This is a genomic window from Mesorhizobium sp. M0174, from assembly GCF_040322275.1.
Taxonomy (GTDB): Bacteria; Pseudomonadota; Alphaproteobacteria; order Rhizobiales; family Rhizobiaceae; genus Mesorhizobium.
Genome location: NZ_JAMYTB010000006.1, coordinates 57,554 through 113,875, shown reverse-complemented (window position 1 = coordinate 113,875; position 56,322 = coordinate 57,554). Strand labels below are relative to the sequence as shown.

At 62.4% G+C, this 56,322-nt stretch carries 53 protein-coding genes (1 of these 53 running past the window's edge); 25 read left to right on the top strand and 28 right to left on the bottom strand.

What is annotated here, in order from left to right; genetic code table 11:
• A protein-coding gene (locus tag NKJ13_RS14670; protein WP_352736594.1) for a helix-turn-helix transcriptional regulator crosses the window boundary here: on the bottom strand, positions 1-565 show its 5' portion. It extends 263 nt beyond the left edge of the window; 565 of the gene's 828 nt are visible here — the first part of the coding sequence; its start codon is at positions 563-565; its stop codon lies off the left edge, out of view.
• Between the two features lie 86 nt (positions 566-651).
• On the opposite strand from NKJ13_RS14670, the gene NKJ13_RS14665 reads away from it, so the two are divergent.
• Complete coding sequence (locus NKJ13_RS14665) at positions 652-1,182, top strand: hypothetical protein (protein ID WP_352478971.1); 531 nt, start codon at positions 652-654, stop codon at positions 1,180-1,182.
• A gap of 74 nt (positions 1,183-1,256) precedes the next feature.
• Positions 1,257-1,886: a MarC family protein gene (locus NKJ13_RS14660; protein WP_254817370.1), complete on the top strand. Its 630-nt coding sequence runs from the start codon at positions 1,257-1,259 to the stop codon at positions 1,884-1,886.
• 8 nt (positions 1,887-1,894) lie between these two features.
• On the opposite strand, the gene NKJ13_RS14655 is transcribed toward NKJ13_RS14660, so the two are convergent.
• Positions 1,895-2,320, bottom strand: a complete 426-nt coding sequence (locus NKJ13_RS14655) for an OsmC family protein (RefSeq protein WP_352455706.1) — start codon at positions 2,318-2,320, stop codon at positions 1,895-1,897.
• Positions 2,321-2,443: 123 nt separating this feature from the next.
• The gene (locus tag NKJ13_RS14650; protein WP_023674867.1) at positions 2,444-2,956 is read right to left on the bottom strand and encodes a single-stranded DNA-binding protein; all 513 of its coding nucleotides are present in this window, start codon (positions 2,954-2,956) and stop codon (positions 2,444-2,446) included.
• 248 nt (positions 2,957-3,204) lie between these two features.
• On the opposite strand from NKJ13_RS14650, the gene NKJ13_RS14645 reads away from it, so the two are divergent.
• From NKJ13_RS14645 to NKJ13_RS14605, 9 genes are all read left to right on the top strand, one after another.
• On the top strand, positions 3,205-3,555 hold the full coding sequence (locus NKJ13_RS14645) for a cupin domain-containing protein (RefSeq protein ID WP_352777855.1): 351 nt from the start codon (positions 3,205-3,207) through the stop codon (positions 3,553-3,555).
• A gap of 82 nt (positions 3,556-3,637) precedes the next feature.
• The gene (locus NKJ13_RS14640; protein ID WP_352478973.1) at positions 3,638-3,952 is read left to right on the top strand and encodes an ArsR/SmtB family transcription factor; all 315 of its coding nucleotides are present in this window, start codon (positions 3,638-3,640) and stop codon (positions 3,950-3,952) included.
• Entirely contained in the window at positions 3,949-4,473 is a 525-nt protein-coding gene (locus tag NKJ13_RS14635) for an SRPBCC family protein (protein ID WP_352736598.1), read from the top strand. Before NKJ13_RS14640 ends, NKJ13_RS14635 begins: the two co-directional genes overlap by 4 nt.
• A 25-nt stretch (positions 4,474-4,498) precedes the next feature.
• On the top strand, positions 4,499-5,104 hold the full coding sequence (locus NKJ13_RS14630) for an ATP-dependent Clp protease proteolytic subunit (protein ID WP_254817374.1): 606 nt from the start codon (positions 4,499-4,501) through the stop codon (positions 5,102-5,104).
• Positions 5,105-5,202: 98 nt separating this feature from the next.
• Positions 5,203-5,499 (top strand): hypothetical protein, encoded by a 297-nt coding sequence (locus NKJ13_RS14625; RefSeq protein WP_352479042.1) that lies wholly within the window; start codon positions 5,203-5,205, stop codon positions 5,497-5,499.
• Between the two features lie 704 nt (positions 5,500-6,203).
• Positions 6,204-9,125 carry an excinuclease ABC subunit UvrA gene (gene uvrA, locus NKJ13_RS14620; protein ID WP_352645584.1) on the top strand — a complete coding sequence of 974 codons (2,922 nt, stop codon included), beginning with the start codon at positions 6,204-6,206 and terminating at the stop codon, positions 9,123-9,125.
• A complete protein-coding gene (locus tag NKJ13_RS14615) occupies positions 9,125-9,535 on the top strand; it encodes a DUF302 domain-containing protein (protein WP_352736599.1) in 411 nt (136 codons plus the stop codon). The genes uvrA and NKJ13_RS14615 overlap by 1 nt, the downstream gene beginning before the upstream one ends.
• Positions 9,532-10,002 (top strand): GNAT family N-acetyltransferase, encoded by a 471-nt coding sequence (locus NKJ13_RS14610; RefSeq protein WP_352777853.1) that lies wholly within the window; start codon positions 9,532-9,534, stop codon positions 10,000-10,002. The genes NKJ13_RS14615 and NKJ13_RS14610 overlap by 4 nt, the downstream gene beginning before the upstream one ends.
• A gap of 28 nt (positions 10,003-10,030) precedes the next feature.
• Complete coding sequence (locus NKJ13_RS14605) at positions 10,031-10,837, top strand: DUF72 domain-containing protein (protein WP_352705512.1); 807 nt, start codon at positions 10,031-10,033, stop codon at positions 10,835-10,837.
• Positions 10,838-10,881: 44 nt separating this feature from the next.
• Here NKJ13_RS14605 and NKJ13_RS14600 read toward each other — a convergent pair whose 3' ends face one another.
• The 6 genes from NKJ13_RS14600 to urtA all read right to left on the bottom strand — a co-directional run bounded on the left by NKJ13_RS14600 (position 10,882) and on the right by urtA (position 17,076).
• A complete protein-coding gene (locus tag NKJ13_RS14600; protein ID WP_352507871.1) occupies positions 10,882-11,082 on the bottom strand; it encodes a hypothetical protein in 201 nt (66 codons plus the stop codon).
• A 216-nt stretch (positions 11,083-11,298) separates the two neighbouring features.
• Positions 11,299-11,994 carry an urea ABC transporter ATP-binding subunit UrtE gene (gene urtE / locus NKJ13_RS14595; protein ID WP_352688276.1) on the bottom strand — a complete coding sequence of 232 codons (696 nt, stop codon included), beginning with the start codon at positions 11,992-11,994 and terminating at the stop codon, positions 11,299-11,301.
• Positions 11,995-12,064: 70 nt separating this feature from the next.
• Entirely contained in the window at positions 12,065-12,811 is a 747-nt protein-coding gene (gene urtD / locus NKJ13_RS14590) for an urea ABC transporter ATP-binding protein UrtD (RefSeq protein ID WP_352736600.1), read from the bottom strand.
• 7 nt (positions 12,812-12,818) lie between these two features.
• On the bottom strand, positions 12,819-14,051 hold the full coding sequence (gene urtC / locus NKJ13_RS14585; RefSeq protein WP_352736601.1) for an urea ABC transporter permease subunit UrtC: 1,233 nt from the start codon (positions 14,049-14,051) through the stop codon (positions 12,819-12,821).
• Positions 14,048-15,664 carry an urea ABC transporter permease subunit UrtB gene (gene urtB, locus NKJ13_RS14580; protein WP_352736602.1) on the bottom strand — a complete coding sequence of 539 codons (1,617 nt, stop codon included), beginning with the start codon at positions 15,662-15,664 and terminating at the stop codon, positions 14,048-14,050. The genes urtC and urtB overlap by 4 nt, the downstream gene beginning before the upstream one ends.
• Positions 15,665-15,765: 101 nt before the next feature.
• Positions 15,766-17,076, bottom strand: coding sequence for an urea ABC transporter substrate-binding protein (gene urtA / locus NKJ13_RS14575; RefSeq protein ID WP_502894309.1), 1,311 nt, complete (start codon positions 17,074-17,076; stop codon positions 15,766-15,768).
• 301 nt (positions 17,077-17,377) lie between these two features.
• Between urtA and NKJ13_RS14570 the strand changes: the two genes are divergently transcribed.
• Positions 17,378-17,773 (top strand): hypothetical protein, encoded by a 396-nt coding sequence (locus NKJ13_RS14570; protein ID WP_023674851.1) that lies wholly within the window; start codon positions 17,378-17,380, stop codon positions 17,771-17,773.
• Between the two features lie 48 nt (positions 17,774-17,821).
• Here NKJ13_RS14570 and NKJ13_RS14565 read toward each other — a convergent pair whose 3' ends face one another.
• A complete protein-coding gene (locus NKJ13_RS14565; RefSeq protein ID WP_352705517.1) occupies positions 17,822-18,532 on the bottom strand; it encodes a purine-nucleoside phosphorylase in 711 nt (236 codons plus the stop codon).
• A gap of 81 nt (positions 18,533-18,613) precedes the next feature.
• Entirely contained in the window at positions 18,614-21,187 is a 2,574-nt protein-coding gene (cckA, locus tag NKJ13_RS14560) for a cell cycle histidine kinase CckA (RefSeq protein ID WP_352705519.1), read from the bottom strand.
• Between the two features lie 201 nt (positions 21,188-21,388).
• Between cckA and NKJ13_RS14555 the strand changes: the two genes are divergently transcribed.
• Entirely contained in the window at positions 21,389-22,147 is a 759-nt protein-coding gene (locus NKJ13_RS14555; RefSeq protein WP_352478983.1) for a hypothetical protein, read from the top strand.
• A gap of 82 nt (positions 22,148-22,229) precedes the next feature.
• Here the strand turns inward: NKJ13_RS14555 and dksA are convergent, their stop codons facing one another.
• Positions 22,230-22,646 (bottom strand): RNA polymerase-binding protein DksA, encoded by a 417-nt coding sequence (gene dksA, locus NKJ13_RS14550; protein ID WP_023674847.1) that lies wholly within the window; start codon positions 22,644-22,646, stop codon positions 22,230-22,232.
• A gap of 263 nt (positions 22,647-22,909) precedes the next feature.
• Between dksA and NKJ13_RS14545 the strand changes: the two genes are divergently transcribed.
• From NKJ13_RS14545 to NKJ13_RS14530, 4 genes are all read left to right on the top strand, one after another.
• Complete coding sequence (locus tag NKJ13_RS14545) at positions 22,910-23,413, top strand: SixA phosphatase family protein (protein ID WP_352478984.1); 504 nt, start codon at positions 22,910-22,912, stop codon at positions 23,411-23,413.
• Between the two features lie 62 nt (positions 23,414-23,475).
• Positions 23,476-24,954 carry a YcjX family GTP-binding protein gene (locus tag NKJ13_RS14540; protein ID WP_352736603.1) on the top strand — a complete coding sequence of 493 codons (1,479 nt, stop codon included), beginning with the start codon at positions 23,476-23,478 and terminating at the stop codon, positions 24,952-24,954.
• A complete protein-coding gene (locus NKJ13_RS14535) occupies positions 24,951-26,045 on the top strand; it encodes a YcjF family protein (protein ID WP_352777851.1) in 1,095 nt (364 codons plus the stop codon). Before NKJ13_RS14540 ends, NKJ13_RS14535 begins: the two co-directional genes overlap by 4 nt.
• Positions 26,046-26,132: 87 nt before the next feature.
• Positions 26,133-26,687 (top strand): hypothetical protein, encoded by a 555-nt coding sequence (locus NKJ13_RS14530; protein ID WP_352705529.1) that lies wholly within the window; start codon positions 26,133-26,135, stop codon positions 26,685-26,687.
• A 62-nt stretch (positions 26,688-26,749) separates the two neighbouring features.
• Here the strand turns inward: NKJ13_RS14530 and NKJ13_RS14525 are convergent, their stop codons facing one another.
• On the bottom strand, positions 26,750-27,016 hold the full coding sequence (locus tag NKJ13_RS14525; RefSeq protein ID WP_352507861.1) for a hypothetical protein: 267 nt from the start codon (positions 27,014-27,016) through the stop codon (positions 26,750-26,752).
• Positions 27,017-27,244: 228 nt separating this feature from the next.
• Between NKJ13_RS14525 and NKJ13_RS14520 the strand changes: the two genes are divergently transcribed.
• Positions 27,245-29,080 carry a monovalent cation:proton antiporter-2 (CPA2) family protein gene (locus NKJ13_RS14520; RefSeq protein WP_352705532.1) on the top strand — a complete coding sequence of 612 codons (1,836 nt, stop codon included), beginning with the start codon at positions 27,245-27,247 and terminating at the stop codon, positions 29,078-29,080.
• A gap of 17 nt (positions 29,081-29,097) precedes the next feature.
• Positions 29,098-29,649: a DUF924 family protein gene (locus tag NKJ13_RS14515; RefSeq protein WP_502896223.1), complete on the top strand. Its 552-nt coding sequence runs from the start codon at positions 29,098-29,100 to the stop codon at positions 29,647-29,649.
• A gap of 24 nt (positions 29,650-29,673) precedes the next feature.
• Here NKJ13_RS14515 and folK read toward each other — a convergent pair whose 3' ends face one another.
• Genes folK through folP form a run of 3 tightly spaced genes read right to left on the bottom strand, consistent with a single transcriptional unit; the run spans position 29,674 to position 31,378 of the window.
• Entirely contained in the window at positions 29,674-30,186 is a 513-nt protein-coding gene (folK, locus tag NKJ13_RS14510; RefSeq protein WP_352507859.1) for a 2-amino-4-hydroxy-6-hydroxymethyldihydropteridine diphosphokinase, read from the bottom strand.
• Positions 30,170-30,529 (bottom strand): dihydroneopterin aldolase, encoded by a 360-nt coding sequence (gene folB / locus NKJ13_RS14505; protein WP_023674838.1) that lies wholly within the window; start codon positions 30,527-30,529, stop codon positions 30,170-30,172. Before folB ends, folK begins: the two co-directional genes overlap by 17 nt.
• Positions 30,530-30,532: 3 nt before the next feature.
• Positions 30,533-31,378, bottom strand: coding sequence for a dihydropteroate synthase (gene folP / locus NKJ13_RS14500; RefSeq protein ID WP_352752755.1), 846 nt, complete (start codon positions 31,376-31,378; stop codon positions 30,533-30,535).
• Positions 31,379-31,474: 96 nt separating this feature from the next.
• Here folP and NKJ13_RS14495 point away from each other — a divergent pair, with 96 nt between their 5' ends.
• On the top strand, positions 31,475-32,092 hold the full coding sequence (locus NKJ13_RS14495; RefSeq protein WP_352507857.1) for a DUF922 domain-containing Zn-dependent protease: 618 nt from the start codon (positions 31,475-31,477) through the stop codon (positions 32,090-32,092).
• Positions 32,093-32,302: 210 nt separating this feature from the next.
• Positions 32,303-33,784, top strand: coding sequence for an MDR family MFS transporter (locus NKJ13_RS14490; protein WP_352705536.1), 1,482 nt, complete (start codon positions 32,303-32,305; stop codon positions 33,782-33,784).
• 27 nt (positions 33,785-33,811) lie between these two features.
• Here the strand turns inward: NKJ13_RS14490 and NKJ13_RS14485 are convergent, their stop codons facing one another.
• The 3 genes from NKJ13_RS14485 to NKJ13_RS14475 all read right to left on the bottom strand — a co-directional run bounded on the left by NKJ13_RS14485 (position 33,812) and on the right by NKJ13_RS14475 (position 35,709).
• Positions 33,812-34,840, bottom strand: a complete 1,029-nt coding sequence (locus tag NKJ13_RS14485) for an NAD(P)/FAD-dependent oxidoreductase (protein WP_254817396.1) — start codon at positions 34,838-34,840, stop codon at positions 33,812-33,814.
• An 82-nt stretch (positions 34,841-34,922) separates the two neighbouring features.
• Entirely contained in the window at positions 34,923-35,243 is a 321-nt protein-coding gene (locus tag NKJ13_RS14480; RefSeq protein WP_254817397.1) for a 2Fe-2S iron-sulfur cluster-binding protein, read from the bottom strand.
• A 97-nt stretch (positions 35,244-35,340) separates the two neighbouring features.
• A complete protein-coding gene (locus NKJ13_RS14475) occupies positions 35,341-35,709 on the bottom strand; it encodes an Hpt domain-containing protein (protein ID WP_254817406.1) in 369 nt (122 codons plus the stop codon).
• A 285-nt stretch (positions 35,710-35,994) separates the two neighbouring features.
• On the opposite strand from NKJ13_RS14475, the gene NKJ13_RS14470 reads away from it, so the two are divergent.
• On the top strand, positions 35,995-42,381 hold the full coding sequence (locus NKJ13_RS14470; protein WP_352777850.1) for an apolipoprotein A-IV repeat region-like domain-containing protein: 6,387 nt from the start codon (positions 35,995-35,997) through the stop codon (positions 42,379-42,381).
• 105 nt (positions 42,382-42,486) lie between these two features.
• Here NKJ13_RS14470 and NKJ13_RS14465 read toward each other — a convergent pair whose 3' ends face one another.
• From NKJ13_RS14465 to NKJ13_RS14450, 4 genes are all read right to left on the bottom strand, one after another.
• On the bottom strand, positions 42,487-43,053 hold the full coding sequence (locus NKJ13_RS14465) for an ABC-type transport auxiliary lipoprotein family protein (protein ID WP_352479047.1): 567 nt from the start codon (positions 43,051-43,053) through the stop codon (positions 42,487-42,489).
• Positions 43,054-43,180: 127 nt separating this feature from the next.
• Positions 43,181-44,554, bottom strand: coding sequence for an MlaD family protein (locus NKJ13_RS14460; RefSeq protein WP_254820180.1), 1,374 nt, complete (start codon positions 44,552-44,554; stop codon positions 43,181-43,183).
• A gap of 13 nt (positions 44,555-44,567) precedes the next feature.
• The gene (locus tag NKJ13_RS14455) at positions 44,568-45,386 is read right to left on the bottom strand and encodes an ABC transporter ATP-binding protein (protein ID WP_352507853.1); all 819 of its coding nucleotides are present in this window, start codon (positions 45,384-45,386) and stop codon (positions 44,568-44,570) included.
• Position 45,387: 1 nt separating this feature from the next.
• Positions 45,388-46,572 carry an ABC transporter permease gene (locus NKJ13_RS14450; protein WP_352645537.1) on the bottom strand — a complete coding sequence of 395 codons (1,185 nt, stop codon included), beginning with the start codon at positions 46,570-46,572 and terminating at the stop codon, positions 45,388-45,390.
• Positions 46,573-46,649: 77 nt separating this feature from the next.
• Between NKJ13_RS14450 and dgcA the strand changes: the two genes are divergently transcribed.
• The gene (gene dgcA / locus NKJ13_RS14445) at positions 46,650-47,633 is read left to right on the top strand and encodes an N-acetyl-D-Glu racemase DgcA (protein ID WP_352736612.1); all 984 of its coding nucleotides are present in this window, start codon (positions 46,650-46,652) and stop codon (positions 47,631-47,633) included.
• Here the strand turns inward: dgcA and NKJ13_RS14440 are convergent.
• Complete coding sequence (locus NKJ13_RS14440) at positions 47,604-48,821, bottom strand: MFS transporter (RefSeq protein ID WP_352736614.1); 1,218 nt, start codon at positions 48,819-48,821, stop codon at positions 47,604-47,606. The two genes, dgcA and NKJ13_RS14440, sit on opposite strands and share 30 nt — an antisense overlap.
• A gap of 127 nt (positions 48,822-48,948) precedes the next feature.
• Entirely contained in the window at positions 48,949-49,770 is an 822-nt protein-coding gene (locus NKJ13_RS14435; RefSeq protein WP_352507849.1) for a UDP-2,3-diacylglucosamine diphosphatase, read from the bottom strand.
• A gap of 120 nt (positions 49,771-49,890) precedes the next feature.
• Between NKJ13_RS14435 and NKJ13_RS14430 the strand changes: the two genes are divergently transcribed.
• Complete coding sequence (locus NKJ13_RS14430; RefSeq protein WP_352736616.1) at positions 49,891-50,670, top strand: SDR family oxidoreductase; 780 nt, start codon at positions 49,891-49,893, stop codon at positions 50,668-50,670.
• A 140-nt stretch (positions 50,671-50,810) separates the two neighbouring features.
• Here NKJ13_RS14430 and NKJ13_RS14425 read toward each other — a convergent pair whose 3' ends face one another.
• Positions 50,811-51,476 carry a hypothetical protein gene (locus NKJ13_RS14425; protein ID WP_254820173.1) on the bottom strand — a complete coding sequence of 222 codons (666 nt, stop codon included), beginning with the start codon at positions 51,474-51,476 and terminating at the stop codon, positions 50,811-50,813.
• 24 nt (positions 51,477-51,500) lie between these two features.
• Positions 51,501-52,901: a selenium-binding protein SBP56-related protein gene (locus NKJ13_RS14420; RefSeq protein WP_352688254.1), complete on the bottom strand. Its 1,401-nt coding sequence runs from the start codon at positions 52,899-52,901 to the stop codon at positions 51,501-51,503.
• Between the two features lie 399 nt (positions 52,902-53,300).
• On the opposite strand from NKJ13_RS14420, the gene NKJ13_RS14415 reads away from it, so the two are divergent.
• Complete coding sequence (locus NKJ13_RS14415) at positions 53,301-55,625, top strand: NADP-dependent malic enzyme (RefSeq protein WP_254820171.1); 2,325 nt, start codon at positions 53,301-53,303, stop codon at positions 55,623-55,625.
• A gap of 12 nt (positions 55,626-55,637) precedes the next feature.
• On the opposite strand, the gene NKJ13_RS14410 is transcribed toward NKJ13_RS14415, so the two are convergent.
• Positions 55,638-56,258, bottom strand: coding sequence for a DUF1287 domain-containing protein (locus tag NKJ13_RS14410; protein ID WP_352736618.1), 621 nt, complete (start codon positions 56,256-56,258; stop codon positions 55,638-55,640).
• Between the last annotated feature and the right edge of the window lie 64 nt (positions 56,259-56,322).

Here is a 56,322-nt window from a genome sequence, read left to right as displayed (position 1 = left end):
GCGAGATCGGCCGGTCGGCCTCGACTTCAATGCGCCGCACCGCTTCGGCAACACGCTTCTGGTCACGGCGGCTCGGCGTCCGTCCCCGATCCGTTGCGCTGCAAGCCGCTGTTACCGCGGCACCGGCAATGCGCAGGGCGAGTTCCTCGAACGCGCCGGTGTCGGCCATCTCGCGCGCCGCCTCCGCTTCGGCGAGCAGCGGCACCAGCGCCGGCAAGGGCGGCAGGCGCGGCGTGCTGAAATCGAACGTCTTGGCGCCCGGCACGTCGGCGACGATCCGCTCCATACAGGCCGGTCCGAAATGGAAGGAGAGGCAGCGGTCGCCGGCGCCATGCTCGTGCCCGCACTCGTAGCAGGTGCCGGGATTGCCGAGCAGGAGCGCGCCCGGCGCCAGCATCGCCGTGCCCTGGCGGGCACGATAGCGGAAGGTGCCGCTGGTTACGGCAGCAACGCAGAAATCCCGATGCTCCTCCTCGAATGGCCTGTCGGCGGCGCTGGCGGTGCAGATGACATCCGACACCTGCCAGCCTCGGCCCGACGCCAGCCTATGCGCGCTCTTCGTCATCGCGCAAACATAGCAATTTTTCCCAAGCGCAGAACCCCTGTCCGCCTCTATGCTTGCCGGTCTCCTGACAAGATGAGAGCGAAGCCATGTCCAATTCCTTTGCCAAGGCCCTGCACAGCGATGGGCCTACACCGGCCCTTGCCGAGAAACTGAACCTTTACGGCCGCTTCGTCGGCGCCTGGACGTTCGATGCCACGCGCCATCTCGAAGACGGTCAGGTGCTGACCGGGCGCGGCGAGGTGCATTTCGGCTGGGTCCTTGAAGGCCGCGCGATCCAGGACGTATGGATCCTGCCAGCTCGTGACGCTGGTTCCTCCCCTTCGCTCGGCAAATGGACCTTCTATGGCACGACGTTGCGCGTCTATGACCCAGGTGTCGACGCCTGGCACATCTTCTGGAGCGACCCGCGCAACCAGTATTACAGCCGCCAGCTGGGCCGCGTCGAAGGCGACACGATCGTCCAATTAGGCGCAGACGGCACCGGCCCTTCGGTACGCTGGAGCTTTTCCCGGATCACCGGAGATTCCTTCCGCTGGCTGGGCGAGCGTTCGTATGACGACGGCGCCACCTGGCGTCTCGAAGTCGAGTTTCTGGCGCGCCGCACCGCCAGCCCCTGATCCGCACGGTTTCCACTGGCTTCGCTTTGCTCTACCAATCCCGCTAACCGGCGTTGCCGGCGGGGAGGGTCAGCATGCCGAGCTTCGACAGCCTGTTCAACGCCTTCGTCACCATACTGGTGACGATCGATCCGCCCGGCCTCGCGCCGCTCTTCCTTGCCGTGACCCGCGGCATGAACCGCGAGGAGCGCAACCAAGTCTCCGTGCGCGCCTCGATCATCGCTTTCCTGGTGATGGCATTGTTCGCAATCGCCGGCGCGTCGATCCTGTCGGTCTTCGGCATCACTCTGCCGGCCTTCCGCGTCGCCGGCGGCTTTCTGCTGTTCTTCATCGCCTTCGAAATGGTGTTCGAGCGCCGGCAGGACCGTAAGGAGAAGATCGGCGACGTCGCTATCACCAGGGACATGATTCACAACATCGCCGCCTTTCCGCTGGCGATCCCGCTGATTGCCGGTCCCGGCGCGATTTCGGCGACCGTCCTGCTCTCAAGCTCGTTTCAGGGTTTTGGCGCGCAGACAGCCCTTGTCGGCATCATCGCCATCTGCCTCGTCATCACCTACCTGGTGTTCGTGCTGTCAGAGCGCATCGACCGTATCCTCGGCCAAACCGGCCGTTCGATCCTGACACGGCTGCTCGGCGTCATCCTGGCGGCGCTCGCCATACAGTTCGTCGCCGACGGCATCAAGGCGCTGATGGCGACTTAGGAACCGCCCTACTTCGCTGTCGTTTCAATGACTTCGAAGTCGTGGGTAATCTCGGCAGTCTTGGCCATCATTGCCGAGGCCGAGCAGTATTTCTCGATCGAAAGCCCGATCGCCCTCTTCACCTTGTCGTGTGACAGCGCGCGGCCCTTGACGACAAAATGCATGTGAATGCGGGTGAACACCCTGGGATCGGCTTCTGCACGGTCGGCATCGAGTTCGACCACGCAATCTTCGACCGCCTCGCGCCCCTTTTCGAGGATATGGACCACGTCATAGGCCGAGCAGCCTCCGGTGCCGATCAGCACCAGTTCCATTGGGCTCGGCCCCGGCGTCTTGCCCTCCGGCCCGAACGCAGTGCCTAGCACCAGCTTGTGCCCACTGGCGGACTCGCCAACGAAAGTGCGCTCCTCGACCCATTTGACCCTTGCTTTCACTTGATACGTCCTTTCACCGCTCAAACGCACAACGTCCCGAAAATCCAAGACAGATGTTCGGGACGCCATTTCGTGGCCAAGGTGCTGGCGCTTTTCGCCGCAAGGGCAGTCCGCCCCGAGAAATCAGAACGGGATTTCGTCGTCCAGCTCGCGCGATGAACCACCGCCGCCGCCCTTGTTGGCGCCACCCCGATTGAAACTTTCGCCCGGGCCGGACTGGCCGAAATCGGAACCGCGGCTCGCACCACCACCAGCATAGTTGCCGACCTGGCCGCCGCCCTCGCCCCGTGCGTCGAGCATCTGCAGCTCGCCGCGGAATTTCTGCAACACGACCTCAGTCGTATAGCGGTCATTGCCGGTCTGGTCCTGCCATTTGCGCGTCTGCAGCTGGCCCTCGACATAGACCTTCATGCCTTTCTTCAGATACTGCTCGGCCACCTTGGCAATCTGGTCGTTGAAAATCACGACATTGTGCCACTCGGTCTTTTCCTTGCGCTCTCCAGATGTCTTGTCGCGCCAGCTTTCCGACGTCGCGATGCGGATATTGACGACCGGGTCACCCGAATTCAGGCGGCGGATTTCAGGGTCCGCCCCGAGGTTGCCCACCAGAATGACCTTGTTGACGCTACCCGCCATGACACTTCTCCGCGCTCATCCGAAACCAAATTCCTGTCGCTGCACCTTACAGGCTATGGACAATCCCTGCCTGCCGTGGCTGCCTTTTCCCACAAGGTTTTTGTTCTCTTTTCGTTCTAGGTTAAACGTCCTGCACTGTCAATAGATGTCAGTAACAGGTAGTGTCTTGGCGCCGAATTTTCCACGAACCCTGAGATCGAGGCGAACTCAATGAAGATGGTCGAGCATGACGATCAGCCGCAAGAAGAATGGCGGACGGAGTAAAGACCCGCATGCATGTCTCGGCCTGCAACGGCGCAACTCAACTTTGCATATTTGAACAATGGGTCGAACCCGCGGTTGGCGCCCCGACACATTGGCACCCGGTCGAGGAAGTGCTTACCGTCATCGCTGGCAGGGCCGAGATGTGGATCGATGACGAGCATCTCGTCTTGACTGCCGGACAGTCGCTTGTTGTTGCCGCGCACAGGCACCATGGCTTCCGAAACGTCGGCTCCGAACTGCTTCATATCCATGCCGTGCTCGCGTCACCAGTTTTTGAGGCAACGTTTAACGGATCTCCAGACATGGTGAGACGCAGGCTTCCGACGCGTTTGTAAAATCTCGCCCGTCGTAAAAAAACACTGCCTGTCTTAAAAACGCGACTTGCCAAACCGATAAGTATCGACTTATGCTTCTGGAATGATCGAAGCAGAGATTTTTCGGGCACTGGCCGATCCAACGCGTCGCGCCGTCTATGAGCGGCTCGCCGACGGCGAGATGACGGTATCGGAACTCCGCAATGGCATGCCGGTTTCGCAGCCGGCGGTATCGCAGCATCTCGCGGTGCTGCGCGGTGCCGGCCTCGTGGTCGAACGCCGGGCCGGCCGCAATGCCTATTATCGCGCCGATCCGAACGGGCTTGCGCCGCTGCTCGGCTGGATCGAACGCTACCGCGCGTTCTGGCCAGAGCGCATCGAAAGGCTCAAGACGGTTTTGAAGGACATGGACCAATGACCAGCCGAGGCAAAGAACGCGCGGAAATGGCGGCAGACAAGATCGAGTTCGAGTGCGAACTGCCCGAGCCGCCGGAAAAAGTGTGGCGGGCGCTGACAGTGCCGGACCTGCTCGCGGCCTGGATGATGCCAAACGACATTGAACCAAAGGTCGGCAACCGCTTTGCCTTTAAAGCGCCGGATGCGCCGATCGAGTGCGAAATCCTCGACGCGGATCCCGGACGGCTGCTGCGCTATTCCTGGCGGGAGCGGCCGGTGCCCGGCGATACGCGGGTGCCGCCCGGTAGCCCGGTGGAAAGCCCAATGAACGATAGCCCAGTGGACAGCATCGTCACCTTTACGCTCGACCGCACCGTTTCCGGCGGCACGCATCTGCGCATCGTCCATGATGGTTTTGCTCGGGCAGCAGTGCCGGAGATCGCGATGGCAGGCGCCGGTTGCCGACTTTCGTTTGAAGCGCGTACTCCCAAGTACAAGCAGATCGCCGCAAACACCCCGCGCCTCTTTATGCGCGCGGCCTGAACGACGACCGTCAAAGGAGATAACGATGAGCGGCCTTGCCAATTTGGTGCCGATGGTGATCGAGCAATCGAGTCGCGGCGAACGTGCCTTCGATATATTTTCGCGGCTGCTGCGCGAGCGCATCGTCTTCATCAACGGGCCGATCGACGACGGCACCTCGGCGCTGGTCTGCGCCCAGCTTCTGTCGCTGGAATCCGACAATCCCGACAAGGAGGTCTCGCTCTACATCAACTCGCCGGGTGGCGTGGTGACCAGCGGTTTCGCCATCTACGATACGATGCAGTATATCAGCTGCCCGGTCTCCACCGTTTGTATGGGCTTCGCCGCCTCGATGGCCTCGTTTCTCCTGATGGCGGGCACGCCAGGGCGGCGTATCGCGCTACCCAACACCAGCATCGTGCTGCATCAGCCTCTCGGCGGTTTCCAGGGCCAAGCCTCCGATATCCAGCGCCATGCCGAGGGCATCCTTCGCACCAAGCGGCGCATGACCGATCTTTACGCCCACCATTGCGGCCGCACCTACGAAGAAGTGGAACGCACGCTCGACCGCGACTTTTTCATGACTGCCCAGGAGGCCAAGGATTGGGGACTCGTCGACCATGTTTTCGACACTCGCAAGCAGGCCGCATGAACGAGCCGGGCCGGCGGACGGAACCGAGGCGATTGATCGCCCGCAATTTCAGCGCCATCGATCTGGTCTTGCCGCCATCACGGCACTATAGTCCGGCGATGACCGCCAGCCGTTCATCCAGCCTGTTATGCCTTGCTATCGCTACTGTGGCCGGCACGAACATGCTGGTGGACATGGCATTTGCCCAAGATAATTCGACGTCTTCGCAAAAGGGCGCCCTGCCCGGCGTGACCAGCGACTATCGCATCGCCGAGCCAGGGCCGCAGCCTGAGCCCGACGACGCGGTTCCAAGCAGCGGCAACGGCACGTTCAAGATCGGCGATACCGACGTTCGGATTTCCGGCAGCATAACCATCGATGTCGCTACCGGCGGAATCAGGCCCCCCAGCCGGTAAGTTCGCCTGGTATGCCCGACAAATGTGCGCTTCAAACGAACAGCCCCGTCATTGCTTGTGCAATTGACGGGGCTTCTTGGATCTAAAATCCAAATCGCCGGGAGTGTACTGCCGGCTTTTTATTTCGGATGCTTCGCGGCGTTCAGCCGACGATCCGACTAGCAGTCTCTGATTGTTGTGGGGATCGGCAGGTCAACGTTGGCAGGTAGCGCAAACGCCTGGCCTAGCCACTTATACCTGCCGCGGCTCCAGCGACACGTGGAGCCTCAAGGAACTGTCCGGTGGAGTCATGCCTCTGCTCTCCTTCTGTTCGTTGCGACTGTCGTCGAAGCGCTCATCGCATAACCCGCGGCGTCTCGCAGGCTAGCCCCAGGCCGCGAGGCCATCGAAAGACGGCCGGCTTCGTTGACGTTTGGAGTCTGCCCCCGTGACAGATGGACGTCAACCTTGAATGGCCGATTACCGAAAAATGTGATCGCGAGACGCTTTGTGAACCCCGGGTGAACTCAGCCGCACGGGCAGCTTTTGTCAGGAGCGTGTTCGGCCTTTGTTCTTTCCGCTTGCCCGTTCGCGCGAAAGGCGGTTAAACGCTTTGGTCGAGAGTTGTGGCGTCTCTCGAAAAGGCGGCGAAATTACCTACATAGGGGATGGTCGGGAAAACCCGCCCATCCCATGAATTCCAGATTCTGAGGCGGCGACCGGCGATGGCCGACCATAAATATCTCTCCATTCGCGGGGCACGCGAACACAATCTGAAGAATGTCGATCTCGACCTGCCGCGTGACAGCCTGATCGTCATGACCGGGCTGTCGGGGTCAGGCAAGTCGTCGCTTGCCTTCGACACGATCTATGCCGAGGGCCAGCGCCGCTATGTCGAGAGCCTTTCGGCCTATGCACGGCAATTCCTCGAAATGATGCAGAAGCCGGACGTCGACCAGATCGACGGCCTGTCGCCAGCCATCTCCATCGAGCAGAAGACCACCTCGAAGAACCCACGTTCGACTGTCGGCACCGTCACCGAGATCTACGATTATATGCGGCTTTTGTTCGCCCGCGTCGGTGTACCCTATTCGCCGGCCACCGGCCTGCCGATCGAGAGCCAGACGGTCTCGCAGATGGTCGACCGGGTGCTTGCAGTCGAGGAAGGCACCCGGCTGTTCATCCTGGCACCGATGGTGCGCGGCCGCAAAGGCGAGTACCGCAAGGAACTGCTGGAGCTGCAGAAGAAGGGTTTTCAGCGCGTTAAGGTCGATGGCGTCTTCTACGAGATCGCCGACGTGCCCGCGCTGGACAAGAAGTACAAGCATGACATCGACGTTGTCGTCGACCGCATCGTCGTGCGAGGCGATCTGGCGACGCGGCTCGCCGATTCCATCGAGACCGCGCTGAAGCTTGCAGACGGACTGGCGGTAGCGGAATTTGCCGACAGGCCGCTCGATGCCAGCCAGACCGGCGAGGATTCGGTCAACAAATCGAAGAACGAGACGCATGAACGGATGCTGTTCTCGGAAAAGTTCGCCTGCCCGGTATCCGGTTTCACCATTCCCGAGATCGAGCCCAGGCTGTTCTCCTTCAATAATCCGTTCGGCGCCTGCCCGACCTGCGATGGGCTCGGCAGCCAACGCGCCATCGATGCCAGCCTGGTCGTGCCCGACGAGAATGTCTCGCTGCGCGCCGGCGCCGTCAGCCCTTGGGCGAAATCGACGTCGCCCTATTATGCGCAAACGCTGGAAGCGCTGGGCGTTGCCTACGGCTTCAAGCTCGGCGACAAGTTCAAGGATCTGAGCGAAGAGGCAAAGCAGGCCATCCTGCACGGCACCGGCGAGCGCGAAATCACCTTCCACTACGATGACGGCCTGCGCTCCTACAAGACGACCAAGACCTTCGAGGGCGTCATTCCCAATCTCGAGCGCCGCTGGAAGGAAACCGAATCCGCCTGGATGCGCGAGGAGATCGAGCGCTTCATGTCGGCCACGCCCTGCCCGGCCTGCCGCGGCTATCGGCTGAAGCCCGAGGCGCTCGCGGTCAAGATCGCCGGCAAGCACATTGGCGAGGTCACCGAGCTGTCGATCCGCAAGGCCGACCAGTGGTTCACCGATCTGCCCGCTTCGCTCAACGACAAGCAGAACGAGATTGCGGTGCGCGTGCTCAAGGAAATCCGCGAGCGGCTGCGCTTCCTCAACGATGTCGGGCTCGATTATCTGACGCTGTCGCGCAACTCCGGCACGCTGTCAGGCGGCGAGAGCCAGCGCATCCGTCTTGCCTCGCAGATCGGCTCCGGCCTGACCGGCGTACTTTACGTGCTGGACGAGCCGTCGATCGGTCTACACCAGCGCGACAATGCCCGCCTGCTCGATACGCTGAAGCATCTGCGCGACATCGGCAACACAGTGATCGTCGTCGAGCACGACGAGGACGCCATCCTGCACGCCGACTATGTCGTAGATATCGGCCCGGCCGCCGGCATTCATGGCGGCCACATCATCGCCCAGGGCACGCCGCAGCAGATCATGGCGACGCCCGCTTCGATCACCGGCAAATATCTGTCGGGCGAGCTCGAAGTGGCGACGCCGGCAGTGCGGCGCGAGGCCAAGAAGAACCGCCGGCTGAAGGTCGTCGGCGCGCGCGGCAACAATCTGAAGAACGTCACCGCCGAAATCCCGCTCGGCACGTTTACCGCCGTCACCGGCGTGTCCGGCGGCGGCAAGTCGACCTTCCTGATCGAGACCCTGTTCAAGGCGGCGTCGCGCCGCATCATGGGCTCGCGCGAACATCCGGCCGAGCACGACCGCATCGAGGGGCTGGAATTCCTCGACAAGGTCATCGACATCGACCAGTCGCCGATCGGGCGCACTCCGCGCTCCAACCCCGCCACCTATACCGGCGCCTTCACGCCGATCCGCGACTGGTTCGCCGGCTTGCCGGAGGCCAAGGCGCGCGGCTACCAGCCGGGCCGCTTCTCGTTCAACGTCAAGGGCGGCCGCTGCGAGGCCTGCCAGGGCGACGGCGTCATCAAAATCGAGATGCACTTCCTGCCCGACGTCTACGTCACCTGCGACGTCTGCCACGGCAAGCGTTACAACCGCGAAACACTGGACGTCCTGTTCAAGGGCAAGTCGATCGCCGACGTTCTCGACATGACGGTCGAGGAAGGCGTCGATTTCTTCGCCGCCGTGCCCGGCGTGCGCGACAAGCTGGAGACGCTGAAACGGGTCGGCCTCGGCTACATCCATGTTGGCCAGCAGGCAACGACCTTGTCGGGCGGCGAGGCGCAGCGCATCAAGCTTGCCAAGGAACTGTCGCGCAAGGCGACTGGCAAGACGCTCTACATTCTCGATGAGCCAACCACCGGCCTGCATTTCCACGACGTCGCCAAGTTGCTTGAAGTGCTGCACGAGCTGGTCGACCAGGGCAACACGGTCGTCGTCATCGAGCACAATCTAGAGGTGATCAAGACCGCTGACTGGGTTCTCGATCTTGGCCCCGAAGGTGGTGACGGCGGCGGCGAGCTGGTGGCGTCCGGCACGCCGGAGGACATCGTCCGTGAAAAACGCAGCTATACCGGGCAGTTCCTGAGGGAATTGCTGGAGCGGCGCCCCGGAGGCAAGCGCGAAGCGGCGGAGTGATGGCAAAGAACGGTCTCATCACGGTCCAAAGCCGCTTCGGCGTGACCGAAACCATCGATCGCCTGGTCGAAACTGTGGAACGTGCAGGATTGCTGGTCTTCGCCCGCATTGATCACGCCGCTGGTGCGCGCAGCGTCGAAACATCACTGCGTCCAACCCAGCTCCTGATTTTCGGCAATCCGAAAGGCGGTACGCCACTGATGCAGGACCGGCAGCTTGCCGGCATCGATCTGCCGGTCAAGGCACTGGCTTGGGAGGACGAGCAAGGCGAGGTCTGGCTTTCCTACAATGACGCACGCTGGCTCGCTGAGCGCCACGGCTTGGGCGACGCCAGTCGCAATGCCGTCGCTGCGATCGCCGACGGCATGGACAAGGTGATTGCGGCCGCTGCCGGCGCGGGCCAGTTTTGATGATGAGAGCCGCTCGGGCCGATGATCTCCCCACGGTGATTTCGCTCACCACCGACGCCTACGCGCCCTACACTGCCCTGTTCGGAGCGCCGCCGATCCCCGTTACAGAGGACTATGCGCCGCGCATCCAACGCGGCGAGGTCTGGCTTTCGGAGCAGAACGGACTGCCGGCCGGCCTGATCGTTCTCGAACGAAATGCGGACCATACAATGATCTTCAGCGTTGCCGTTGCGCCAGCCTTTCAGGGCAAGGGTTTCGGCATCGGGCTGCTCGACTGGGCCGAGCAACAGACGCGCTTGTGGAGCTTGCCTGAAATCCGACTTTACACCAATGCCAGAATGGAACGGAACGTTTCGTTGTATAAGGCCTACGGCTTTCGCGAAACGGGTCGCCGGCCCAATCCATATCGGCCAGGATGGACGGTGGTCGACGTGGCGAAAGCCGTCGAGACGACCGCCATCGCGTGATCCTTTTCTGCAAACCGGGAGGACGACCATGACTCAATCAGGAACAATCCGCGCCGGCATGGGCGGCTGGACCTTCGAGCCGTGGGACACGTCCTTCTACCCGGACAAATTGTCGAAGGCCAAGCAACTGCATTATGCCAGCCGGCAGGTGCCCACCATCGAGGTCAACGGCACCTATTATTCGAGCTTCAAGGAACCGACCTTCGTCAAATGGGCCAACGAGGCGCCGGATGGTTTCGTCTATTCGCTGAAGGGCAACCGCTTCGTCACCAACCGCCGCGTGCTCGGCGAGGCCGGGGATTCGATCATGCGCTTCCTCGGGTCGGGCGTCGCGGCACTTGGCAACAAGCTCGGGCCGATCCTGTGGCAGTTCGCGCCGACCAAGAAATTCGACCCGGACGATTTCGAGGCCTTCCTCAAGCTGTTGCCGGAAAAGCAGGACGGCGTTGCGCTGCGTCACGCGGTCGAGGTGCGCAACGACAGCTTCGTCGTGCCGGAGTTCGCCGCCTTGGCGCGAAAGCACAAGGCCGCCATCGTCTATGCCGACCACGCCAAATATCCGGGGATTGCCGACGTTACCGGCGATTTCATCTATGCGCGGCTGCAGACCGGGAACGACGACAATCCCGATTGCTACACGCCAAAGGCGCTCGACGAATGGGCGGCGCGCGCAAAAACCTGGGCGGAAGGCAAGGTGCCGGCCGACCTCTCGCGTGCCGATCCTTCAACCGACGCGCCGGTCAAGCCACGCGATGTGTTCGTCTACTTCATCACAGAGGGCAAGGTCCGCGCTCCATTCGGCGCCATCGCCCTGATGAAGCGGGTCGCAGGCTGACGCCCGCTGTCGGTGGTCCGCGTGGCTTGGTCCTAAACTACCGGCTATGCGGCGCGTTCGTCCGGACGCCGATCAACCCTGACGATCTCGTTAAAGGCATCGAGATCGACATAGAAGACCTTGGTGATCTCCGCGATGAGTTCGTCGTGGTCATACCCCTGCGATTTCAGAATGTTGATGGCTGTCAGGATGTCGACGCGCTCCGTGAGCCGTCGTTTCTGGTAGTCCTCGACATAGCACTCCATTGACTGGCCCTGGCTCCCAAGCACCCGAAATGTTGGACGACAACAGATCGCTCGAAGGGAAGGGCTTGCGCGCAAGCGTGCCGACGCATCCGCGCCTTCCCCTGATCTGCCAAGTTGAAACTGGTACGGAAAGCGGCCGACTCACCAAGGCCAAGCAAAATCTAGCACGCAATCTGCAGCGCGCCAGAGTTGCAAAGTAATAGAATCAATAAGAATTCAGACGGTCAGGAATTTGCGGACGTCCGCCCGGTCGAGATCCTCGGCCGAGCCGGTATGAACGATCTGGCCACGGTCCATGATGTTGACCTCGTCGGCCAATTCCCGGCAGAAGTCGAGATACTGTTCGACCAGGAGCACGGGGATGCCGGCCTGGTCGCGCAGATAGCGGATGGCGCGGCCGATATCCTTGATGATCGACGGCTGGATGCCTTCGGTCGGCTCGTCGAGCACCAGCAGTTTAGGCCGCATCACCAGTGCCCTACCGATGGCAAGCTGCTGCTGCTGGCCGCCGGAAAGATCACCGCCTCGGCGCGCGAGCATCTGCTTCAGCACCGGAAACAATTCGAAGACGTGACCGGGAATGTTGCGGTCGGCGCGCTTCAGCGGCGCGAAGCCAGATTCGAGGTTTTCCCGCACCGTAAGCAGCGGAAATATCTCCCTGCCCTGCGGCACGAATGCGATGCCCGACCGGGCGCGATCATACGCCGCGCTCCGGTCGAGCGCCTTCCCCTCGAAGGCAACGCTTCCGCTCGTCAGCCGATGATGGCCGACGATCGATCTCATCAAACTGGTCTTGCCGACGCCGTTGCGACCGAGCACGCAGGTGATCTTGCCGGCGCGGGCTGTCAGCGAGACACCGCGCAGCGCCTGAGCGGCGCCGTAATGCAGCGTGGCATTGGAGACTTCGAGCATGGTCAGCGCTTTCTCCAACGCGTGAAGAACGAAAGGTCGAAATGATGGAACGGAACGCGCCAGACCATGATCATCTCCCCAGGTAGACTTCGACGACGTGCTCGTCGGCCGAAACGAAGTCGAGGCTGCCCTCGGAAAGCACCGAGCCTTCGTGCAGGCAGGTAACCTTGACGCCGAGCTCGCGCACGAAATGCATGTCGTGCTCGACGACGATGACCGAGTGGTCGCGCGCGATATCCCTGAGCAGCCGCGCGGTTTCCTCGGTCTCGGCGTCGGTCATGCCGGCAACCGGCTCATCGACCAGCAGCAGCAGCGGATCCTGCGCCAGAAGCATGCCGATCTCGAGCCATTGCTTTTGGCCGTGGCTCAGATTGGCGGCGAGTTCGTCGCGCTTGTCGCCAAGCCGGATGATGCCGAGGATGTCGTCGATCTGCCGCACTTCCGCGGCCGAGCGACGATGGAACAGTGCCGGGAAGATCGAGCGCGGGCCTTTCAGCGCCAGCATCAGATTGTCCTCGATCGTGTGGCTTTCAAAGACGGTCGGCTTCTGGAATTTACGGCCGATGCCCATCATGGCGATTTCGGCCTCGTCGTGTTTGGTCAGATCGACCTCACCGTTGAAGAAAACCTCGCCCGCATCGGGCCGCGTCTTGCCGGTGACGATGTCCATCATCGTCGTCTTTCCGGCGCCGTTGGGGCCGATGATCGCCCGCATCTCGCCTTTGTCGAGCACCAGCGAAAGGTTGTTGATGGCGCGAAAACCGTCAAAGGAAACCGAAACGCCGTCGAGATAGAGGATGGTGTTGCTCTTCGACATCAGACCATCACTCTGCCGGCTGCGGTTCGGCGCTGGAGGCCGACCAGTCGCCCGGCCTTCTCGCCGCCGAACGGTCGGTTTTCGGCGGCACCGGCGCATCGGGATCGATCCCGGCTTCCTCGGCAACCGAGGCCGCCCGCAACGCCTTGGCGTTGCCGCGCCAGGAATCCCACATGCCGATGATGCCCTTGGGCAGGAACAGCGTGACGGCGACAAACAGTCCGCCCAGCGCAAACAACCAGAATTCAGGCAGCACGCCGGTGAACCAGGATTTACCGGCATTGACCAAAAGCGCGCCGATGATCGGCCCGACGATGGTGCCGCGCCCGCCGACGGCCGCCCACACCACCACCTCGATCGAATTGGACGGCTCGAATTCGCCAGGGTTGATGATGCCGACCTGCGGTACGTAAAGCGCACCGGCGATGCCGGCCATCACCGCCGACACGGTAAAGGCAAACAGTTTGACGTTCTCCGCCCGCCAGCCGAGAAAGCGCGTGCGGCTTTCGGCGTCGCGCACCGCCATCAAAAGCTTGCCGTATTTGGAACCGACGATTGCCCAGGTGACGAAGACGGCAGACGCCAGCATGACGGCGCTAGCCGCGAACAGCGCCGAGCGTGTCATGTCGGCCTGCACGTTGAAGCCTAGAATATCCTTGAAGTCGGTCAGGCCGTTATTGCCGCCGAAACCCATGTCGTTTCGGAAAAAGGCAAGCAGCAGCGCATAGGTCATCGCCTGGGTGATGATCGACAGATAGACGTCGGTGACGCGGCTGCGGAAGGCAAACCAGCCGAAGACGAAGGCGAGCAGGCCGGGTACTGCAAGCACCATGATCGCGGCAAACCAGAAATGGTCGAAACCGTACCAGAACCACGGCAGTTCCTTGTAGTTCAGGAACACCATGAAGTCCGGCAGCAGCGGATTGCCGTAGACGCCGCGCGAGCCGATCTGGCGCATCAGATACATGCCCATCGCATAGCCGCCGAGCGCGAAGAAGGCGCCGTGGCCGAGCGAGAGGATGCCGCAATAGCCCCAGACGAGATCGAGCGCCAAGGCGAGCAGTGCATAGCAGAGATATTTGCCGGTGAGCGCGACGATATAGGACGGCACGTAAAACGCACTTGTCGGCGAGACCGCAAGATTGAGCAGCGGCACGACGATTGCAACCGCCAGCAAGATGAAGATGGTGATGGCGACGCGGCGGTCGGCGCCGGCGGCAAAGAAGCGCCCCGTGATCATGCTTCCACCGACCTGCCCTTGAGCGCGAACAGACCGCGCGGGCGTTTCTGGATGAACAGGATGATCAGCACCAGGACGACGATCTTGCCGAGCACCGCTCCGGCATAGGGTTCGAGGAATTTGTTGACAATGCCGAGCGAGAAGGCGCCGACCAGCGTGCCCCAGAGATTGCCGACGCCGCCGAAAACGACGACCATGAAGCTGTCGATGATGTAGCCGCGGCCGAGATTGGGCGAGACATTGTCGATCTGGCTGAGCGCGACACCGGCGATGCCGGCAATGCCGGACCCCAATGCAAAGGTCAGGGCATCGACCCACGGCGTCCTGATGCCCATGGAGGCGGCCATCCGGCGATTGGCGGTGACGGCACGCATCTGCAGCCCCCAGGGCGTGCGTTTCATCACGTAAAGCAGCACCGCGAAGACGCCGAGCGCAAAAGCCAGGATCCAGAGCCGGTTCCAGGTGACCGAAAGCTGGCCGATCGCGAACGAACCTGACATCCAGGATGGGTTGCCGACCTCCTGGTTGGTCGGCCCGAAGATGGTGCGCACCGCCTGCTGCAGGATCAGCGAGACACCCCATGTCGCCAGCAGGGTCTCCAGCGGCCGGCCATAGAGGAAGCGGATCAGCCCGCGCTCGATGACAAGGCCGACGAGCGCCGCCACCAGGAAGGCCAGCGGCAGGGCGATGACCAGCGACCAGTCGAACAGGCCGGGAAAGGAATTGCGGATAACCTCCTGCACGACGAAGGTCGTGTAGGCGCCCAGCATGACCATCTCGCCATGCGCCATGTTGATGACGCCCATGACGCCGAAAGTGATGGCAAGGCCGATCGCCGCCAGCAGCAGCACCGATCCGAGCGATATGCCGTACCAGATATTCTGGCCGGCATCCCACAGCGCCAGCGTCGAATTGATGTTGGATATCGCCGCAGTCGCCGCGTCCTTCACCGCACCTTCGGAACTGGCCTCCACCGACGTGAGCAGCGACACCGCATCCCGGTCGCCGCGCGCACCGATGAGCGCTATCGCCGCCAGTTTGTCGGCCTCCGGCCTGTCTGAAACGAGAACCGATGCGGCACGGGCCTGTTCGAGCAGCGCCTTGACGCTTGCCGCGCTCTCATTGGCGATCGCGGTGTCGAGCGGGTCGATGTTTGCCGCGTCCGGCGTCTTGAACATGGTGTCGGCGGCGGCAATGCGCACGGCCGGATCCTTGGAGCCCAGCGTCAGCGTGCCCAGCGCGTCGCGGATGACGCGGCGCAGCGTGTTGTTGACCTTGATCTTGGTGATGTCGGCCTTGGCTGCTTCGCCAGACTTTTCGCCGGTGAGCGCATCGAGCAGTTCGATGCTGTCGCCGCTCTCCTTGCCGACAAAGACTACTGAATCGGCCTTGCGGACGTAAAGGCTGCCCTCCGCAAGCGCGGCAAGCGGCCGTTCGACGGCTGTGTCGCCGGTTGCCGCAAGCTCGCGCACGACAGCTTCGATCGCTGAAAAATTGGAGGCGGTGGCGAGTTTGGCGACGACCGCGCGCAGATCGGATTCGCTGGCGTTCGACGGCAGCGGCATTCCCAGAAGGAGGAGCAGCATCAGGCCAATCGCGCGGATCAGGATCATCGGTTTCTGGTGGCTGTTGGAGGTTGAATGTCGCCTCCGGGCAGGCTGGAGGACGAGCCCGCCCGGAGGCTTTTGCGGTCTGGGAGGACAGACCGGGAGGATCAGTTGGTTCCCTTGCCGCCGCATTTGCCTGTGGCGACATTGAAGTTGCCGCAGGACAGAGGCGCGCGCCAATCGGAGATCAGGTCCTTGGAGTCAGGCAGGTAGTCGGACCACTCGTCGCCCATCACCAGGCCCGGCGTCTGCGAGACGGTTTCGAACTGGCCGTCGGCCTGGATTTCGCCGATCAGCACCGGCTTGGTGATGTGATGGTTCGGCATCATGGTCGAATAACCACCGGTCAGGTTCGGCACCGAGACGCCGACCATGGCGTCGATGACCTTGTCCGGATCGGTGGTGCCGGCCTTCTCGACCGCCTTCACCCACATGTTGAAGCCGATATAGTGGGCTTCCATCGGATCGTTGGTGGTGCGCTTGTCGTTCTTGATGAACTTGTGCCAGTCGGCGATGAACTTCGCGTTCTCGGGCGTATCGACGCTTTCGAAATAGTTCCAGGCGGCGAGATGGCCGACCAGCGGCGCAGTGTCCAGACCGGCAAGCTCTTCCTCGCCGACCGAGAAGGCCATGACCGGGATGTCCTCGGCCTTGATGCCCTGGTTGCCGAGCTCCTTGTAGAACGGCACGTTGGCGTCGCCATTGACGGTCGAGACGACGGCGGTCTTCTTGCCGGCCGAGCCGAACTTCTTGATCGCCGAGACTTCGGTCTGCCAGTCGGAGAAACCGAACGGCGTGTAGTTGACCATGATGTCTTCGGCGGCAACGCCCTTCGCCTTCAGATAGGCCTCGAGGATCTTGTTGGTGGTGCGCGGGTAGACGTAGTCGGTGCCTTCGAGCACCCAGCGCTTCACCGAACCGCCATCCTCGCTCATCAGATAATCGACGGCCGGAATGGCCTGCTGGTTCGGCGCCGCACCGGTGTAGAACACGTTGCGCTCGCTTTCCTCACCCTCATACTGGACCGGGTAGAACAGGATGTTGTCGAGCTCGCTGAACACCGGCAGCACCGATTTGCGCGACACCGAGGTCCAGCAGCCGAACACCGCGGCGACCTTGTCCTTCGAGATCAGCTCGCGCGCCTTTTCGGCGAACAGCGGCCAGTTGGAAGCCGGATCGACGACCACCGCCTCGAGCTTCTTGCCGAGCAGGCCGCCCTTGGCATTCTGCTCTTCGATGAGCATCAGCATGGCGTCCTTCAGCGTTGTCTCCGAGATCGCCATGGTTCCCGACAGCGAATGGAGGATGCCGACCTTGATGGTGTCGTCGGCCGCCTTGGCGGGAACGCTCATCAGCAGGCCGGCGGTGACCACGCCGGCCGAAAACATTTTTGCTATTGTCGAGAAACTGCCCCTCATACTTTTAAACTCCCAAGCTGGTTAACTGCATCGGGACAGACCATGCAACGGCTGTGCCAATCACCGGAGCAAGTTCGGAGGATTTGAGATTTCCCAGCTCTGTCAGTCGGTTAATGTATTAGCTGCAGGAGATGAACCCCGCCTGCTATGTTCGAAACGAGAAAGGATCACCCATATCAGCCTAAGTTTTACTCACATATAGGCCAATGCATGAATTTTGAGCAGCATCATATGAGCGCTGGTGAGGATTGCAGCGCCGCAGCGAAATGGGCAAGTTTGAACCCCTTTAACGAGCGATCATATGGCTTTCAGAGCTTCTTGCATTTTCACCGCCATGCTTCTGCTGGCGGCGACGACCGTAGCGCGCGCCGGCTTCAGCGACGGCAAGCTGCCGGACGGCTCCTATCATTGCGAAGTCTACCTGCTTGGCATGTTCCTCAGCCTCGGCGACATCACCATCAAGGGAAACGTCTATAGCGGTCCTGTGAGCTTCGGCATCGCGCCGCAGAGCTACAATTACCAGATGGATGCAGACGGCGTGATCACCTGGCTAGGTCCGCTGGGTGGCTATACCAGTGGCGGCAACTCGATCTCGCTTACGCAGGCGACGCTGGAAAGCGGAACCACCCCGTCCTTCGACATCATCATGAAGCAGCCAGACGGCGCCTTTACCGCCTCGACCTGCACGAAGCGTTGAAAAGTACGGAACCTGGCGAGGTTCCGTACTCCGAAGCACAAAAGCCGCCTAGCTCTCCGCCGCCAGATCGAGCGCCAGCCGGGTCATATCGGTGAAAAGCCCCTGGCGTTCGGAATAGTCGGTCTGCTCGCCGGTTGCCACGTTGTCGACGACGGTCAGGATCGACAGCGCCCGAGCGCCGAAATCGGCCGCAATGCGGTAGAGTGCGCTGGTTTCCATGTCCACGGCGAGCGCGCCCTGTGCCTGTGCTTCGGCAAAGCGTTCGCGCCCCAGCGGATGATAGAAAATATCGCTGCAAATGGTCAGCCCGGCCCGATGGTCGATGCCGAGTTCCGAAGCTCGGGCCAATGCCTGGGTCAACAATGCCGGATCGGGACCGGCATCGGCACGATAGAGCCCAAAAACCTGGCCGCTCTCCGCATTTTCGCCACGCACCGATTGCGCGATCACCAGGCTGCGCAGCGCCATCTCGGCGGTCAGGCCACCGCAGGTACCAGTGCGGATCAGTGTTTTCGCACCATAGAAGTCCAGCAGCTCATGCACATAGACCAGGAACGAAGAGACGCCGATGCCGGTGGATTGGATGCTGACAGGTTTGCCGCGAAACAGCCCGGTAAAGCCGAGCGCGCCGCGGCGGCGGTTGACGCAGCGCGGCGCTTCCAGAAAGGCCTCCGCCATCCATTCAGCGCGCTGCGGGTCGCCCGGCAGCAGCACCGTGCTTGCGTAGTCGCCTTTGCTAGCTTCGTTGTGTGGCGTCACGGCATGCTTTCCAAAACCCGTCGCCCGTTTCACCTGCAATCATGGCAGTCTCACGACATTGCGCAAGCGGAGCGTTGGAAGTCAGGATTCCAGCATGTCCTTTACGATTGTGGCCAATTGCTTGAGCGAAAACGGCTTCGGCAAGAAGCCGAAATGCGCGTCGGCCGGCAAGTTCTTGGCGAACGCGTCTTCGGCATAGCCGGACACGAAGATAAACTTGATGTCGGGCTGCCGTTTGCGCAATTCGCCGAGCAGCGTCGGGCCGTCCATTTCCGGCATCACCACGTCCGACACCACGACGTCGACCTTGCCGCCGAGCGCTTCGTAGACCTCAAGCGCCTCGACGCCGGACGACGCCTCGTGGACGGTGTAGCCGCGCGATTTCAGCGCCCGCATACCGCCCATGCGCACGGCGTCCTCGTCCTCGACCAGCAGCACCGTGGCCGAGCCCGACAGGTCCTTGGCTGAGTCGGCGATCTTGGCAGGTGCGGCCGGCGCCTCTCCAGCCTCGCCCGCCTTCCTTGCCTCCGCAATGTGCCGCGGCAGGAAGATACGGAACACGGATCCCTTGCCGACTTCGGAATCGCAGAAGATGAAGCCGCCTGTCTGCTTGATGATGCCATAGACCATGGACAGACCAAGGCCGGTTCCCTTGCCAACCTCCTTTGTCGTGAAGAAGGGCTCGAAGATCTTTTTCAGCACATCAGGCGCGATGCCGCTGCCGCTGTCCTCGACCTCGACCAGCACATAGTCGGCCGGTGTAAGTTCGCGATAGGAAAAGGTCTTGCATTCCCCGGCGCTGACGTTGCGGGTACGTACGGTGAGTTCGCCGCCGGCCGGCATCGCGTCGCGTGCATTGACCGCCAGATTGACCACCACTTGCTCGAATTGCCCGATATCGACCCTGACCGGCCACAGGTCGCGGCCATGGTCGATCTTGAGCTTGATGTCGTTGCCGACCAGCCGGGCAAGCAGCATCCTTAGATCGGCGAGCACGTCGGTCAGGTTGAGCACCTCCGGCCGCAGCGTTTGCTTGCGCGAGAAGGCCAGCAACTGACGCACCAGCGAGGCCGCCCGGTTGGCGTTCTGCTTGATGTTCATGATGTCCGGGAATGACGGATCGGACGGCCGGTGGTTGGTCAACAGCAGGTCCGAGGCCATGATGATGGCGGTCAGCACATTGTTGAAATCATGCGCGATGCCGCCGGCGAGTTGGCCGACCGCCTGCATTTTCTGGCTCTGCGCCATCTGGCCCTCGAGGGCCTTTTGCTCGGTGGTCTCCACGGCATAGACGATGGCCGATTCCTCGGCGCCCTCGCCGCCGGTGCCGTCAGCGACCGCATTGACGTAGAAGCGTATGTGGCGCTCCTCATTGCCGGGCAGCACCGTATCGATCGGCTCGATGTCAGCCTGTTGCTGACGTGCCTTTTCAAAGGCCGCGGCGAAAGCCGGCCGGTCGCGCTCGTGGATCACCGTATCCAGCCGCACACGCCGATCGACCGCGTCGCGGTCGACGACCGAGGAAAACAGCGACAGGAACGGCGCATTGGTGCGCAGGATGCGGCCGGCATGATCGACGCCGGCTATCGCCATCGGCGTCGAGTTGAAGAACCGCGTGAAGCGTATTTCCGATGCACGGAGGTCGGCCGAAGCGTCCTCGCCTTGCGTCCGGTTGAGCACGATGGTGCGAGTCGGGCCGTTGAGCCCCTCTCGGCTGGCCGAGACACGATGCATGAAGCGCACCGGCAGCGCCTCGCCGGTCATCGTCGTCAGATCGAGGTCGATAACGGCATTGCGCGTGGTACCAGCATCGGCCTTGACCGAACGGACCAGCGCCATGCCGTCGCCGGCGACGATCTCCGGCAGCGTGATGGCGCCGGGAGTGAAGCTGGCCAGGTCGATGCCCAGCCACTCCGCAAGGGTCGCGTTGATATAGGTGACGCGGCCTTCCTGGTCGGCCGAAAAGAAACCGGCCGGCGCGTGATCGAGGTGATCGATCGCCTTTTGCAGGTCGAGAAAGAACCGCTCCTGCTCGGCCCGTTCCTGCGAGATATCGGCAAGCTGCCAGGCAAGCATCGGCAGCCGCTGGCCTGGAACGCTGAACGCGCGGGCCCGGACGCGGTACCAGCGCGCGCCCGGTTCGGCGCCTGGCCGAATGGACTGCGCAAGCCGAAACTCGCCGTCGCCCGGCTGGCCGTCGCGCAGGCCCGACGCCAGCCGGTATATGGTCACCGAGGCCTCGGGAACGTCTGAAAGCAAACCTTCGACCGTCTTGATGTCGGCGGCCGACTCGGCACCTGTCATATCGGCATAGGTCCGGTTGGCGTAGATGATACGGCCTTTGGTGTCGGTGACCAGGAGACCTTGTGACATCGAATCGACGAAAGCTTTCGACAGTTCGTCGCTTGTCGAGCGCGGCGTGATATGCACGAAGCCGATCGCAGTGGCGAATAGAAAGCCGACGCCGATCATCGCCAGCACGCCAAGCATGCCGAGCAGGAATGGATCGCCAAGTCGCTCTCGGAAAAGGCCGAAGACGATCGCTGCCCCTGTCAGGACGACGATGAAAACGATGAGCCGGGTGACCGCGCCCGGTCGCGTGTTCTGGTCGACGATAGGTACCGGATAGAAATCGCCGCGCGCTTCCTTGGCCATGTGCCCCCTGCTCGTGAATTCCGGCGTCGGTTGAATCATATTCTCAGGGTCGGGAAAAGGCCCGGCGGCAGATGTCCGCTAAAAATGACGCCGTTCGGCTCCCGGTTTCGAGCTGTTCACGAAGCGTGAAAGGCAACTTGCGGTGGCCTGCCGCAACAGTCTAGTGTCGCCTCTCTTCGAAAGCTGATTTTGGGGGAACCAATGCTGCAATGGCTGGATGGCGTGGCGGGGCCTGGTTATGCCGCAGCAATCCTATGGACGTTTGCAGTACTTGTCCTGCTGCTCATCATTCTTCTTATCATCAGGCTGGTCCGCAGCCTGACATTCGGAACATTCGTCGCCGGGGGCAGGAACCGCAAGACGCGGCTGGCTGTCATGGATGCCACAGCGGTCGACAGTCACCGGCGGCTGGTGCTGGTGCGCCGCGACGATATCGAGCACCTGCTCTTGATCGGTGGTCCGACCGACGTCGTCGTCGAGCGCGACATCAGGCTCTCGGCGCTGCGCCGCCCGGCATTGACCGGAGACAACAGCCATCAGCCGGCAGCAAGGCCAGCTCAGACCACAGCCGCGCCGGCGAGGCAAGCGCCGCCGCAGCCGGCAAGCGCGGCCGCACCCCCTGTCCGAGCCCGCCAGACGGCGACGATGGCGGCAACAATGCCGGCGCCTACGCCGGCGCCGAAACCGGCATCGAACGTTACACCGTTGCCAAGTTATGGATCCGTCAATGCCAATGCCTCGCGGCATGCGCCGCAGCCGGCAAGACAGGACTCCCCGGCAAGATACGAGCCGCCGGCACAGCATGAGTCGATCGACGATGCGCTGATGAAGGAGCTGGAGGTTTCCCTCGACGAGCCACGCTTCAGCCAAACGGCGAGCAAGCCGGTGGCGAAGGCATCGCCCTCTCTCGACGACGAGATGACGAAGCTCCTCGGCGAGTTGTCCAATCAGAAAAGATAGGGCGATAGCGAACGGCCAATGAAAATGGCCGGAAAACCGGCCATTTTGAACGCTCTACCGATGCCGTGTTTTTCCCGCCTGCTCAGTCGTCGCGGTAGACCTTCTCGCGCCGCTCATGGCGCTCCTGTGCCTCGATCGACAAGGTGGCGATCGGGCGCGCGTCGAGCCGCTTCAGCGCGATCGGCTCGCCCGTCTCCTCGCAGTAACCGTAAGTGCCTTCGTCAAGGCGCTGGAGGGCCGAATCGATCTTGGAGATGAGTTTTCGCTGGCGATCGCGGGCGCGAAGTTCGATGGCGCGGTCGGTTTCGGAGGAGGCGCGATCGGCGAGGTCAGGGTGGTTGGCGTTTTCCTGCTGCAGGATTTCGAGAGTTTCGCGCGCTTCGCGCAAGATGTCGTTCTTCCAGGTGACGAGCTTCATGCGAAAGTAGGATTTCTGCCGCTCGTTCATAAACGGCTCGTCTTCGGAGGGTACGTAATCGGCGGTAACGATGTCGTTCATTCGACTCACCCAACAAACCCCAAATTTGGCGCCTATATATTCGCGGACCGAAAACTGCACAAGCGCAATCGACGACAGTTTCACGCATTTGTTTATGTGGGACAAACCGTCATTGGCGACATCATTCGCATGAACGGCACGCCCGAATTCGCGCATGATTCATTATGCTTGAGGGGGCATCGGCATTGCGCGCGAAGCGCTTCTGATGGCTAATTCCTGCGGCCGCATTTGACCGGTCGGTACCCGACATTATCGGGGGTTCCGTGACCAGACTTTACCTGCTGAGGCATGCGAAGGCCGGCTGGGCGCTGCCTGGTGTGGCTGACTTCGACCGCCCGCTCGATCAATCCGGCTTCGCCGACGCCGAAGCGATGGGCGTACTGATGCGTTCCCGCAAATACGCACCGGCCCTCACCCTTTGCTCAAGCGCCAAGCGCGCCCGCCAGACGCTGGAAAGCTTGGCTGGCCATACCAACACGGGCCGGGTGCTGTTCTGTGACACCCTCTACAGCGACGATGCCGCCGCATACCTCACTGCCATCCGGCAGAATGGCGGGCTGGATGCCTTGCTCGCCATCGGCCACAATCCGATGATTGAGGATCTCGCCATGGCGCTGTCAGGCGACGGCAACGAGACCGCGCGGGCCATGCTGAACCACGGCTTCCCGACCTCCGCACTTGCCGTGGTCCGGTTCAACGGCGGACTTGCCGAGGCTGCGCCAGGCACCGGCTATCTCGAAGCCTTCCTGACGCCTGCGGATATCTGAGGCCATTTCAAAGCCGCGCATCAAAGCCTATATCGGAGCCTGACCGGCCCGCGAGAACAGATTTGGCATCATCGCTGACGACTTTTACCGACGAGGCCAAGATTGCCTTGGATACGTTGTCAGGCCGCGCTGCCGGGCTTTTCGCTCCGTCGCTGCGGCTTGGCGTGACCGGGCTGTCCCGCGCCGGCAAGACGGTGTTCATCTCGGCCCTTGTACACAATCTGGTCCATGGTGGACGCTTGCCGCTGTTTGAGGCACAGAAATCGGGGCGCATCGCCCGGGCTTTTCTCGAAGAGCAGCCGGACGACGCCGTACCACGCTTCCAGTACGAGGATCACATCGCGGCTCTTGTCGACGAGCGCGTCTGGCCGGATTCGACGCGTGCGATTTCCGAACTGAGGCTCACCATCGAATACGAATCGGCCTCTGGCTGGAGCCGCATGTTTTCCGCCGGCAAATTGTCGGTCGACATCGTCGATTATCCCGGCGAATGGCTGCTCGACCTGCCGCTGCTCGGCAAGTCCTACGCCGATTTTTCGCGTGAGGCCTTCGAGATGGCCGTGTTGCCGGTGCGTGTCGATCTTTCGCGGGAATGGCGGGCGCTCTCCAATCCAGTCGACCCCAAGGCCGACGCCGACGAGATGACGGCGCGCCGTCTCGCCGAGAGCTTCGCGGCCTATCTCAGGGCCTGCAAGCTCGACGAGCGGGCGCTTTCGACCTTGCCGCCCGGCCGCTTTCTGATGCCCGGCGATCTTGAAGGCTCGCCCGCTCTCACCTTCGCGCCGCTGCCGAATCTGGACGGCCGGCGCGCCCGCTCGGGATCGCTGCAGGCTATGATGGAGCGGCGCTACGAGGCTTACAAGACGCATGTCGTTAAACCGTTCTTTCGCGAACACATCACGCGTCTCGATCGCCAGATCGTGCTCATCGACGCATTGCAGGCATTGAATGCGGGCCCCGGCGCGATGGCTGATCTGGAGCGCGCGGTCACCGAAATCCTGTCCTGTTTCCGGCCCGGCCGGGGCAACTTCCTGACCGATCTGTTTTCGAGGCGCATCGACCGCATACTGGTGGCCGCGACCAAGGCCGACCACCTGCACCACGAAAGCCACGACCGCCTGCAGGCCATCGTGCGGCGGCTAGCCGACCGCGCCGTGGCGCGGGCGAATTTCACCGGAGCCGACGTCGACGTCGTCGCCATGGCGGCCATGCGCGCGACCCGTGAAGGCACGGTCAAGCAGGGCCGCGAGACTTTGCCGGTCATTATCGGCACGCCATTGCGTGGCGAAAAAATCAACGGCGAAACCTTTGACGGAAAGACCGAAACAGCCATATTTCCCGGAGACTTGCCGGAGAAAGTTGATGCGTTGTTCGACGTTGCCGAATCGATCCGCCGGCAGAACAATGACGACCCCGCAATCCGCTTCGTGCGCTTTCGCCCGCCGAAGCTCGAGCGCACCGCCGAGGGCGTCACGCTGTCGCTGCCACATATCAGGCTCGACCGCGCGCTGCAGTTCCTGATCGGAGATCATCTCGCATGAGTGCGCCCCGCAGACCGGCGGCCTTTCGCATCGAGCCGGAGCCCCAGCAGAAGCAAGATTCGACGGCTCGCCATGCTGCGTCCGAGGCCGCGCCGGCGCGAAAGCCGCGTACCGTGAAGGCGGATCTAGCTGTGGTCACACCGGCGGAGATCGACGTCTTCGACGAGCCTGATATCGTTGCTGCCGAGCCGCCGCCGGCGATTGCGCCGCGAAAACGTTCGCTGCTTGGCAGCCTGTTCTTCGGCGCGCTGGGCGTTCTGGTTTCGCTCGCCGTCGGCCTCTGGACCGACCAGCTGATTCGCGACCTGTTCGAGCGCGCCGAGTGGCTGGGCTGGCTGGCCGCCGGCATGGCCGCGATCGCCATCCTGGCGCTTCTGATCATCCTCGTGCGCGAGTTCATGGCGATTGCCCGGCTTGCCGAGGTCGAAAAGTTGCAGAAGCGGGCGCTCGATGCGATTGCCCGTGACGATCCGAAGACCGCCCGAGCCGTGGTCGACGAGTTGTCGGTCTTTGTCTCGGCCAAGCCCGAAACCGCGGCCGGCAGGCGCTCGCTGGCCGAATTGCGCGGCGAGATCATTGACGGCGGCAATCTGGTGCGCCTGGCCGAGACCGAGATCCTCGGCCCGCTCGACGCCCGCGCGAAGGTGATGATCCTCGAGGCGGCAAAGCGTGTGTCCCTGGTGACCGCGGTCAGCCCGCGCGCGCTGGTCGACGTCGCCTATGTCGTATTCGAAGCCGGGCGGCTGATTCGGCGACTGTCGGAGCTCTATGGCGGCCGCCCGGGCACGCTTGGCTTCTTTCGCCTGGCGCGCAGCGTTCTCGCCCATCTCGCGGTCACCGGGTCGATCGCCGTCGGCGACAGTTTCGTCCAACAGCTCGTCGGCCACGGCCTTGCGGCCCGGCTGTCGGCAAAGCTCGGCGAAGGCGTCGTCAACGGCATGATGACGGCGCGCATCGGCATTGCAGCGATGGAAACCGCAAGGCCCCTGCCCTTTTACGCGGTCAGGCGGCCTGGATTAGGCGATTTCCTCTCCGCGCTGACGTCCTTTGCAGCAAAGAAAGAAAAAGAAACATCCGTTTCGCGAACGTGACTATTGCCTTGGGGTGACAAAGCATTAACCAATCTTGTTCATGGTCGGAAGCGTCCAAACCAGTCTCTTTGTTGCCGGGTGTCGTCGATGAAAAGCGTTATTCTGTCCAGCGGGCTGCCCGTGGCGCTCGCGCTTGTCGCAACCGTCGGCATTGCCGGAAGGGCTACGGGGGCGGAACCGGACAAGCAGTTCTTTCGATCGGTCGAAGGCAAATGGGTCGGCCCCGGAGAAATCGTCGCCGGCAAATACAAGGGCACGAAATTCACCTGCAGCTTCACCGGCTCGACGCCTGACGGCAAAGTCGGCATGTCGCTCGACGGCGGCTGCCGGGTCGGCATGTTCACCCAGCAGATGTCGGCAACGATCGAGCACAAGGGCCGCCAGGGCTACAAGGGCAGCTTCATGGGCGGCGCCGCCGGGTCCGGCCTCGACATTATCGGTGGTAATGTCGTCGATGCGCACAAGGTGGTTTTCACCATCAATCGCAATCAGTTGCGCGGCGTTATGCAGGCGCTTGTCCCAGACGACAACTCGATGACGGTGACCGTTGCCGTGCGCGTCGACCAGCAACTGGTCCCGGTCATCGGGATGAAGTTGAAGCGGGTCGATGGGGTAGAAGTTGGCTCCATCGCTCCGAACTGAGCCTCCGGCATGAAAAACGCGGCAGCCAAACGGCGCCGCCCTCTTTGACATGCAATGGGCGCTCAGCCTTTGATCGCCGCAGTCAGCTCGTCATAGGCCTTGCAGGCGTCAGCCGCTGTTGTGCCACCCGGATACTTGGTTGTGACCGCTTGGACCTTGGCTGTGAGATCGGCTGCCTTGGCCGGATCCTTGGTAATCGCAGCCTGAAGCGCTGCAGTCATGTCCTGAGCCTTCTTGCTCAGCATCTCGGTCGTGCACTCCGGTGCCTTGGAACAGGCGGAGCCGGCAAGTGCCGCGATACCAACGGCAACCAGCAAAAACGTCTTCATGTCAGTCATCTCCTCAAAAAGGGCCGCGACTTGATCGTCGCTCACCCTCCACTGGCCGAAGCCGGGCGTCCTTAGCGCCGGATCGCTGGAACAAGCAACGCCCGGAGGCCCATTATCCTGTGCAGTGCGCCTGCAATATCGCTTCCACGACGCACCGGATTCGCACTGTTCGATCCGCTCCGAAGCCCCTATCTTGGCCGCTTGTTGCAAGAGAGCGGAACGGCAGGCATGGCGGCAGAGGCATCGAACAGCGATCTGATCCAGGTGGTGGCGCTGCTTGCCGCCGGCGTCGTTGCGGTGCCGATCTTCAGGCGCATGGGACTTGGCTCCATCCTCGGCTATTTGACGGCCGGCGTCGTGATCGGCCCGTTTGGGCTGCGCATCTTTTCCGAATCGGAAGCCATTCTTCATGTCGCCGAACTCGGCGTCGTCATGTTCCTGTTCATCATCGGACTGGAGATGCAGCCGTCACGGCTGTGGGGCCTGCGCCGCGAGATTTTCGGGCTTGGCGCGCTGCAGGTCGGCGTCTGCGCGGTCCTGCTGACCGGCGTCGGGCTGGCGGGAGGTTTTCCTATCGCGCAATCCTTCGTCGCCGGCGCCGGTTTCGTGCTCACCTCGACGGCCATCGTCATGCAATTGCTGGAAGAACGCGGCGAGCTGGCCACGCCCAAGGGCCAGCGCATCGTTTCGGTCCTGCTTTTGGAAGACCTGGCCATCGTGCCGCTGCTGGCGCTGATCGCCTTCCTCGCGCCGGGCGGTGCCGATATGAGCCTGTCGGATCGGTTGACGGAGGTCGGTATCGGCCTTGCCGCGATCGTCGGGCTGGTGCTTGCAGGACGCTATCTGCTCAATCCGTTCTTCCGTATCCTGGCGGATGCGCGCGCCCGCGAGGTGATGACCGCAGCCGCCCTTCTGGTCGTTCTCGGATCGGCGCTCGCCATGCAGCTTTCCGGCTTGTCGATGGCGATGGGCGCCTTCCTGGCCGGCGTACTCTTGTCGGAATCGACCTTCCGCCACCAGCTGGAGGCCGACATCGAACCGTTCCGCGGCATTCTGCTCGGGCTGTTCTTCCTCGCCGTCGGCATGTCACTTGACCTGCATGTGGTCGTCGTCAACTGGCAGCTCATTGCCATCTATGTCGTCGCCTACATGATGATGAAGGCGATCGGCATCTATATCGTTGCCCGCGTCCTCAAAACCGGCCACCGGGAAGCGCTCGAGCGCGCGGTCTTCATGGCGCAAGGCGGCGAATTCGCCTTCGTCCTCTATTCCGCAGCAGCGGCAGTCGGGATCATCGATAGCCAGGCCAATGCGATGCTGACCGCTATCGTCATCATTTCCATGGTGCTGACGCCGTTGGCAATCGTAGCCCTGCGGTATCTGACGCCGCGCGACGAGCAGTCGCTTGAAGGCGTTGATGTCGCCAACGGCCTGACCGGCAGCGTGCTGATCATCGGCTTTGGCCGGTTCGGCCAGATCGCCAGCCAGCCGCTTTTGTTGCGCGGCATCGACGTATCGATCATCGACAATGAGGTCGAAATGATCCAGGCGGCAGCCGATTTCGGCTTCAAGGTCTATTATGGCGACGGCACGCGGCTGGACATCCTGCGTGCCGCGGGAGCCGGGCGGGCACGCGCAGTGCTGATCTGCGTCGACAAGCCCGATGCCGCCGTGCGCATCGCCGAACTGATCAAGGCGGAATTTCCCTTGCTGACGGTGCTGGCACGGGCTTTCGACCGCGGTACGGCGTTGCAGCTCATTCGTGCCGGCGTCGACTATCAGCTCCGCGAGACCTTCGAATCGGCGCTTGTCTTCGGCGGCTCGACACTGGAAGCCCTTGGCGTCGACCCGGAAGAGGTCGCCGAGGTCATCGAGGATGTCCGTCGCCGCGACGTTGCCCGTTTCGAACTTCAGCTGGCCGAAGGCATCCGCGCCGGGCGACGCTTTCTCAAAGGCAATATCGGCACCCCCATTCCGACGCCGCTCAGCACGCCACGACGCGCGGGCCAGGCGCTCAACGAAGAGACCGCCGGCGTGCTGCAGAAATCCGAACCGGCCGATTAAACCTTGGAATGACGCGAATGATGAACGAACTGGACGAGCGCGCTCTCTCCGTCACCAGATTCTGGCGCGACGCCGGGGAGGAGGCATGGTTCGAGAAGAACGACGCCTTTGATGCCGACTTCCGCACCCGGTTTTTCGATCTGCACTTCGCCGCCGCCGGCCGCGAATGCGACGGCTGGTCTGAACACGCCGAAGGGTCGCTGGCACTGATGATCCTCCTCGACCAGTTTCCGCGAAACTGCTTTCGCGGCACCGGCCACATGTACGCCACGGACCCGCTGGCGCGGCATTTCGCCGGGAAGGCGATCGCTGACGGCCATGACCTGGCGCTCGACGAAGAGCTCCGCGTTTTTCTCTATCTGCCCTATGAGCATTCGGAGGACCTCGCCGATCAGCTCAAATCGGTGGAGCTTACAGCCGCCAAGGCGCCATCCTACCTGAAATATGCGAGCGAGCATCGCGACATCATCCAGCGCTTCGGCCGTTTTCCGCACCGAAACAGGATGCTTGGCCGCGAGACGACACCGGACGAACAAATGTTCCTCGACGGAGGTGGGTTTTCCGGCTGATTTCGGGCTCCGATGGCGGCAGCGTCAGGCCTTCCACCAATCCCGGCCTGACGGCAGCCGTTCAATGCCCGATGTGTCGACTGCGGCCAGCCGCTCCGACACGCTCTTGCTGTCGACCACGAGCTCCGGCGCAATTTCTGCCAGCGGTGCCAGCACGAAGGCGCGCTCCAGCATGCGCGGATGCGGCACCTCCAGCCCGGTCTCGTGGATAACGCGGTCGCCGAACACCAGAATGTCGATATCGATCAGGCGCGGCCCCCAGCGCTCCTCGCGCACCCGCTTCAGTTTTCGCTCGGCATCAAGGCAGAGGTCCAGCAACTCTCGCGGTGCGAGCGCGGTCCAGATTTCGGCCGCCGCATTGAGGAAATCCGGCTGATCGAGCTTGCCCCAGGGCGGCGTGCGGTAGAGCGACGAAACGGCAACGACGCGCGTGCTCTCGTCGGCATCCAGAATGCCCAGTGCCGCAGCCATCGACCTCGCCGGATCACCGAGATTGCCGCCGAGACTGAGATAGACGGTATTATTCTGGCCAGACAACGGTCACCTCGACATGATCGAGCACACCCGGCACCGGGGCATTCGGCTTGCGCACGGTGATCTCGGCCTTTTTGATCTGCGGAAACCGCGCCGTCAGCGCCCTCGCCACTTCGAGCGCCAGCGCTTCGATCAGAAAGCGCCGCTCGCCTGTAATGATCTTCTCGATGACCGCAAAAGCGATGCCGTAATTGACGGTGTCCTCGATGGAATCCTCGACCAGCGCCCGCCCGGGATCCACCGTGAGTGCCGCATCGACATAAAAGCGCTGGCCGAGCGTCTCTTCTTCGTCCAGCACACCGTGCCGAGCGAAGAAAGCGCAGTTTTTCATGCGGATGACATACATGGCTCAGCTTTCCCCGATCTCACGCGCCAGCATAGCATCGGCAATGGCCAACGCATCCACGTTGATTGCGACATCGTGGACGCGAAAGAGATGCGCGCCTCTGAGCCTCAGGATGACGCTGGTGGCCGCGGTTCCGGCGCCCCTTGCGGCTGCATCGCGGCCGGTGACGGTGCCGATAAAGCGCTTTCGCGATGTGCCGGCCATCAGTGGAAAACCCAGCGCACGAAGCTCGGAAAACCGTGCCATCAGGTCAAGATTTTCAGCGGCCGTCTCCTTGGCGAAGCCGAAGCCCGGGTCGAGCACGATATGGTCGTCGGCAACACCGCTCCGTCGCGCAATTTCCAGCGACTTCCTGAGGAAGAAGAGCTGATCGGCAATCACGTCGGGTAGTTTCTGTCGATCCCGTCCCGTGTGCATGATGACAAGCCCGGCGCCGGTTTCGGCCGCGACGCGGGCAATGCCCGGTTCGCGCTGCAGGCCCCAGACATCATTGACGATATGTGCGCCGGCTTGAACGGCGAGCCGGGCCGTTTCCTCGCGATAGGTATCGACCGAGATCAGCGTTCCGCCAGACGTCGCGAGCGCCTCGATGACCGGCAATATGCGAGCCTGCTCTTCCTTTGCGGAGATCGCAGACGCCCCGGGACGTGTCGATTCTCCGCCGATGTCGATGACGGAGGCCCCCTCCCCGACCATGCGGCGCGCCTGGTCAACTGCTCTTTCAGGCGCATCGAACAGGCCGCCGTCGGAAAAACTGTCCGGCGTGATGTTGAGGATGCCGACGACCACGGCCTTGCCACCAATGTCGAGATGGCGTCCGTGGGCTAACTGCCATCGCCCTGTCATCATTGCCCATCAACCATGTCCGATCCCGCGGCGTGGCCGGGGATCAATTCCGTTGCGCCGGAGACGGCGGTAAAGCAAGGTGGGCAAAGAGGCAACACGATGAAACGATCCTTCCTTTGCGCCCTGATGCTCGCCCTGACCGCATTCCCGGCCAGCGCTGCAACTCTCGTCAAGACATATAGTTATTTCCCGATCGGCGGCAGGACGCTCGACGACATCGAGACCCAACTGTCGAAACTCGGGCCTCAGGTGAAAAGCACCGGGTCGCGGCATCCAGGCGCTACCCAGATGGCGTTCACCACCCGCGTCAGCTATGCACAAAAGCCGGGCTCGTGCTGGATTGCCGACGCTGTCGTCATCGTCAAGGTCAAGGTGATCCTTCCGCAGTGGCGCCGCCCGCGGAAAGCCGATGCAGGCGTCAGGCTGTTCTGGGATACGTTGTCCGCCGACATCAAGCGCCATGAGGAACGCCACGTCGAGATTGCCAAGAACCATGGCCGCGAACTCGAAGACGCCTTGAAGGCGAGCTACCCGGAAAAGACCTGCGAACTGGCCAAGGCCAAGGCCGCAAAAATAACGGCGGCCATGCTCGCCAAGCACGACCAGGAGCAGATGCGCTTCGATCGTGTGGAAAGCGTCAATTTCCAAAGCCGCATCCTGCGGCTCTTGAATTACCGCATCGAGCGCATTGAGAACGGCCGACTCGCTCCCGGCTGAACTCCGCGTCGTCGGACAAAGCCAATTTTGCCGAAACATGGTGCCAGCTTCGAAAAACTTTCGAGCCGCTGTCGAAATCGGCCTATAGCGAACGACATATATCGAGTTCGCAGGGCTCATCTCAAAGGCACGAGAACACGGCCAATCTGTACACTCGACGCACTCCAGCGCCTCGCGGACGTGCACCCAAGCGTAATGGGATGAATGGATATGGACCAGGCTATCGACAAGCAAGCGATGGTGGAAACCAGCACGCCGCTGACCGAAACCGAGAAAAACGCCATCATCGGCGGCGTGCTCTTGTCGATGCTGCTGGCAGCGCTCGACCAGACCATCGTCGCGCCGGCGATGCCGACGATGGCACGTCTGCTCGGGCATGCCGAGTATCTGCCGTGGATCGTGACCGGCTATCTTCTGACCGCGACCGCCGTGGCGCCGCTCTACGGCAAGATCTCCGACATTTATGGTCGCCGGCCGACCGTCTATGCTGCAATCCTGATCTTTCTCGCCGGCTCGCTGGTCAGCGCCACCGCCCCCAACATGCTGGTCCTGGTTGTCGGCCGGGCGATCCAGGGCGCCGGCGGCGGCGGGCTGTTCGCCCTGACGCAGACCGTGATCGGCGACCTCGTGCCGCCGCGCGAGCGGGCTCGCTACGCCGCCTGGATCTCGGGCACCTGGGCCGTCGCCAGCATCGCCGGGCCGCTGCTCGGCGGCACCTTCGCCGAACATCTGCATTGGTCGCTGATCTTCTGGATCAACATTCCGCTCGGCCTGCTGGCGATGGCGATCATCAACAACCCGCTCAAGAAGCTGCCGATCTCCGCAAAACATCACCGCATCGACGGCCTCGGTGCCCTGCTTCTGGTCGCGGCCACCTCGCTGCTGCTGCTTGCCTTGAACTGGGGCGGCAGCGAGTATCCCTGGCTGTCGCCTGAAATCCTTGGACTGCTCATCTGCTCAGCGGTGTTCTGGAGCGCGTTCGCGCTGCGGCTGCTGCGTGCGGCCGAACCGCTGATCTCGCTCGAAGTGCTCGGCAATCCGATCGTTCTCGCCGGGACGCTGTCGATGTTCCTGCTGCAGGCCGCCAATGTCGGCTTGTCGGTCTATCTGCCGGTCTACCTGCAATCGGTCGTCGGCCTATCGGTCAGCGAATCGGGCACCGCGTTGCTTGGGCTGATGCTCGGCACGGTGGCCGGTGCGACCTTCAGCGCGCGAATGATCCCGCGCTTTTTCCACTATAAACGCATTGCCATGATCGGAACGGTTTTCTCGATCCTGTGCCTCGGCGTGCTCAGCCTGGTCGCCGGGCATGCCTCACTGTTGCTCGTCGAGGTGTTGACGACCTGCGTAGGCCTGGGCACAGGCACGACCTTTCCGGTTGCCACTGTCTCGGTCCAGAACGCCGTCGATCGTATGCACCTTGGCGTGGCGACCGGCGTTCTCACCTTCCTCCGCTCGCTGGGCAGTGCGCTTGGCGTCGCCATGCTTGGTGCCGTCGCCCTTGGCTACGGCCTGCCGCTGGCCAGCGAAGGCACGCAGCCGGCCGGCCATGTTGCCTCGGCCATGCCGTTCGTGATGATCTTTCTTGCAGCGGCCGCAACCTTGCTGTTGTCGTTCATCACGCTCTGGCTGATGCCGGAAAAAGCGCTTCGAGGCCATGCCGAGGCTGTGGCCCCAGCGTTGGCGGAGTAGACCGGCCCGACAAAAATACAGCGAGGGTCAGTCGACCACGCCGAGCTTCTTCTGCAAGCTGGTCGACGAGGTCGTATACTGGAACACAATGCGCTCGCCGGGGCTGACGATGCGCTTGGCTGCTTGCGCCATCAAAGCGACCTCATGGAAGCCTGACAGGATCAGCTTCAACTTGCCGGGATACCAGTTGATGTCGCCTACGGCGAAGATGCCAGGCACCGACGTCTGGAATTTTTCGGTGTCGACCGGGATCAGGTTCTCGTGGAGATTGAGGCCCCATTCGGCGATTGGGCCGAGCTTCATCGTCAGGCCGAAGAATGGCAGCATCCGCGTACACGGTACTTCGATATCGCCCTCCGGTCCCTTGATGATGGCGGAGGCGAGCTGGCCGTCGGCGCCGGTCAGGCCAGTCACCTGTCCGACCTGGAATTCCAGTTGCTTCATCTCCTGCATGGCATACATCTTGTTGACGCTGTCGGGCGCTGCACGGAATTCGGGCCGCCGGTGCACCAGTGTCACGCTCTTGGCCACTGGCTGCAGATTCAGCGTCCAGTCGAGCGCCGAATCGCCGCCGCCGACGATAACGAGGTCATGGCCGCGAAAGTCCTCCATCCGGCGCACCGAGTAGAACACGCTCTTGCCTTCATAGGGTTCGATGCCCGGAATCGGCGGCCGCTTCGGCTGGAAAGAGCCGCCGCCAGCGGCTATCACGACTATTTTGGCTTCGAACACCTCGTTTTCGTCGGTAGTGACGCGGAAGCTGCCGTCCTCCAGTCTTTCCAGGCCCGAAACCATGCGGTTATAGGTGAATTCGGGCTTGAACGGCGCGATCTGCTCAAGCAGCTTGTCGACCAGGCCTTGTGCCGAGATCGAGGGCCAGCCCGGAATGTCGTAGATCGGCTTTTCCGGGTAGAGTTCGGCGCACTGCCCGCCGGGCCGGTCGAGTATGTCGATCAGATGGCACTTCATGTCGAAGAGGCCGAGCTCGAATACCGCAAACAGGCCGACAGGCCCTGCCCCCACAATGAGTACGTCTGTCTTGATGATAGCGGTCATGAAGCATGCGCCTTTATGGGAAAACGGCGCGACACTGCATGACCATTGGTCCGCTGCCAAGCGGCAGCGGCAAAAATCGGCTTCAGCCCTGGCGGGCCGGCACGCGCACGACCAGCCCGTCGAGGGCGTCGCGCACCTTGATCTGGCATGACAGCCGCGAATTCGGCTGGACGTCGTAGGCGAAATCCAGCATGTCCTCTTCCATGGCTTCCGGCTCGCCGACCTCCGCCGTCCAGGCTTCGTCGACATAAACATGGCAGGTCGCGCAGGCGCAGGCGCCGCCGCATTCCGCTTCTATTCCCGGCACCGCATTGCGGATCGCATTTTCCATGACGGTTGAGCCGTTTTCGGCATCCACGTCAAAACGCGTGCCGTCATGGGCGATGAAGGTCAGCTTGGTCATTTGTCACCTGAAGGGAGTCTGAGCCGACATAATCACTCTGCCGGACAAGTCAACTGCGGCGCCAAAGCGCCGCTGTGTGGCGTTTCGGGAATAAGTGCTATCGGCTGATGGCGGCGACGAAGTCGCGCACTTCTTCGATCAGCGAGCCAAGCCGCTTCAGCGTGCCGGCGTCTTCGGGCCGGCATTCGATCGCACTGGCGCAATCGGCGATGGCGAAGGCGCCGACCCCGCGCGCCGAGCCTTTGAGCCCGTGTGCCAATAGCAGCCGCTGCCCGACATCCGCATCGACGATCTTGTCGCGCACCGACAGCGCCTGCTGCACGAACAGAGCCAGCACCTCCTGCTCGAGGCTCCGATCGCCCATCGTCTGGCGCGCAAGATGCCCCAGGTCGATCGGCCGCGCCCCGGCTGTCCCCGACACATCGCCGCCGGGCATCGAGAAGGCAATGCCGTTTTCGCCACGTATCACTTTGAGACTCCGTTCTTCGACCGCCGCAAAAACTAGGCGTATCCGGTGGACAACGGGTTAATGATTGGCCCGGAAAAATGTCGCGATAACGGCGCCGGAATCACGGCTGTGTTAACCTTATATTTAAAGTTTTACGTATCGGGCGGAATGCATGTTTTCTTTACCCGGCTGTGTCATTACGATACGACAGGTCCATTTTCAGCCTCCTGCGCGGGACACGCTAGGCAGAATCAATAAGCAGAACCATAAGTCCCGCCGCAGCTTGTACAGGGTAGCGAAGGCATGGCGAAGAAACCAACGACGACAAGAACGCTCGACAGCGACGTAGCCAGGGAACTCGAAAAGGCACTCGATATCGACCTGAGCGGCGATGCCGGCGGCGACTTCGACATGGCGGCATCCATGGAAGATCTGGAAGCGCAAATATCGCAAGCCGCCGACGAGCTGGCGCGCGAAGGTCGCAGCCAGAACGAACCGCCTGCGCCGGACCAGACCCAGAACGCGGCACCAGCCGCCAATCAAAGCCAGAACGCAAATTCCGCGCCAAAGGCCAAGCCAGCTGAGTTGCGTCCTGTCGCAACGCGCAATGGCTCGCAGCCGGCAGCTTTCTCGCCGGCCAACGACGATCGTCAAAAAGACTATAAGACGCTCCTGCACACCCTCAATCGGCGCGCCTCGAACACGATCTATTGGGTCGTGGCTTTCGTTTCGCTGGCCTGGATCGCCGGTGCTGGCGGCCTTGCGAACCTGTTGTTCGGACCTGGCATCTGGAACATCCGCACCTTCGATCAGTTTTTCGCCCGTCCCGAGCTGATCGGCCTGGCGGTCGCGGCAATCGTGCCCGTCATCCTGTTCTGGGCATTCGCAGTGATGATTCGCCGCGCTCAGGAGATGCGCCTTGCCGCGCAGTCGATGACCGAGGTGGCCTTCCGTCTGGCCGAGCCGGAAAATCTTGCCCAGGATCGCGTCATGATGATCGGCCAAGCGGTTCGCCGCGAGGTGGCAGCCATGGGCGAAGGCATCGAACGCACGCTTGCGCGTGCCGTCGAGCTCGAAACGCTGGTTCACAGCGAGGTGAACCAGATCGAGCGCTCCTATTCAGAGAACGAGTCCCGCATCCGCTCGCTGGTCGACGGGCTGGGCAGCGAGCGCGAAGCAGTCGTCACCCATGCCGAGCGCGTGCGCGCCTCGATCACCGGCGCCCACGAGACACTGAAAGACGAGATCAACGCCGCCAGCGATATCATTCGCGACAGCATTCTCAATGCCTCGACCAAGCTGTCGATGACGATCAACGAATCCGGCGACACGCTGATCGACAGGATCAACGGAAGCTCGATGTCGATCTTCGATTCGGTGGAAGGCCGGCTCGAATCGATCACCGATCGGCTGTCGACGTCGGGCGAGGCCTTCGCCAGCCTGCTCGACACCCGCATCGCCAAGCTGACGGACACCACCGATGGCCTGACGCGGTCGCTGACCGACCTGCTCGACGACCGCACAAGCGGCATGGTGTCGCTGCTCGGCGGCGCCGCCCGCACACTCAATTCGGAATTCGAAGCCAGCCTCAACGGCATTGAGCGGACGCTTGCCGAACGTGGCCAGGCGCTGATCAGCGAGTTCCAGACCCGCGCCGAGGCGCTCGACACCGGCACGCAGAAGCTCAACGCCGCGCTGGAGGCTCGCGCACGCCAGATCAACGAGACGCTGGTCGAGCGCGCGCGCGAAATCGCCCACACCTTCCAGGATAGCAAGGAGACGCTGTCGGCAATGATCGATCAGGGCAAGACCCAGATCGGTGCCGACATGGCCGACATCATTTCATCGACCTCGACCATGCTTGAAGCCCGCGCCGGCGATTTCGCCGGGCGCATGGAAGCGGCACGCCATGTCGTATCGCGTTCGTTCGACACGGACATCCAGCGGCTTGCCGATGCTCGCGCCGGCATAGAGGAAGCCGTTGAAAACCATAGCCGCAAGCTTTCCGAAAGCCGCGACCGGATGGCGGCGGCAATGCAGGCCGATCTGGCGAAATTCGCCGAGGGTCGCGCCGAAATCGACGCAGCGGTGGCCAACCAGGTGCAGAAGCTTGCCGAAGGCCGCAGCCTTATCTCGCGCGCCCTTGAGGAGGATCTGCGCAAGGTCAACGAATCGCGCGCAGCGATCGACGCTTCACTGGGCAGCCATCTCGAAAGCCTTGAAGAGGGTCGCAACAGGCTGGCCCAGGCCCTGAACGAAGACTCCGGAAAACTCGTGCAAGCTCGTACGATAATTGATGAAATGGTTGCCGGGCACGTCGGCAAGCTCGCCGAAGGCCGCAGCATCCTTTCGCGCGCGCTCGAGGCCGACCTCGGCAAGTTGGCAGAGAATCGCGCCGCCATCGACGGCCTCGTCGCCGGTCAGGTCGAAAAGATCGCCGAGGGTCGCGCCATACTCGCCAGTGCGCTGGAAGCCGACATCGCCGGCATCAATGGCCTCATCGAGGCGCATTCGGCGAAATTGGCGCAAGACCGCAGCGGTCTTTCCCAGTCACTCGATAACGACCTCTCCGACATCAGGAGTCTGATCGCTGATCATTCTGGCAGGCTCGCCGATGACCGCAGCCTGCTTTCGAAGACGCTTGAGGACGATCTTGCCAAGCTGGCCGAAAGCCGGTCGAGCATCGATGGGCTGGTTGCCGGCCAGGTCGAGAAGCTGGCGGAAGGCCGCGATATCCTCAAGCGCGCGCTTGAATCGGACCTGAACGCGATCAAGGGCGTCATCGCCAGCCAGTCTGAAAAGCTGGCGGAAGACCGTGGCCAGTTGTCACGGGCGCTGGAGAGCGACCTGGAGGCTGTGCGGGGCGTTGTCTCCGATCACATGAACAAGCTTGCCGAAGACCGTTCGACCCTTTCGAAGGCGCTCGAAGACGATCTCGCCAAGTTGGCCGAAAGCCGCTCGAGCATCGATGTGATGGTTGCCGGCCAGGTCGAAAAGCTGGCAGAGGGCCGCGACATCCTCAAGCGTGCGCTCGAAGCCGATCTGAGCACTGTCAAGGGCGTCATCGCCAGCCAGTCCGAAAAGCTGGCGGAAGACCGTGGTCAGCTGTCGCGGGCACTGGAGACCGATCTCGAGACCGTGCGGGGCGTCGTCTCCGAACATATGAACAAGCTTACCGAAGAGCGTTCGGCCCTCTCGAAAGCGCTCGAGGACGATCTTGCCAGGCTGGCAGAGAGCCGTTCGAGCATCGACGGGCTGGTCGCCGGCCAGGTCGAGAAGCTGGCCGAGGGTCGCGACATCCTCAGGCGCGCCTTGGAAGATGATCTTGCCAAGCTGGCCGAAAGCCGCTCGAGCATCGACGGACTGGTTTCCGGCCAGGTCGAGAAACTGGCCGAAGGCCGCGATATCCTCAAGCGCGCCTTGGAGGCCGATCTCAACACGATCAGGGGCGCCATCGCCGATCAGTCGCAGCTATTGACCGATAATCGCGCGCAGTTTTCGCGTGCGCTAGAAGCCGATCTCGGCAACGTCAACAGCCTTGTCGCAACCCACGCAGAGAAGCTCGTCCAGGACCGCTCGACCCTGTCGAAGGCGCTCGAGGACGATCTCGCCAAGCTGGCCGAAAGCCGTTCGAGCATCGATGGGCTGGTTGCCGGCCAGGTCGAGAAACTGGCGGAAGGCCGCGACATCCTCAGGCGCGCGTTGGAAGCCGACCTGGAGAGGCTTGCAATGAGCCGCAGCGAGGTCGACGAGATCGTCGCCGGTCATGTCGGCAAGCTGAGCGAGGGCCGCGACATGCTGACCCGCGCATTGCAGGACGATCTCTCCAGGCTCGCCGAAACGCGCAAGGATGTCGACCGTTCGCTGTCCGGCCATATCGACCAGATCGCCGCCAGGAGCACCGACATCTCCGATGCAATCGCTGCCGACGTAGAAAAGATCGAGCAGGCGTTCAGCCGGCAGACAGGCATCATCGAGGAGCGCGCCAGCACCATGGAGCGGGCGCTGTCGACGGGTGTCGACAACGTTCGCAGTGTGCTCGAAAAAAGCGCGGTCTTCGTCGCCGGGGCGCTGCGCGAGAAGGTCCTGGAAGTCACCAGCGCGCTGCATGAGCAGGCGGGCTCGGCATTCAGCGATGCCGACCGCAAGATCGCTGAGCGCGCCGAGCAGACCTCCGCTGCCCTGCTCGCCAGGGCGGAGGACATCGCCCGCACCTTTGAAGAGGCGGACCGTCGCCTTGCCGCGCGCGCCGAGGATACGTCGAGCGCACTGATTGCCCGCGTCGACGACACGTCGAACACCTTGCTCGCGCGCGCCCAGGAAACGGCCGATCAGCTGGCAGCCAGAGCAAGTGAGATTGCCGGCACCTTCGACGCGGCGGACCACAGGCTGGTCTCTCGCGCCATCGAAACGGCCCAGTCGCTGGCGGCACGTGCCGGCGACATCCTGCGCAATTTCGAAACGGCCGACGAGCGACTGGGCATGCGCATCGGCGAATCCGCCGAAGCGCTCGCGGCACGCGCGTCGGATCTGGGTCGCATTTTCGACGCCGCCGACCAGCAACTTATTTCGCGCATTGCCGAAGGCTCCGAAGCACTTTCGGCCCGTGCGTCCGAGATCGGCCGCATCTTCGAGGAGGCGGATCATCGCCTGGTATCCCGTATCGCCGACAGCAGCACTGCCATCGGCGAACATGCCGACACCATTGTCGGCGCCTTCACCAGCACCGAGCAGCGGGTTGCCGAGCGCGCCAGACAGACTGGCCAGGAACTCGCCGTCCATGCCCGTGAAATCGAGCAGGTGCTTGCCGGTGCCGACGAACGCCTGGCATCGAGTGCGGCTGCCACAGCGGCCCGCGTCGAGGAGCAGGTCGCCGGCGTCGAGAACCGCCTCGCCTACTCCGCCGAGACAATGGGCCAAAAGCTCAACGAGCAGGTCGCGAACGCCGAGGCGCAGTTGGTCTCGCGTGCCAACACGATCGCCGAAACCTTCACCGCGGTCGGCCAGCATATCGGCCAGAGCACCAATGACGCTGCAAAGACCATCGGTGCCAATACTCGCGAGCTCAATACGATGCTTGCGGCACGTTCGGCCGAAATATCGAAAATCCTGGACGAGACGGCACGGCCTCTGGTCGAGCGCTTTGCCCAGGGCGGCTCCGAGCTGCAAAAGAGCATGGAAGAGGTCACAGAACGTGCGACCGAGAAGCTGCGCACTCAAAACGCCGCCCTCGTCGACGCCCTCGCCAGCCGCACGGCAGAAACCCTGTCGGCCGTCGAAGGCGCGCGCTCGACGCTTGCCGACAGCGTTGCCGACCTCATCGGCCGCATGACCACCTCCAGCTCGCAGCTCGGTCAATTGATCGAGCAGGCGGCGGGCAATCTCGGCCAGGTTGAAGAACGCCTGACCGGGAGCACGCAAAGCTTCGCAGCGACCACGGAAAAGACCGCGCAGACCTTCGCCAGTTCGGCGCGCCTGGTCGATTCGAACACGACGCGGCTCACCGAGCTGTCGTCCTCGACCTTGCGCGAGGTTGCTTCCATCGCCACCAAGTTCGACGAGCACAGCCGGTTGCTTTCCAGTGCCTCGGACCTGTTGAGCTCGGCCCAGAGCAATCTCGAGCACACGCTCGAAAGGCAATCGTCGCTGGAGGACCTCGCCGTCGGCCTTGTCAAGAAATCGGAAGATCTCGAAAGGGTCATGCGCTCGTTCGAGAATCTGGTCGGCCAAACGCTGCAGAACGCCGAAGGCAAGACGCTGGAATCCGCCGACAAGATCCGTACCGCGATTTCCGAAGTGGTCGATTCGGCCACCAAGCGCTTTGCCGATGCGACCGAGGAGATGCGGCGTACCGCCGGCTCGATCAAGAGCGAGCTCGACCTCACCCGCGCCGAGCTCAAGAAAGGCGTCATCGAGATGCCGGAAGAGGCAAAGGAATCGACCACGGCTATCCGCCGTGCCGTTTCAGAGCAGATCAATGCGCTGAAGGAACTTTCTGAAATCGTTGCGAAATCTGGCCGTAGCGCCGACAGTTCGGAACAGCGCAACCTGCGTCCGGCGCCGCAAGCGCCTGCCGCACGCGCCGCTGAGCCGCCACGTCGCCCGGCTCCGGCTCCAGAACAGCGCCGTCCCCCGCAGGCGCCTTCGGGCGAGGCGGCGCTGCGCGGCACGCTCGACCTCGAACGTCCCGCAGACCAAGCGCCACGCCAGCGCGACCCCAACGGCCGCACGCCGCAAGGCGGCTGGGTGCGCGACCTCCTGACCGGTGCATCGCGCGAAGACGACGCCAAGCCGGCGGTGCCCGCCGAAGCGCCCCGCCCTGCTCCCGCTGCTCGTTCGCCGCTTCATGTCGTGGAATCGCTGAACTCGCTCTCGGTCGATATCGCGCGCGCCATCGATCACGATGCCTCGATCGAGCTCTGGAACCGCTACCGGCGCGGCGAGCGCGACGTCTTCACGCGCCGACTTTACACGCTGAAGGGCCAGCAGACGTTCGACGAGATCCGCCGCAAATATCAGTCGGAGGCGGAGTTCCGAGCTGCTGTCGATCGTTACTGCGACGATTTCGAAAAGCTGCTCGAGGACGTGTCGCGCAACGACCGCGACAACATCATGGCACAGACCTACCTGACCTCGGATACCGGCAAGGTCTACACGATGCTGGCACACGCCAGCGGCCGCCTTCACTAGAGCGGGCGATAGAGAATAAATGAAAAGGCGGGATTTCCCGCCTTTTTCATGCCGTACTGAATTCCATTGGCGCTGTAGAGTGCCGTGCCAGCAGTTCCGGCCGCGTCAGATCACAGTGTCGGTCCAGCGGACGATTTGCCCGGCCGCATCGCCGAACGCGGCATCGAGCGCGCCGACATAGGCCTGGTTGCCATTGCCCGAAACGGGCGCGATGGCGCTAAACGTCTTCGAAGCGCGCACTTCACCGTTGCGGTCGTTCAACAGGCGCACGAACAGCTCGACCTCGGCATGTTCGCCGCCATCGACACGCACCTCGAACGAGCGGATCTCGACGATCACCTGATAGTCGATCGCCAGCCCCTCGCCTGGCTTGCCGACGCCGGTGAAGCTGCCCGAGCGCTGGAACGTCTCTGCCAGCCGCGCCTGTACGATCATCGGCAGCCGGTCGGCCCATTGCGCGCCCTTGAGATACTGGATCGATCGCGGTGATGGCTTGATGACGATGTTCTGGCTATCCAGCGCCTTGAGCGCCGAAGGCTGGGCGATGAGTATCTGGCGCCGGCTGCGGGCACGCGCTTCCAGCGACGGCGCCGAAAGCTCGAACGTATCCAGCGGCGCCGGTCTGCCGCCCGGCAAGGCCGCGCAGCTTGCAAGCGAAAGCGCCAGCAACATCGCCCCGACCTTAGACCCGCCCGATGTGATGCTGCCTGAACTGATCGACTTCAAACGCGATCCCCCCCGGATCGTGGAAACAATGCGCATCTGCCAGCTATGTTCTTGCGGTGGTCGGGGATCGAAGTCAACGGCGCACCCTGCCGTCGAACTGCCGGACCTCGCCCTCGCCGCCCGACAAGATCCTTTGTGGGTTGCGGCTGAGATCGGTTACCGCCTCTTCGATGCGGTTGATCGAACGGCGGCTGTCCTGGACCAGCGCTTCGACGTTTTGCAGCCCTTGTCCCGAGAACCGCGCCAAATTGTCGGTAATGGTACCGAGACGGGCGTTCAGCGTGTCGGCGACCTGCTTGAACGATTTCAGCGTCGCTCTGGCGTCGGCCATGACGCCGTCGGCCTGGCCGGAGCCGAGCAGTTTGTCGACCTTGGCAAGGATACCGTCGACTCGCACCGAGGCATCGTTGAGGCGTCCTGCGAGTTGGTGCGCGTCTTTGATGGTTTCATCGATGTCATCGGCTCGGTTGGCGAACTTGTTGGTCACCTTGGCGATGTCGGCGGCAGCCTCGTTGGCGTTTTCGCTGGCCTTCTGGATATTGGCCAGCGCGGTGCGCACCTCAGCCGGATCGATGCCGTCGAGAACGCCGTCGACCTTGGCCAGCGTGCCTTGTGTCTTCTGGGCGAAGTCGTTGATCGAGCCGACCGCCGTGTCGACATTCTTGATGACCGTGTCGAACTGTTTGCTGGTTTCCTTGAGATTGGCGGTGACCGTGTCGACGTTGGCGACGATGCTCTTGATCTGGTCCTTGTCGACGGCGTTGAGTAGCCCTTCCGCCGCCTTCAGCGTGCCGTCGAGCTTGCCCGAAACACCCTTCAGTTCGTCCGCCAGCGAGCTGACGCTGGCCAGGAACTTGTCGACGCCGTCCGCATTCCTGGCCAGTGCATCGGAGAAGGTCTGGACATTGTTGACGGTCTGCGTCAGCGGCCCGCGAACATCTTTGGTGAAGCCTTCGAGCTCCGAAAGGACCTTGTCGGCCCGGGTGAAGATGTTCTGCGCCGTCTGCAACAGGTTGGTGACCGCCGACGGGTTGGCAACGATCTCGGCGACGCGGCCTTCCTTTTCCGCCTCGTCGAGGAGTTTTGGCTCCTTGGGGTCGGCGCCCTTGAGCTCGATGTTGGCCTGGCCGGTGAGGCCGGCAAGCCCGATATCGGCCTGCGTCGACTTGGTGATAGGCGTGTTCCGGTCTATTTCGGTGTCGGCGATAGCAGCGGTGGGATTGTCGACGTCGATATAGACACGGCGCACGTCGCCGACTTTGACGCCATTGAACAGCACGAAACTGCCACGGCCGAGCCCCGAAGCGGAGCCTGGAATGCGCACGCGCAGCACCGCCGTCTCGCCCCTTTCGCCGATAGCCGCCGTCCAATAGACGAAAGCGAAAGCCGCGAGGATCGCGGCCAGCGTGAAAATGCCGACAATGACGTAGTTGGCCCTGGTTTCCATTGCTCACTTATGGCTATGCGCGCGCCGCAAGATCAAGTTGCCGGGCGCGTTTTCCGCGGAAATAGGATTTTACCCAGGGTTCCTCGCTCCTGAGCATGTCGTCGATCGTGCCCTCGACCAGCACTTTCTTGTTGCCAAGCACCGCCACGCGGTCGCACGCGGTAAACAGCGTGTCGAGATCATGCGTGACCATGTACACGGTCAAATCCATCGTATCGCGCAGCTTGACGACCAATTCGTCGAATTCAGCCGCACTAATTGGATCGAGGCCGGACGTCGGCTCGTCGAGGAAAACGATGTCCGGATCGAGCGCCAGGGCGCGCGCCAAGGCGGCACGCTTGATCATGCCGCCGGAGAGCTCGGAGGGGAATTTCTGCGCCGCCTCCGGCGGCAGTCCGACCAACTCCACCTTAAGCATGGCAAGTTCGTCCATCAGCTTCTTCGGCAAATCGAGATATTCACGCATCGGCACCTGGACGTTTTCGAGGACCGTCAGCGCCGAAAATAGAGCGCCATGCTGGAACAGCACGCCAAGCCGCATGTCGATGCGAAGGCGCTCCCTTTCGGTTGCCTTCTCGACGTCGACGCCGAACAGTTTGATTGTTCCCGATTGCTTGCGCGTCAAGCCAAGGATGGTGCGCAAGAGAACAGATTTGCCCGCACCGGAGGCACCAACAAAGCCGAGAATCTCCCCGCGCCAGATATCGAGCGACAATTTGTCGAGAACGACCTGGTCGGCGAACGATACGGTGATGTCGTGTGCTGACAGCACGATCTCGTCTTCTTTGGCCTTCGTCGCCACCTTGGTCGTGTTTGTGCCCGGCAGCTCCATCTCAGAACTCGATCGCTGCATAGAACATGGCGAAAAGCCCGTCGAGGATAATGACCACGAAGATCGACTTCACCACTGAGGCGGTGACATGCTGGCCGAGCGATTCGGCGCTGCCGCCAACCTTCATGCCCTCGACCGAGGCGATTATGCCGATGATCATGGCCATGAACGGCGCCTTGATCAGGCCCGCAAAGATGGTACTGAGGTCGATTGCGACACGCAGCCGATCGATGAACGCTGCCGGTGCAATATCAGAGTAGAGCCATGCAGCCAAAATGCCGCCGCCCAGTGCTGCAAAGTTGGCGATGATCGTCAGGCAAGGCAGCGCGACGACCAGCGCGACCAACCGCGGAAACACCAGCACGCCGATTGGATTAAGACCGATCACCTTCAGCGCATCGACCTCCTCGCGCATCTTCATCGAGCCGATCTCGGCGGTAATCGCGCTACCGGAGCGGCCGGCGATCATGATCGCCGTCATCAAAACGCCGAGCTCGCGCAGGATCAGCACGCCGACCAGGTCGACGACGAAGATGTCGGCGCCGAAATAACTGAGCTGATAGGCGCCTTGCTGGGCAACGATCGCACCGACGATGGCCGACATCAGCACCACCACCGGTATGGCGCCGACGCCCATGCGATCGATCTGGTTGAAGATCGCCGCCATATTGACGGCATGGCCACGGCCAAGCTTCATCTGAGAGCCGCGTATCGTGGCGCCGAGGATGTTCATTGCGGCCAGGAAATCGTCGCGCATCTCATAGACGCGACGGCCTACCGCCTCGAGCCCCCGAATGATGAAGTTGGGCGGCTTTGCCGGACCGGATCCGGGCTCGCGTCGAACCGCATCGCCGACGGCGCCAAGCAGGATCGAGGCAATCTCGCTTTGCCCCTGCATCTTGATCTCGACGCCCTTCTTTTCGAAGCTGCTCACCAGGCGATCGATCAGCCACGCCCCGGCAGTGTCCATCTTCTCGATCTGCGACAGATCGAGCGCCAGCGTCTGGAAGCCGCTGCGCTTCTCGATCTTGCGCATCTCGGCATCGACCAGCGCCACGGTGCGTGTCGTCCAGCTTCCCGAGAAAGCGCAGCCGAGAACGCCGCCCTCCTCGCCGATCGCGATGCGCGGCTGGTGGTCGGGCTCCTTGGCAGGGCCGCTTGCGTCGCGTTTGCGGATGGTCAACATGGCGTCCTGTTTAGCCTGACGGGGCCGAGCTGTCGATTTGCCGACATCCTCCTTGTGCACAGCCGGAGCAGAAAAATATGGCGCGTGTCATTTCGGTCGAGGCCGAGCGCTTTCCGATAGCCGGGACCTTTACCATTTCGCGCGGCTCGAAGACCGAAGCGGAGGTGATTTCCTGCGCCATCACCGAAAACGGCCGTACAGGGCGCGGCGAATGCGTTCCTTACAAGCGCTATGGCGAGACCGTTGAGGGTGTGCGTGGCGCGATAGAGGCGATGCGCAGTGAGATCGCGCACGGCATCAGCCGCATCGCCCTGCTCGGTGCCATGCCTGCCGGCGCGGCACGCAACGCCATCGACTGCGCGCTCTGGGACCTGGAAGCGAAGATCAGCGGAACACCGGTGGCGCATACGATACGAAGCGTTCCGTTACGACCGCTTGAGACGGCGTACACATTGTCGCTCGCCGAGCCGGAAGCGATGGCGGCGCATGCCCGCGCCAACGCCCAGCGCCCGCTGCTCAAGGTCAAGATCGGCGGCGACAACGACATCGCCCGCATCCGCGCAGTGACGGCGGCGGCACCCGACAGCCGAATCATTCTTGATGCCAACGAAGGCTGGACGAACGATAACATCGTAGAAAACCTCGCCTTTGCCGCTGCGCAAGGTATCGCCTTGATCGAACAGCCGCTGCCGGCGGGACATGACGGTATTCTTCGCCACATCGCGCATCCGGTGCCGATCTGCGCCGACGAAAGCGTGCACGAGGCGAAGGATATTGGAGCGCTTGTCGGCCTCTACGACGCCATCAACATCAAGCTCGACAAATCCGGCGGCCTGACCGCAGCGCTCGTGCTTCGCGACCGCGCCCGCGAACTGGGTCTTGGCGTTATGGTCGGCTGCATGGTCGGCACATCGCTTGCGATGGCGCCGGCCGTTCTGTTGGCGCAGGATGCCGATTTCGTCGATCTCGACGGTCCGTTGCTGCTAGCCCGCGACCGCGTTCCCGGTCTCGTCTATCGAGGGTCGCTGGTGTCACCGCCCGAGCCGGCGCTGTGGGGCTGAACGCGCCGCAAGCCCGATCAGCGCCAGGCCCGTCAGGGCGATCGGGATCATAGCAAAGAAGCCGCTCGCGCCGAAGCGGTCGTAAAGAGGACCGGAAATCAGCGTCGCCACCGCCATGAAGAAGCCGTTGGAAAAGTAGGCGATGCCTTGCGCCGCCCCGGTGCGTTCTTCCACGACGGTCTCACCGATCATCTTTTGCAGGCCAATTAGCACCAGCGCCACCGAAACCGCGTGCAGCGTCTGGATCGCGAAAAACCCGCCAACGCCAAGCCCAAGCGGCCAGATCAAAGGGAAGGCGATCCAGCGCACGATAGCGCCTGTCCCGGCAATCAGCATGATCGACACGGCCGAGAAGGAGGCGAAAGCCCGGGTGAAGACGACGAACATGCATATCTCGGCGACGACGCCCCACCCCCACAGCAGCCCAACAACCGAATCGCTGATGCCGATCGACTTCCAGTAGATCGACACGAAGCCGTAGAGAAACGCGTGGCTGGCGGTGATGACGCCGACCCCGGTCGAAAAATAAAGAAAATACGGGTTGAGGAGTTTTGACGCCGATTGCTGAATGTCGGCAGCCGAAAGCGGCGAGGCGCGGCGCGGGCGGCCGAGGCGCGGCGCAATCAGCCCGGCGGCTAGCGCAGCGCATAACGACACGAAGATGATCACCGGGACAGCCTGAGCACCGCTCGCCGACAAGATGAAACCGCCGGCGAGATTAGCACAGAGATAGGAGATCGAGCCCCATTTGCGCATGCCGGCGTAGTTCGAGCCGAAGCGGCGAACGCCTGAAAGGGCGAGCGAATCGGCAATCGGCGAATGCGGCGTCCAAACGACCGTCAGCGCCAGGGATACGGCAAGTACCATTGCGTAGGTCGGCGGCAGGAGGTAGCCGGCGGACAGGATCAGCGATGCGGCGACCAGCGCAACATAGACATTGGCGCGGTCGCTCGCTTTGTCTGCCAGCGCGGTAAGAAAAGGCGTCGTTGCCACACGCAGGAACATCGGCGCGGCGAGGATCACGGCTATCTGCTCGGCGTGGAACCCCTTGGCCTGCAGCCACAGGGGAAAATACGGCACATGCGTTCCGAGCGGCACGAAGAGCGTGAAGAAGATCAAGCTCATGCGCAGTTCGAAATGGCGTGGCTTGACGAGCTGTTCGGGCGAAAGCGGCGGCAGCGAGGACATTGACAGGCGATCCGTCGGCACGGCATTCAGCCGGGTCGGCCCACCACACCTGCCGCTGCATAACACGGCGAAAAAGTCGATGAAACCGCTGGACTAACCGATTGAAGCGAGGGCGGCCGGGTTTTGGTCAAGCCGCCTGGACTGCCCTGCCCTTGATGTCGATCGGCACGAGCACCTCGCCGCCGACCGGAGTCTCCGGCAGGACATGCGCCCAGTGCAGGATCTCCATCCGGCCGTCAAAATGCTCGACCACCGCCGTGCAGCTCTCCACCCAGTCGCCGGTGTTGATGTACTGCACGTCCTCGTAGCTTTCGATCGCGGCATGGTGGATATGCCCGCAGATCACGCCGTCGACGTGCGAGCGGCGCGCCTCCTCGGTCAGCACGGTCTGGAACGAGCCGATGAAATTCACCGCCTTCTTGACCTTGACCTTGGCCCAGGACGAGAACGACCAGTAAGGCAGGCCGAGCACCTGGCGCAGGCGCGTGATGATGCGGTTGACCAGCATCGCCGCGTCATAGGCGTAGTCGCCGAGATAGGCGAGCCAGCGCGCATTGTGGACGACGGTGTCGAACTGGTCGCCATGAATGACAAGAAGGCGTTTGCCATCGGCGGTCTCGTGGATGGCGCGGTCGGCGACGACAATGCCGCCGAAATGCACGCCCTGGAACTGGCGCGCGAACTCGTCGTGGTTGCCGGCGATATAGGTGATGCTGGCGCCCTTGCGCGCCTTGCGCAGCAATTTCTGGACGACGTCATTGTGGCTCTGCGGCCAATGCCAGCTTCGTCTCAAGCGCCAGCCGTCGACGATGTCGCCGACGAGATAGATGATATCGGCATCGTGATGGCGCAGGAAATCGATCAGGAACTCGGCCTTCGCCGCTTTCGATCCGAGATGGACGTCGGAGATGAACATGCTGCGGAAAGTGCGGGGCTCTGCGCCGGACATCATTTGTCACCGTTGCTTTCGCGTGAGGCTATGCCCCGATTCATGCAACAACCGTATGACGGTTGCGATTGGTCCAGCCATCCGGATAGGTTGCCACGGCAATCAGAGGAGAAAATCACCATGGATCTCGGCATTCGCGGCAAGAAGGCCATCGTCTGCGCTTCGAGCAAAGGCTTGGGACGCGGCTGCGCCATGGCACTGGCGGAGGCAGGCTGCGATCTGGTCGTCAATGGCCGCAGCGCCGACGTGCTGGCCAAAACCGCCGCTGAACTGCGGGAGAAATTCGGCGTCAAGGTGACCGAGATCGTCGGCGACATATCCAAACCCGATGTCCAGCAGGCGCTGCTTGCCGCCTGCCCCGATCCCGACATCCTCGTCAACAACAATGGCGGTCCGCCGTTTCGCGATTTCCGCGCGCTCGACCGCGAAAAGATCCTCGAGGGCGTCACCCAGAACATGGTAACCCCTGTCGAACTGGTTCAGGCCGTGATCGACGGCATGGCGGCGCGCGGCTTCGGCCGCATCGTCAACATCACCTCGCTGTCCGTCTATGTGCCTATCCCCGGCCTCGACCTGTCGTCCGGCGCCCGCGCCGGCCTCACCTCGTTCCTCGCCGGCGTCGCGCGGACGGTGATCGACCGCAATGTGACGATCAACAACATGCTGCCGGGAAAACTCGACACCGACCGGCTGCGCGGCCCGCATGAACCCGGCAGTGTCGAGGATCCGGCGGCAGCTGCCGCGCGCAAGGCGCAAGCAGCAGCCAATGTTCCGGCCAAACGGCTCGGCACGCCGGAGGAATTCGGCCAGATCTGCGCCTTCCTGTGCTCGGTCCATGCCGGCTACCTGACCGGGCAGAACGTACCGGTCGACGGCGGCCTCTACGTCAGCGCGTTCTAGTGGTAGAATCCAAACGCTTGGTTACCCTCTGGACGGCGGAAGAACGACCCTTTGCGGTTGTTGGGTGCGAGCGCCGCATGATGCGATCTGACCTTCCTGACATTCGCAGAAGGGAGAATTCCTTTGCCAATGCATGCAAGCTAGCGAGCGAATCCGATACTCGCGATCCCAATTCCGCCCACCAGGATCAGGCTCAGGGCCCACACAGTGTCGAGATTGAACCAGCTTTGTGAGATGAACTTGGGTCCGAGCCATCGATAGACGGCAATGGCGATAACACCGCCGCTTACAATCATCGCGGCCGTATGGACCACGGAGACGGTGGTGGCGGTGATCAGATTACCGGCCATGAGCGTGGTAGCCGCCTGGTGTCCAACATCGAGATCGCCTGCCTGGCACAAGCCGAGATAAATCGGCACCAGCATCAGCCCGGCGCCATGCGCGGTGGCGGCCGCGAAAGACCACAAGGCCAATTGCGCCGGCGGGATACGGGCAAGAACACGCGGGTGGCGCCGGTTGATCAGGAGATAGATCCCGGCTGCGATCACAATCAACCCCGCCGCGATGCGAATCTGTCGTTCCCAGACGATGAGCGTCAGCATCGCGCCGAAGGGCAGCAGGATACCGATCATCGCCACAAAGTGGCCTATTGCCAAAAGGCCGAGCGCCCGAAACAATTCGCCGGCACGTCTGTCCAAAAGGCCGGCCGAAACGGCCAACGGCCAGCCCATGCCAGGATTGATGCCGTGATAAATGCCGCTGGCGACGACGGCCAGCCAGAGACCGGCCGTCGTCCACTCGCTCATCGCTTCATTGACCCGGGCAGTCGGTTACACCGACGGATAGCAGAACGAATCCGTCGAGCAATCGCCACCTTCCAGACGAATCTGGTGCGAGCGATACCCCTCGGGGAACTCGACATAAAAGTCCTTGTCCAGGGTGATTCCACCGTTCTCGCCGACATTGGCCTTGACCATGGCTGCCGGAATACCATCGCGATAGAACTGATCGTCCCAAGTCGAATACAGGGAGTTGGTCCAGTAAACGCGTTTGCCGTCGCGGCTGATCTCGACCATTTGCGGTCCGCCCCTGTAGTCGCCGCCGCCGGGATGCTTGGCCTTGCGCGTGATGCCGCCAATATGGATGGACCCTGCAAGCTTAGGCTTCATCGGATCGGTCACATCGTATTGGCGCATCTCGCCGGTGCCCCAGCAGGATACGTAGAGGAATCGGTCATCGAGCGACAGGTCGATGTCGGTTACTAGCGGCGGCACCGCCTCGAAGCCCTGAAGCAACGGCGGCAGGTCATCCTTGGCGGCTGCCTCGGGCGGGATGGTCGCCGTCTTTTCGCAATGGAATTTGCCGCCCTCGCGCCACCAGGTCCAGATCGATCCCTCGAGGTTTGTCGTGTCGACGACCACTCCAAGGAAACCGTATTCCTTGACCGGGTCATGGGCGGGGCGGACTTCCAGCGCCATCTGGTGGTTGGCGCCCAGATCGATGGTCTGCACGTTCCTGCGTTCGCGCAAATTCCAGAAATGCACCCGGTGTCCGTATTTGTTCGACAGGAGGTCTTCAGGCACGATGCCCTGCTCGAACTGGGGCGGAAGGGCCCACTCGCTCGACACCATGTAGTCGCGTGGCAGGTTCCACCAGAAATCATACTGCTTGTCCTGCGGCCCGCGATCGATCTCGTAGCGCCCGATGACGTCGAACGTCTGGCAATCCATGACAAAGATGCCGGGAGGTCCGTCGGTGCCGTCAGGGCCACCGCCCCCAAGCGTCGAGACATAAATACCTTCCGGACCGCAGTGAATCGTATGAGGCCTGGAATAGCCCGTCTTGGCAAACACTTCTTCTGGCTCGATGACCTTGTGGATCTTGGCCTTGGTCGGTCCGCCCTTGGTGTCGATGACGTAAATGCGCGAAGATCGAATACCGGGAATGATCAGAAAGCGGCGCTCGAGAAACGGGTGACCATTCAGCGGCGAAAGGGCCGAAGAGCACGCGTTCCAGCCGAAATGGTGAAACTCGTCGCCCTTGTTCGGCATTATCACGCTATGGACGACCTTGCCGTAGTCCTTCGACTTCGGGTTTACGTCAACTATGGCTAGTCCATCTGGCTGAGAGAAGTCGGGACTCAACATCAAAGTGTAGGCAAAATTTTCGACTGGCGCCTGCATTGCGAGCTTGGCAGTCGCGTGGAAAGTCGGGTCTGGCCGTACAGTCATTGTCGTCCTCCCTTGGCAGGTTAAGCAGTCCGACCGACAATCAGGGGCACGATCTGTGATGCGTTTGGATGTCCGCCGAAAACGTCGGGGCGCTTTGTTGTTCGCACGCTATTTCGTGCGACTTTTCGAAGAATCTCACGGATTTTGGAGAACTGCAATGTCGACTTGTTTCGCCGCAAGGCCTCTGTGAGCGACGAGCGCCACCAGACATTCGAACTGGGCGGCGTACCTCGCCGCAGCACCCCGCCTATCGCCCCAACATCTCAATGGCAGACCGCACAGGAGGGCGGGGGTGCAAGCCGCAAGCTCGCGCTTGCGACATATCACCTCTCGAAAAGCCTCGGCTGCATGCTAAGAGACTCAAAACACCAAACGGACTGAACTGAGGAGGCGGCCGTCATGACAGGCGAAAGCAAGAAGGCGGCCCGATCCGACCTCGACGAAGCGGCGCTCTATTTCCATAAGCACCCCCGTCCCGGAAAGCTTGAAATCCAGGCGACGAAGCCGCTGGGCAATCAGCGCGACCTGGCGCTTGCCTATTCGCCGGGCGTCGCCGCCCCCTGCCTTGAAATCCGCGACGACCCGGCAACCGCCGCCGACTATACAGCCCGCGCCAATCTGGTCGGAGTTGTCACCAACGGTTCGGCGGTGCTGGGCCTCGGGAATATCGGTCCGCTCGCCTCCAAGCCGGTGATGGAAGGCAAGGCGGTGCTGTTCAAGAAGTTCGCCGGCATCGATGTCTTCGACATCGAGATCGACGCACCGGGCATCGAGCGCATGGTCGAAACGATCTCGGCGCTGGAACCAACCTTCGGCGGCATCAACCTGGAAGACATCAAGGCGCCCGAATGCTTCGAAGTCGAGGAGCAGTTGAAAGCCCGCATGGGCATACCAGTCTTCCATGACGACCAGCACGGCACCGCCATCATCGTCGCCGCCGCCGTGCTCAACGGGCTGGAATTCGCCGGCAAGTCCATCTCGGACATCAAGATCGTCACGTCGGGCGCTGGTGCTGCGGCGCTTGCCTGCCTCAACCTGCTGGTCTCGCTCGGCGCGCGGGTCGAAAACATCTGGGTCACGGACCGGTTCGGCGTCGCCCATAAGGGCCGCGTCGAGGAGATGGACCGCTGGAAAGACCCTTATGTGAAGGACACCGAGGCGCGTACGCTGGCCGACGTTCTGCCCGGCGCCGACGTGTTTCTCGGCCTGTCTGCTGCCGGCGTGCTGAAGCCGGAATTGCTCCACCACATGGCGCCAAAGCCGCTGATCCTGGCGCTGGCCAATCCCAATCCCGAAATCATGCCGGAAGCAGCACGGGCGGCGCGGCCCGACGCGATGATCTGCACCGGCCGCTCCGATTTCCCCAATCAAGTCAATAACGTACTCTGTTTTCCTTACATCTTCCGTGGCGCGCTGGATTGCGGCGCAAGCGCCATCAACGAAGAGATGAAGATGGCTGCTGTGCGAGCGATTGCAGCGCTCGCCCGCGAAGAGCCGTCCGACGTTGCCGCGCGTGCCTATTCCGGCGAGACGCCGATCTTTGGTCCGGAGTTCCTGATCCCCTCGCCTTTCGATCCGCGGCTGATCCTGCGCATTGCCCCTGCTGTCGCCAAGGCAGCTTGCGAGACCGGCGTCGCGACCCGGCCGATCACCGATTTCGCCGCTTATATCGACAAGCTGAACCGCTTCGTCTTCCGCTCCGGCCTGGTCATGAAGCCGGTGTTCTCGATGGCCAAGACGTCGAGCGCCAAACGCGTCATCTATGCCGACGGCGAGGACGAGCGCGTGCTTCGCGCCGCCCAGGTCGTGCTCGAGGAAGGCATTGCCGAACCGATCCTGATCGGCCGCCCGCATGTCATCGAGGTGCGGCTGAAGCGCTACGGGCTGCGCATCAAGCCGGGCGTCGATTTCGGCTTGATCAACCCGGAAGACGATCCGCGTTACCGCCACTATGTCGACCTTTTGATCGAGCTTGCCGGCCGGCGTGGGGTGACGACGGAAGCCGCGCGCACCATGGTGCGCACCGACAATACGGTGATCGCGGCCCTTGCCCTGAAGCGCGGCGACGCCGACGCCATGGTCTGCGGGCTCGAAGGCCGTTTCGAGCGCCATTTGCGCAACGTGACGCTGATCATCGGGCCGCGCCCCGGCATTCGGGATCGCGACCTGTCGACGCTGTCCATGCTGATCTCGCAGCGCGGGATCATTTTCCTCACCGACACCCATGTCTCCGTCGATCCGACCGCCGAAGAAATTGCGGAAATGACCGTTTTGGCGGCCGAGGAAATTCAGCGTTTCGGCATTGAGCCCAAGGCAGCGCTGCTGTCGCATTCTGATTTCGGCTCCCGCGATTCGCCAAGCGCCATGAAGATGCGGCAGGCGGCGGCGATCCTGGCGCGCATCGCGCCCGACCTGCAATGCGACGGCGAGATGCATGCCGACTCGGCACTATCGGAGCAGCTGCGCCAACGCGTCTATCCGCATTCGCGGCTGAAGGGCGAAGCCAATCTGCTGGTGTTTCCCAATCTCGATTCGGCGAACATCACGCTGACCGCGCTGCGCACGATGATGGACGCGCTGCATGTCGGCCCGATCCTGCTCGGCACCGACAGCCCGGCGCACATATTGACACCGTCGGTCACCTCGCGCGGCGTCGTCAACATGACGGCACTGGCAGTGGTCGAAGCCGCGCATAAGGCGCAAGCCATCGTCGATCTGGGCTAGCGATGGGCCTTCTCAGACTGGCTTGAACCGGAAATGCCCTGTCTGCCTGAAGGCAAACAAAGTGTCCTCTTCTCTGGCGCCGCCGCCGATATTGTGAATAACCAGCCTTCTTGTCGGCACCACAGTGGAGCGATTGGACGACACGATGGCAATATGCGACAGATTGCCGGGCAGCATCTGTGCGACGAGATCCCCAGGCCGATAATCGGCGGGGTCTTGGCTGACGGGCAAGGCAGCACCGCGCCGCTCGAAATAGACCGCAAGATTGGGCACACGGCGGTGGTCGATGTTGCGGTCGGGCGCCTTCAAGCCCCACGCCTTCGGATAGGCGGCAAAATTGGCCCGCATATCCTCATGCACCAGTTCTTGCAGGTCGAGACCGAAGGCGCGGCGATAGGCACGGATCACGACATCCGTGCACACACCCCGCTCTGGCTCAACGTCCCCGCCCGGATAGGCTAGGCGTGTATAGGTCGGATCGTAGAGCGTGGTGACGCCGATCTGCTCACGAGCGGCTTCGACCAATCTGGTGCCCCAATCCGGCGTGACAAGCTTTTCCTGCGCCATGGCGACCGGCATCGCCAGGCATAAAAGACCAAATTGCACCGCGGCTCGACGGGTAATCGAGGTCATCCCAAGCCTCCGGGCATTACTGAATCCAGGCATTCTTCTCGGCGAATACGCCTTTTTCGTGCAA

Excerpts from the sequence above, each read along its gene's own strand:
- NKJ13_RS14480 (WP_254817397.1), bottom strand. The coding sequence starts at position 35,243 with ATGACCAAGCTGACCTTCATCGCCCATGACGGCACGCGTTTTGACGTG.
- NKJ13_RS14535 (WP_352777851.1), top strand. The coding sequence starts at position 24,951 with ATGAGTGCGCCCCGCAGACCGGCGGCCTTTCGCATCGAGCCGGAGCCC.
- NKJ13_RS14645 (WP_352777855.1), top strand. The coding sequence starts at position 3,205 with ATGGCGGACGGAGTAAAGACCCGCATGCATGTCTCGGCCTGCAACGGC.
- NKJ13_RS14490 (WP_352705536.1), top strand. The coding sequence starts at position 32,303 with ATGGACCAGGCTATCGACAAGCAAGCGATGGTGGAAACCAGCACGCCG.
- NKJ13_RS14570 (WP_023674851.1), top strand. The coding sequence starts at position 17,378 with ATGGCTTTCAGAGCTTCTTGCATTTTCACCGCCATGCTTCTGCTGGCG.
- NKJ13_RS14410 (WP_352736618.1), bottom strand. The coding sequence starts at position 56,258 with ATGACCTCGATTACCCGTCGAGCCGCGGTGCAATTTGGTCTTTTATGC.
- NKJ13_RS14460 (WP_254820180.1), bottom strand. The coding sequence starts at position 44,554 with ATGGAAACCAGGGCCAACTACGTCATTGTCGGCATTTTCACGCTGGCC.
- NKJ13_RS14555 (WP_352478983.1), top strand. The coding sequence starts at position 21,389 with ATGCTGCAATGGCTGGATGGCGTGGCGGGGCCTGGTTATGCCGCAGCA.
- NKJ13_RS14435 (WP_352507849.1), bottom strand. The coding sequence starts at position 49,770 with ATGTCCGGCGCAGAGCCCCGCACTTTCCGCAGCATGTTCATCTCCGAC.
- NKJ13_RS14525 (WP_352507861.1), bottom strand. The coding sequence starts at position 27,016 with ATGAAGACGTTTTTGCTGGTTGCCGTTGGTATCGCGGCACTTGCCGGC.
- NKJ13_RS14515 (WP_502896223.1), top strand. The coding sequence starts at position 29,098 with ATGATGAACGAACTGGACGAGCGCGCTCTCTCCGTCACCAGATTCTGG.
- NKJ13_RS14530 (WP_352705529.1), top strand. The coding sequence starts at position 26,133 with ATGAAAAGCGTTATTCTGTCCAGCGGGCTGCCCGTGGCGCTCGCGCTT.
- NKJ13_RS14440 (WP_352736614.1), bottom strand. The coding sequence starts at position 48,821 with ATGTCCTCGCTGCCGCCGCTTTCGCCCGAACAGCTCGTCAAGCCACGC.
- dksA (WP_023674847.1), bottom strand. The coding sequence starts at position 22,646 with ATGAACGACATCGTTACCGCCGATTACGTACCCTCCGAAGACGAGCCG.
- folB (WP_023674838.1), bottom strand. The coding sequence starts at position 30,529 with ATGTATGTCATCCGCATGAAAAACTGCGCTTTCTTCGCTCGGCACGGT.
- NKJ13_RS14415 (WP_254820171.1), top strand. The coding sequence starts at position 53,301 with ATGACAGGCGAAAGCAAGAAGGCGGCCCGATCCGACCTCGACGAAGCG.
- NKJ13_RS14600 (WP_352507871.1), bottom strand. The coding sequence starts at position 11,082 with ATGGAGTGCTATGTCGAGGACTACCAGAAACGACGGCTCACGGAGCGC.
- uvrA (WP_352645584.1), top strand. The coding sequence starts at position 6,204 with ATGGCCGACCATAAATATCTCTCCATTCGCGGGGCACGCGAACACAAT.
- NKJ13_RS14615 (WP_352736599.1), top strand. The coding sequence starts at position 9,125 with ATGGCAAAGAACGGTCTCATCACGGTCCAAAGCCGCTTCGGCGTGACC.
- urtE (WP_352688276.1), bottom strand. The coding sequence starts at position 11,994 with ATGCTCGAAGTCTCCAATGCCACGCTGCATTACGGCGCCGCTCAGGCG.
- NKJ13_RS14625 (WP_352479042.1), top strand. The coding sequence starts at position 5,203 with ATGACCGCCAGCCGTTCATCCAGCCTGTTATGCCTTGCTATCGCTACT.
- NKJ13_RS14650 (WP_023674867.1), bottom strand. The coding sequence starts at position 2,956 with ATGGCGGGTAGCGTCAACAAGGTCATTCTGGTGGGCAACCTCGGGGCG.
- NKJ13_RS14495 (WP_352507857.1), top strand. The coding sequence starts at position 31,475 with ATGAAACGATCCTTCCTTTGCGCCCTGATGCTCGCCCTGACCGCATTC.
- NKJ13_RS14430 (WP_352736616.1), top strand. The coding sequence starts at position 49,891 with ATGGATCTCGGCATTCGCGGCAAGAAGGCCATCGTCTGCGCTTCGAGC.
- dgcA (WP_352736612.1), top strand. The coding sequence starts at position 46,650 with ATGGCGCGTGTCATTTCGGTCGAGGCCGAGCGCTTTCCGATAGCCGGG.
- cckA (WP_352705519.1), bottom strand. The coding sequence starts at position 21,187 with ATGGCCAAGGAAGCGCGCGGCGATTTCTATCCGGTACCTATCGTCGAC.
- urtB (WP_352736602.1), bottom strand. The coding sequence starts at position 15,664 with ATGATCCTGATCCGCGCGATTGGCCTGATGCTGCTCCTCCTTCTGGGA.
- NKJ13_RS14605 (WP_352705512.1), top strand. The coding sequence starts at position 10,031 with ATGACTCAATCAGGAACAATCCGCGCCGGCATGGGCGGCTGGACCTTC.
- urtD (WP_352736600.1), bottom strand. The coding sequence starts at position 12,811 with ATGTCGAAGAGCAACACCATCCTCTATCTCGACGGCGTTTCGGTTTCC.
- NKJ13_RS14630 (WP_254817374.1), top strand. The coding sequence starts at position 4,499 with ATGAGCGGCCTTGCCAATTTGGTGCCGATGGTGATCGAGCAATCGAGT.
- NKJ13_RS14660 (WP_254817370.1), top strand. The coding sequence starts at position 1,257 with ATGCCGAGCTTCGACAGCCTGTTCAACGCCTTCGTCACCATACTGGTG.
- NKJ13_RS14470 (WP_352777850.1), top strand. The coding sequence starts at position 35,995 with ATGGCGAAGAAACCAACGACGACAAGAACGCTCGACAGCGACGTAGCC.
- NKJ13_RS14665 (WP_352478971.1), top strand. The coding sequence starts at position 652 with ATGTCCAATTCCTTTGCCAAGGCCCTGCACAGCGATGGGCCTACACCG.
- NKJ13_RS14635 (WP_352736598.1), top strand. The coding sequence starts at position 3,949 with ATGACCAGCCGAGGCAAAGAACGCGCGGAAATGGCGGCAGACAAGATC.
- NKJ13_RS14450 (WP_352645537.1), bottom strand. The coding sequence starts at position 46,572 with ATGTTGACCATCCGCAAACGCGACGCAAGCGGCCCTGCCAAGGAGCCC.
- urtA (WP_502894309.1), bottom strand. The coding sequence starts at position 17,076 with ATGAGGGGCAGTTTCTCGACAATAGCAAAAATGTTTTCGGCCGGCGTG.
- NKJ13_RS14425 (WP_254820173.1), bottom strand. The coding sequence starts at position 51,476 with ATGAGCGAGTGGACGACGGCCGGTCTCTGGCTGGCCGTCGTCGCCAGC.
- NKJ13_RS14520 (WP_352705532.1), top strand. The coding sequence starts at position 27,245 with ATGGCGGCAGAGGCATCGAACAGCGATCTGATCCAGGTGGTGGCGCTG.
- NKJ13_RS14485 (WP_254817396.1), bottom strand. The coding sequence starts at position 34,840 with ATGACCGCTATCATCAAGACAGACGTACTCATTGTGGGGGCAGGGCCT.
- NKJ13_RS14465 (WP_352479047.1), bottom strand. The coding sequence starts at position 43,053 with ATGTTGCTGGCGCTTTCGCTTGCAAGCTGCGCGGCCTTGCCGGGCGGC.
- urtC (WP_352736601.1), bottom strand. The coding sequence starts at position 14,051 with ATGATCACGGGGCGCTTCTTTGCCGCCGGCGCCGACCGCCGCGTCGCC.
- folP (WP_352752755.1), bottom strand. The coding sequence starts at position 31,378 with ATGATGACAGGGCGATGGCAGTTAGCCCACGGACGCCATCTCGACATT.
- NKJ13_RS14455 (WP_352507853.1), bottom strand. The coding sequence starts at position 45,386 with ATGGAGCTGCCGGGCACAAACACGACCAAGGTGGCGACGAAGGCCAAA.
- NKJ13_RS14420 (WP_352688254.1), bottom strand. The coding sequence starts at position 52,901 with ATGACTGTACGGCCAGACCCGACTTTCCACGCGACTGCCAAGCTCGCA.
- NKJ13_RS14640 (WP_352478973.1), top strand. The coding sequence starts at position 3,638 with ATGATCGAAGCAGAGATTTTTCGGGCACTGGCCGATCCAACGCGTCGC.